The organism is Arthrobacter sp. 754 (assembly GCF_040548695.1).
GTDB lineage: Bacteria > Actinomycetota > Actinomycetes > Actinomycetales > Micrococcaceae > Arthrobacter.
The window spans coordinates 114824-172494 of record NZ_JBEPSC010000003.1 but is presented as its reverse complement, the minus strand read 5'-3'; the positions used below and the strand labels follow the sequence as shown (position 1 = coordinate 172494).

Genomic DNA, 57671 nt, shown 5'->3' with positions numbered 1-57671 from the left:
GGCGTTTAAGCAGCACTCACGCACCAACGCGGGGTCAGATATGGCCCCTCCGACGTCTCCGGAGGGGCCATATCTGACCCCGCGTTGGGTATTGGTGGCTAGGACGGCTCGTGGTTCTGGCCCTCGCGGGCCAGTGCCGTCAGCCTGGAAACGGCGCGGAAGTACTTCTTCGTGTACCCGCCGTGCATCATCTCGTCGGTGAACAGCTTGTCGAAAGGAACGCCGCTGGCCAGGATGGGAACGTCCTTGTCGTACAGCCGGTCTGCCAGCACCACAAAGCGGAGGGCAACGGACTGTTCGGTGATGGTTTCCACGTTGCGCCACACCACGCCATCGATCCCGTCGATAAGCTGCCGGTAACGGCTGGGGTGGACACCGGCAAGGTGGGCGATCAGCGTGCTGAATTCGTCCTGCGCCACGGTCTTGCCATCGAACTCGGCCTTCATCTGCGCGGCGAGCTGGCTGTTCTTCAGCGGGGACGGCGGGGTGGGGAGGCCGCGGTGGCGGAAGTCTTCGCCGTCGATCCGGAGGACGTCAAACTGGTCCGCCAGGACCTGGATCTCCCGCTGGAAGTCGACGGCGGCGAAGCGGCCGTCACCCAGCGAGCCCGGCAGGGTGTTGGACGTCGCGGCCAGCTTCACGCCGGCGTCGGCCAGTTCCCGCATCAGCCGGGACATCAGCACGGTGTCGCCCGGATCATCGAGTTCGAACTCGTCAATGCATACCAGCTTGTAGTGGCTCAGGGCCTCAACGGTTTTGCGGAACGAGAGGGCTCCCACGAGGTTGGTGTACTCCACGAAGGTGCCGAACGCCTTGGGTCCCGGTGCCGCGTGCCAGAGTGAGGCCAGGAGGTGGGTCTTGCCAACGCCGAATCCGCCGTCGAGGTAGATTCCTGCCCTGGTTGCCACCTTCTTGCTGAAGAGCTTCTTGAACAGACCGTCGCCGTCGCCTGCTCCCACTCCCCCGGCGAAGCCCTCCAGTGCCCTGACCGCCGCAGCCTGGGACGGCTGGTTGGGGTCGGGCCGGTAGCTGGCAAAAGAGACCTTGCCGAACCTCGGGGAAGGATAGAAGCCCTTGAGGAGCTCATCCACCGACACTGCCGGAGTGCGGGCAGCAAGCTGTTCGATCTGTACCAAGGTGGTCCGTTCTGCTGGTGGGTTGTCCCCAGAAAGGATACCGGCAATGCAGCCGGCCCCCTGAGTCCTGCCGTCCGCACGCACCCCAGCGTGACCAAGACCATATTTCCCACTGTTAACGGAAGGGCGGACATGGTGGCCGGCCCTCGCTAGTGTGGACAGGAGGTTTAAACCTGCCTTCAGCATGTCCGCAGTACGTCAGAGTGAAAGGAAGGCCATCACCATGTCCTACCCAACCGAGCAAAACGAGAAGTTCGCCGCCTATTCCAACCCCGAGCGCCTGGTTTCCACTGATTGGCTTGCTGCTGCACTGGAGTCCGGCGCAGTCGCGGACGGCAAGCTCGTGGTGGTCGAATCCGACGAAGACGTGCTGCTGTACGAGACGGGCCACATCCCCGGAGCCGTCAAGATCGACTGGCACACCGACCTCAACGATGAAGTGACCCGCGACTACGTGGACGGCGAGGCGTTCGCTGCGCTGGCGGCTTCCAAAGGCATCTCCCGCGACACCACGGTGGTCATCTACGGGGACAAGTCGAACTGGTGGGCCGCGTACGCCCTCTGGGTCTTCACCCTCTTCGGCCACGAGGACGTCCGCCTGCTCGATGGCGGACGGGACAAGTGGATTGCCGAGGGCCGTGAGCTGACCACGGAGCGTCCCACCCCCGTTGCCGGCGAATACCCGGTGGTGGAGCGCAATGACGCTCCCATCCGTGCTTTCAAGGACGACGTACTGGAGCACTTCGGCAAGCCGCTCATCGATGTCCGCTCCACGGAGGAATACACGGGACAGCGGACGCACATGCCGGCCTACCCCGAGGAAGGCGCGCTCCGCGGCGGCCACATCCCCACCGCTGCATCCATCCCCTGGGCCCGGGCCGCCGCTTCGGACGGGACCTACCGCAGCCGCGACGAGCTCGAGGCGCTGTACCTGGGCGAGGCCGGCCTCGTGGCGGGAGACGACGTCGTGGCCTACTGCCGCATCGGCGAACGGTCCAGCCACACCTGGTTCGCCCTCAAGTACCTGCTCGGCTTCGACACCGTCCGCAACTACGACGGTTCATGGACCGAATGGGGCAATGCCGTCCGCGCACCCATCGTCAAGGGCGCGGAACGCGGCACGGTCCCGGCGTAAACTGGAACAGATGACTACACATGACCTGCCCGCCGCACTGGCGGAAATCGTCGATGACTTCCAGGCACTGACGGAGCCCGACCGGCTCCAGCTGCTGCTTGAGTTTTCCCGTGAACTCCCGGAGTTGCCGGACCGGCTGAAGGACCATCCCGAGCTCCTGGAGCAGGTGGTGGAATGCCAGTCGCCGTTGTTCCTGACGATTGAGACGGAAAAGAACGACGGCGGCGCGGCCGATGCGGTCCGGCTCTACTTTAAGGCGCCACCGGAGGCCCCCACCACACGGGGTTTCGCAGGGGTGCTGCACGAGGGGCTTGACGGGCTCAGCGCTGCGGAAATCCTCGCCGTGCCCGATGACATGCCTGAGCTCCTTGGCCTGACCCGGGCGATCACCCCGCTGCGGATGCGCGGAATGACCGCCATGCTGGGACGCATTAAACGCAAGGTCGCGGCCACTTCCGGGCCCCGGTCCTGAATACTGACCGGAACTGATCTTGGGGCGTAAGAGTTCGTCAACAGGGACGCCTGCCACAGCCATACTGGCTGCGGCGGGCGTTCCTTTTGTGCTGCACCCGTACACGCACGATCCGGGTGCTGCCAGTTACGGCACCGAAGCCGCCGAAGCCCTGGGGACCGCCCCGGAAAAGGTCTTCAAGACCCTCATGGTCGAGGTGGAAGGCAGGCTGGCGGTGGGAGTGGTGCCGGTCAGCGGCAACCTTGACCTCAAGGCCTTCGCGGCCGCCTTGGGCGCAAAGAAGGCTGCGATGGCCGACCCCGCGGCCGCCGAACGCCGCACCGGCTACGTCCTGGGCGGGATTTCGCCGCTTGGCCAGCGGCAGGCCTCCCCCACAGTGATTGATGACAGCGCACTTTCCTTCGAGACCGTGCTGGTTTCCGGCGGAAAGCGGGGATTGGACATTGAACTGGCTCCGGCCGACCTGATCCGCCTGACATCAGCCGTCACCGCCGCCATCGGCACCGGGGCCGGCTAGCCTTCGGCTACCCGTCCACCAACCGGCTTTATCCGTCCCCCGGTCGGCGCTGGCCGGGGTTAAGCCGCGGTGCCAGCTGGGGCCGCAGCCACGCTTTGATCAAGCTCTCCCAGCGTTCCGGATCGACGTTCCATTCCTTGGTGTGCCGCGCGTGGTTGAAGGTCTCGAACGTGACCATTTCGGGATTCCGCTCGGCCAGGACCGTTGACGGACCGTAGGGAACGTACTCGTCATCAACGCTGTGGATGATCAGGGTGGGCGTCCGCACCTCCACCGCGCGGGCCACCCAGTCCATGGCTTTAAGGTCCACGGGCGCAGCAAGGCCGGTGAGCCTGCGCCCCAGCGGGTGTCCGAGCATCAGCTGACCATAACGGCCCACGAGGGACGGGATCCTGTTCAGCTGGGCATGATGGGCAAGCACGTTGACCCAGTTGATGACGGGCGCGTCCAGCACCATTGCACGGATCAGATGGCGATATTGCGACAGATCCGCGGTCTGCAGGCAGATGGCGCCACCCATGGACCAGCCGAAAAGCACAATCTCCTCAGCTCCGTTGGCCAGCGCAAACTCGATGGCAGCGTCCACGTCACGCCATTCTGTGGATCCCAGCCCGTACCTGCCGTCGGTTGCCGAGGGCGCCAGCCCGTCGTTCCGGTAGGACACCAAAAGGCTGGTCAGTCCCAGTTCCAACGCAGGGCCAACCGCGCGGAGGGCCTCCTGGCGGGTTGCCCCGCGGCCGTGGACCATGATGGCCCAGGTCCGGGGATTTCCGCCTGCCGGTATGAGCCATGCCGGGGCCTCACCGCCGTCGACCCCGATGAGGACGTCCTCGGCGACGTACCCGGCGGCCGCGGGATCAGGGTGGACCGCACCGCTCCACCATCCGCGGCGGGCGCTTTCCAGCTCGCCGGCGTAAACAGCCTCCACTTCCCGCAGGACAGTGCCGTCTCCCGGCGAGTAGGACACGATCCGGCCAATCCGGGCATGCCCTTTGCCGCCGTCGAAAAAAAGCCCGTAGACGCCGTCCACAATGGTGTCCGGGGTGGCGGCAAGGATGACCTGCCGCCCGCCGCCTTCCCTGATGACAGCCAGTACTTCCTGGTCAGCGGCCCGCTGCCGGACGGGAGTGATCACGCGGCGGGCAAAGTAAAGGGCAAGGGCCGAGGACCCTGTTGCCAGGAGTCCGGCCAGGGCCCCACCGCCGATGACGCCGCCCAGCGTCCATTTGGCCCGCAACGACATACCGCTGCTGGCCTGGACAGGAGGTGTCGCCGTTAACATTGGGGTGCGCGGGGAAGGTGCCATGGAACCATTCTTACTGCCGGAAGCCGATAGCCCATATTCCACGCCGGGCGGAACGGCGCCCAAAAGGATGCAGCGGCCAATATGCACGACTAGGCTGAAGCCATGAGCGATCCAATCGTCATCCTGACCGAAGAACCCCTGGGCGCGGACGACCGCGTGAACATAGAACGGCTGGTGGGCGGCTCCGATACGCCCCTTGTCCTGCTGGTTCCGGGAAACACTGAGCGGCACCTGCTGGTGGACTTCCTTGAGAATCTGTCCATGCTGGACGTTGCAAAGGCGTTCCGTGAGCTGACTTCACATGCACCGGACCGGACCGCGGAGCGTGCTGCGGCCGCGGAGACCCTGGCCGTCTCGCTGGCTGCCCTGGGCGGGCTCGGCGGCGGCGTGAGCGGGGAAGTGGTGGACGGCGGCGCTGTTAACGGCCTGGTGACCAAGGTCAAGGAGCTCGGTGCGGCGCAGGCTGTGGTCATCACCCGCCCCCATGCCGTGGCGGACACCTTCCACACCGACTGGGCCAACAAGGCCCAGGACCAGCTCGGGCTCCCTGTTCTGCACCTGTACGCGGGTTCGGGATTTATCGGCGACTCCTGAGCGTTGACCACACTATGAGCATCTTCGGAAACAGCATTTTCGGGAACAAGGCCACCGATTCCATCCCTGGCACAGTCACTGATACCGGCGCGGCAGGGACCGCCGGGGCCCCCGGGCCCGCGGTCCGGAAGTCGGACGACGAATGGCGGCAGGAACTCACTCCTGAGGAGTACCACGTGCTGCGGCAGGCGGGTACCGAGCGCCCCTACACGGGCGAGTACGTTGACACCCACACGGAGGGTGTCTATCAATGCCGCGCCTGCGGGGCCGAACTTTTCCGGAGCAACGAAAAATTCGACTCCCACTGCGGCTGGCCGTCCTTCTGGGCACCCTTGGCGGACGGCACCGTCCGCTACATCCATGACCGGACGCTCGGCATGGAGCGTGTGGAAGTGCGCTGCGCGAACTGCGACTCCCACCTGGGCCACGTGTTTGAGGGCGAGGGCTACGGCACCCCCACTGACCAGCGGTTCTGCATCAATTCGGTTTCCCTGAAGCTGATGCCACGCGGTGGCGCGGCGGAAGGATCCGCGGAGGCCTGATCCGGCAAGGCGCTGCAGTGCCTGCACCTGAAAGGGTTTTTGCTCCGGTCGAGCATGAGAATCTCTTATGCTAGGGCTCTTTTGGAATTAGGGAATCTGGTTGCTTGTTACGCTCGCGGTAGAGCTTAGCAACGAGAAAGGCAGTCCGACATGACCGTCACCATCACCAGCGCCCCCACCCGGATTTCGGCGGAGAATCCGGCCTGGATCCGACTCATGACTGCTGCACAGGCACTGCAGGCACTGCAGGTCCAGGACGGTTCCGTGGCTGACCCCGGCCACCATGCTGCCGCCCAGGTCCACGTCTCCGCCCTCACGGATTCCCTGGCCCGGCTCGCGCCCCTGGTTCCCCACGACACGGATTACCTCGAGGCAGTCGCCGCCGATTTCCACACCTGGGCACGGGCCGGATTCGGGGTCCCGGATTTCCTGGACTCGCTTCTGGCTTTCCAGCCCCAGCGCCAGCGCGTTGACGGCCTGCAGCATGTGGTCATCTTCCCCATGTACACCCAGAACGGAAGCAGCAGCAGGTTGGTGGAGGCCGTCCTGATCGAAGTCATCTGGCCGGACTTCGTTGCCGAACTTGAGGCCGGCGACTACTCCAACAAGCTTTTCGTGCCGGTCCGGTTCCTGGACTTCACGGCCGGCTACAACACCAACTCGGCCGTGCTGTTCCCCGAAACCGTGGCGGTCCGGCACACGCCGGCCTTCACCTGGGGCGCGATCTTCGCGGACCGCGAGGCAGCCCGCTTCCGGCGGGTAGTGCGTGCTGCAGCCGAAACCACCTCGCTGGAGCTCCCTCCCGGGGCCGCCGAGCTGCTGGCGGACCAGAAACTCACCGAGGCAACGTTTGTCATGTGGGACCTGATCCACGACCGCACCCACATGCGCGGGGACCTGCCCTTTGACCCCTTCATGATCAAGCAGCGCATGCCGTACTTCCTGTATTCACTCGAGGAACTCCGGTGCGATCTCACCGCCTTCCGCGAATCGGTTCGCATAGAACACGACGAGGGCGCAGGACCCGAAGCCCGCCGGCACGCCAAGCTGGTGCAGTACGCCATCATTTTCGACCGGATTTTCCGTTTTGCGATCACGGGCAGCCGGGTGCGCAACTACGACGGCCTCGGCGGACAACTCCTCTTCGCCTGGCTGCACCAGCACCGCGTGCTCCACTGGACCGACAGCAGGCTCAGCATCGACTGGGACCAGGTGGCGGACGCCGTCATCGCCCTCGGAGCATCGATTGATGAGCTCTACTGGCGTTCCATCGACCGGCCCAAGATGGCCCACTGGCTCGCGGCCTATGACCTGATCTCCGCCACGCTCACGCCCAACCCGGCGTCGGTGTGGGCAAAGGGCCCGGACGCGCTTCCCGTTTCCGGTCCCCCGCGCGGGCTGACGGACCAGGTGCTGGACGACGAATTCCCACTGTCCATGTTCTACGAGGCATTGGAGAAGAAGATGCGGCCCGTCATCGAATCCACCGCAGGAATCACCGGAACGTCGGAGCTGTGAGTGACGCTGTGAGTCAGGACCGGCCGGCGGACGCACACCGCGCGCCGGAGAGCGGCCGCGCGCTGAACGTCCTGGTCACGGGTGGCAGCGGAGCATCCGGGGTGGCGGTGGCCCGGGCCCTGCAGCAGGCAGGGTTCCGGGTCTTTACGGTGGGGTCGGACAGGCAGCGGATCGAGGACGCCGCGCGGCGGGCGGGCGACGGCGTCACGCCGCTGGTGTGCGATCTTGCGGATCTGCCGGCTGTCCGGGACTTCCGGGAAACCCTCGCTGGCACCGCAGGTCCCATGGACGCCGTGATCCACCTGGTGGGCGGCTGGCGCGGCGCGACCGGGATTGAGGACCAAAGCGACGACGACTGGACGTTCCTTGAGCGTGGCGCCATCACCACGCTCAGGAACGTAACGCGGGTTTTCTACGCCGATCTGGCCGCCTCCCCCAGCGGGAGGTTTGCCATGGTCTCCTCGACGGCGGTGGACAAGCCAATGGCTGCGAACGCCAGCTATGTGGCGGCCAAGGCCGCCGCCGAAGCCTGGACCATGGCCATGGCAGAAGGCCTGGGGCGCAGCGCCGCAGGTACAGGCGGCACAGGCAGCACAGGCAGCAGCGCCGCCGTCGTCCTGGTGGTGAAGGCGCTCGTTGATGTGGAACTCCGGAAGAGGCACCCGGAACGGAGTTTTCCCGGCGCCACCGACGTCGAAGACCTGGCCGCCGCCGTCGTCGGACTGTTCAGCCAGCCGGCACCTGAGCTGAACGGACGCCGCCTGCTGCTCGCCTCCTGACCCCCTTTCCCTAGACTGAGAACGTGAGCAAAGCAATGACGACAACAGCCCAGGCCGCCCCCGTTGACAACGACAGGGCACGGCTGCACGATCCCACCGTCCGCGGTTTCGCTTCGGACAACTATTCGGGTGTCCACCCGGAGGTGCTGGCCGCACTGGCGGCGGCCAACGAAGGCCACCAGGTGTCCTACGGCGAGGATGACTACACGGCGCGGCTGCAGGATCTGATGGAGGAGCACTTCGGCGCCGGCATCGAATGCTTCCCGGTATTCAACGGAACCGGCGCGAATGTGTTGGCGCTCCAGTCGCTGCTGCCGCGGTGGGGCGCCGTGGTGTGCGCCTCCACGGCCCACATCAACATGGACGAGAACGGCGCCCCGGAACGGATCGGCGGGATCAAGCTCCTGCACGTCCCTGCCCCCGACGGCAAGCTGACCCCGGCGCTGATTGACCGCGAAGCATGGGGCTGGGGCGATGAGCACCGCGCCCAACCACTGGCCGTTTCCATTACCCAGACCACCGAACTCGGCACCTGCTACACGCCCGGGGAGGTCCGGGCGATCGCGGACCATGTCCACGCGAAGGGCATGAAGCTCCACATGGACGGCGCCCGGCTGGCCAACGCCGCCGCGCACCTGCAGGTGCCGCTGCGGGCTTTCACGCGCGACGCCGGCGTGGACATCCTGTCCTTCGGCGGCACCAAAAACGGGCTGCTGTACGGCGAAGTGGTGGTGGCGCTGAACCCTGAGGCGGCCCACGGCCTGATCTACCTGCGCAAGATGAACATGCAACTGGCTTCGAAAATGCGCTTCCTGTCCGCCCAGTTCATTGCCCTCCTCGAGGACGGACTGTGGCTGCGGTCAGCGTCGCATGCCAACGCCATGGCGGCCCGGCTCCGCGCCGCCGTTGAGACCATCGACGGCGTGCAGCCCACCCAGAAGACGGAATCAAATGGCGTTTTTGCCGTCCTGCCGGCCGGGGTGGCGGACCGGCTCCGGGAATCTTTCAGGTTCTACGACTGGAACGCGGCCACCAGCGAAGTCCGCTGGATGTGTTCCTTCGACACCACCGAGGAGGACGTCGATGCGTTTGTGGCCGCTATCCGCCGCGAGCTTTCTGATCACGCCAAAACCGGCACCCCGGGCCGGGAAACGGGCAGCGCCGAAGGCAGGGCAGCCAAGTAGCATGGACCGGCCGACGGCGAGCCTGCGGTGCCTGCCCGCTGCAGTTGCGTAATCTGCGATGGTGAACTCACTCGCCCAGGTTCCCCCGGAATTTCTCCACGCCTTGGGAACCCTCCGGAAGGCCCAATGCCGCAGTGAACTGCGCCTGGCTGAAATTCCGGCCCCGGCGCGGCTGGCACCGTACGCCGTAGCGCTGGGGGCAGAGGTCATGGCTCCCGGGCCCGGCGCCGCCACCAAACCCGTTCACGGCCCCGCCGCCATGGCCCTTGCGGCTGCTTCGGGGACGGAGGACGAGGACGAAACCGAGTTGGCCACCGGCCGCTTCATTCTGCTCCACGACCCCGAAGGTTCCGCAGTCTGGGACGGCGAATTCCGCATTGTCACGTACATCCGCGCCCAGCTGGAGCCCGAAATGGGCAATGACGAGATGCTGGGCACCGTTGCATGGACCTGGCTGGTCGAGGCGCTCGAGAACCACAAGGCCCCCTACCGGGCTGCCGGCGGAACCGCCACCCGTGTCCTGTCGGAGAGCTTCGGGACGCTGTCCGACCGGCCCGGGACCATCGACATCGAGCTGCGTGCATCCTGGACGCCCTCGTCGTCGGACGTCACCGCCCACCTGGAGGCATGGTCTGACATGGTGTGTACTTTTGCCGGCCTGCCGCCACTGCCCGACGGCGTCTCGGCCCTGCCGCGCCGGCGCCGGAACTAGGCCGCAGGGCCAGGGCTGCGCCTTGTCGGTAAACTGAACTCATCATGACCCCTCACATTCCGGAAAACACCACGGCCGGCGCTCCGGCTGCTGAGACCGCTCCCCACATCACGGTGGAAGGCTTCGACAGCCCCATCCCCGTAGTCATAGACCTCGATGCACCGCGCGACGGCGTGCCGCTGGTGATCGAAACGCAGTCCGGACTGGAGCGTGCAGCGGCCGCCATCGCCGCCGGAACCGGCCCTGCAGGGGTTGATGCAGAACGGGCCTCCGGATTCCGGTACGGCCAGCGCGCCTTCCTGGTCCAGATCCGGCGCGAAGGCTCCGGCACCTGGCTGATCGACCCCGAACCGTTCGGGAACCTGGGCATCATCAACGACGCCCTCAAGGGTGTGGAATGGATCCTGCATGCGGCCAGCCAGGACCTGCCCTGCCTGCTGGAGCTTGGCATGTGGCCGGACAAACTGTTCGACACCGAGCTCGCCGCACGGCTGGCCGGACTCCCGCGGGTTGGTCTGGCTGCTGTCATCGAACAGCTGCTGGGCTTCGGCCTGGCCAAGGAGCATTCCGCGGCGGACTGGTCCACCCGGCCCCTTCCGGAGCCGTGGCTCCGGTATGCAGCACTGGACGTTGAGGTCCTGACGGAGCTGCGCGAGGAACTGATCGACCTGCTGCAGGCGGACGGCAAGCTGGAATACGCGGAGCAGGAATTTGCCGCCATCCTGGCGGCAGGGGTGGCACCGCCCCGCGTTGACCCCTGGCGCAAGACCTCAGGCCTGCACCAGATCCGGGACCGGCGCCAACTGGCGGCAGTCCGCGAGCTGTGGCTGGAGCGCGATTCCCTGGCGCAAAAGCGCGATGTTGCGCCCGGCCGGCTGATTCCGGATTCCGCACTGGTCTCCGCAGCCAAGGCCATGCCAAACACCGTTCCCCAGCTCCTGGGCACCAAAGGCTTCCACGGCCGGGCGGCGCAGCGGGAGGCACCGCGCTGGCTCCGGTGCATCGCCGCCGCACGGGACCTTACCGATCTTCCGCCACTGCACCTGCCCACCAACGCACCGCCCCCGCCGAGGGTGTGGGCCGACCGCGACCCCGAGGCCGCAGCCAGGCTCGCCACGGCGCGTCCGCTCCTGCAGGAAAAGGCCGATGAGCTGAACCTTCCGCTGGAGAACCTCCTCACGCCGGACTACCTCCGGCGCGTGGCGTGGCGTCCCCCCACGGACATCAACGAAGAAACCATCACCTCGGAGCTCCGGTCCCTGGGCGCCCGCGAGTGGCAGGTAGGCCTGGTGACGCCGCTCATCCTGGCGGCGTTCCTTCATCCGCAACCGTTGCCTGTGAAGGAAGCGAAGGCAGCCGCAGCTTCCGAATAAGCCCTCATTCCGCAGCCTTGCACACTAAGTTACTGGCGAGTAACATAGTGAGCACTGCCGCCTGTCACTGCCCCTGGCTTCTGACCGGCGCCCATGTCTCGATGAGGAGTAATACGTGAGCCACCACGGAAGCAGCGGATCACCGCGCACTGTCCGGGATGTCGTATTTGTTGACGGCGTCCGCACACCCTTCGGCCGGGCCGGCGACAAGGGCATTTATGCCGGAACCCGCGCCGACGACCTCATGGTCAAGTGCATCCGCGAGCTGTTGCGACGCAACCCCACCCTGCCGGCCGAACGGATCGACGAAGTGGCAGTGGCCGCCACCACCCAGACCGGCGATCAGGGCCTGACCCTGGGCCGGACGGCCGCCCTCCTGGCAGGACTCCCCCGCACCGTGCCGGGGTTCGCGATTGACCGCATGTGCGCCGGCGCCATGACCGCAGTTACGACGACGGCGAGCGGCATCGGTTTCGGCGCCTACGACGTCGTGATTGCCGGCGGAGTGGAACACATGGGCAACCACCCAATGGGATCCGGCGCCGATCCCAACCCGCGGTTCATGTCGGAGGGGCTGGTTGACCCCGCCGCACTGAACATGGGCAATACGGCCGAAAACCTCCACGACCGTTTTCCGGCCATCACCAAGGAACGCACGGATGCCTACGCCGTCGCCTCGCAGGACAAGCTCGCGGCAGCATACGGCAACGGGCAGATCCAGCCCGATCTGGTGCCCGTGGCCACCCTCAAGCCGGGGCAGGGCTGGACGCTGAACAGCGTTGACGAGCCGCCCCGGCCCGGCACCACCCTTGAGGACCTCGCAGCCCTTCGCACGCCGTTCCGGGCTCACGGCCGGGTGACTGCAGGCAATGCCGCCGGGCTGAACGACGGCGCCACCGCCGCAGTCCTGGCGTCCTCCGAAGCCGCCGCGGAACTGGGCCTGCCGGTAAAAATGCGGCTTGTCAGCTACGCCTACGCCGGCGTCGAACCGGAAGTGATGGGAATCGGCCCCGTGCCCGCCACTGAAAAGGCTTTGAAGAACGCCGGACTCGCCATCGGGGACATCGGGCTTTTCGAAATCAATGAAGCCTTCGCCGTGCAGGTGCTCAGCTTCCTGGACCACTTTGGAATTTCCGACGACGATCCCCGCGTCAACCGCTACGGCGGTGCCATCGCCGTAGGGCATCCGCTCGCTTCGTCGGGCGTCAGGCTGATGAACCAGCTGGCCCGCCAGTTTGAAGAGGATCCGTCCGTCCGCTACGGGATCACCACCATGTGCATCGGCCTCGGCATGGGAGCCACCGTCATTTGGGAAAACCCGCACCACGCAGACTACAGCGGCACCGTCACCACCCCGGGCGGCGCCAGCGCAGACGAAGCAACCACGGACGCAACCACTGAGGGAGCCGCAGCATGAGCGCCGCCGATTTCACCAAGCTTGCCGAACTCTTTCCCGACGAAAGGGTGACGCACTCCTACGTCCAGGACATCCAGTTGCCGGCAACCCCCGGCAAGCCCAGCCCAGGCGTCTTCGCGCTGGTCACCCTGGACAACGGCTTCGACCACACCAAGCCCACCACTCTGGGGCCCAACACCCTGATCGAACTCGGCACCGTCCTGGAGGGCCTCAAGGAACGGGCCGCCCGCGGCGAGATCGTGGCCGCAGGTGTGACCGGCAAACCCTACTTCCTCGTGGCAGGGGCTGACCTGTCCTCGGTCAAGTCGCTCAAGACACGGGACCAGGGGCTGTGGATGGCCCAGCTGGGGCATGAGGTGTACGGCACGCTTGCCAACCTGGGCGTCCCCAGCTTCGCCTTCATCAATGGGGTGGCGCTTGGCGGCGGCCTGGAGATTGCCCTGCAGTCCACCTACCGCACGGTCTCCACGGCAGCCGGCGCGTTGGCGCTGCCGGAGGCCGCCCTCGGCCTGGTTCCCGGCTGGGGCGGCGTCTACATCCTGCCGCGGCTGATCGGGCCGGAAAACGCGGTCAAGGTGATGATCGGGAACCCCCTCAGCAACAACCGGACCCTCAGCGGTCCGGAGGCTTTCCAGCTCGGCATCGCCGACGCCCTGTTCGAGCCGGCCGACTTCCTTGAGCAGTCCCTCGCCTGGGCTGCCAAGGTCATCACGGGTGAGACAGTCCCGGAGCGGGCGAACGCCGTCGACCCTTCCCTCCCCGCAGTAGCGGAGCGCTGGAGCGCGGCGGTAGCGGCAGGCCGCGCCCTGGTGGAAGCCAAGACCTCCAACGCGTCCCCGGCGCCGGCCAAGGTCCTGGATATTCTTGAAGCCAACCGCACCATGACGCAGTCCGGGTCCGCCGCCCTTGAGTGCGAGACGCTCGCGGGGCTGATGCAGACCGATGAGTTCCATGCCACCGTGTACGCCTTCCTGGACCTGGTGCAGAAGCGGTCCAAGCGGCCGGCCGGCGCGCCTGACCGGAAACTGGCCCGCCCTGTCACCAAAGTAGGCGTGGTGGGCGCCGGACTGATGGCCAGCCAACTGGCCTTGCTGTTCGCCCGCCAGCTCAAGGTCCCGGTGGTCATGACGGACATTGACCAGGCCCGGGTGGACAAGGGAGTGGGCTACGTCCATGCCGAGGTGGACAAGCTCCTGGGCAAGAAACGGATCAGCCAGGATGCAGCCAACCGCACCAGGGCGCTGGTTTCCGGTTCCGTATCCAAGGAGGCCTTCGCGGACGCGGACTTCGTCATCGAGGCCGTTTTCGAAGAACTTAACGTCAAGAAGCTCGTCTTCGCCGAAGTTGAAGCCATTGTTTCGCCGGAGTGCATCCTCGCCACCAACACGTCCTCGCTGTCCGTCACAGCGATGGCCGAAGACCTCGTACACCCGGAACGGCTGGTGGGCTTCCACTTCTTCAACCCGGTGGCCGTGATGCCGCTGCTGGAAATTGTGCGCGCACCCAGGACCGACGACGCCGTGCTTGCCACGGCGTTCGAGCTCGCGAAGGGGCTGAAAAAGACGGCGGTCCTCGTCAAGGACGCACCTGCCTTTGTGGTCAACAGGATCCTGCTGCGGCTGATGGGCGAAGTGATCGCGGCCTTTGACGAAGGCACCCCCGCAGAGGTGGCCGATAACGCGCTCCGCCCCATGGGCCTGCCCATGACCCCGTTCACCCTGGGCGCCATGGTGGGCCTTCCGGTGGCCCAGCACGTCCAGGAATCCCTGCACGCCGCCTTCGGTGAGCGCTTCCCGGTCTCTGCCAACCTGCAGAAGCTCATTGACAATGGCGTGAAGTCCATCTGGGCGCCCGGCGCAGGGGGCAGCCAGGAGATCCCGGAGTCAACCCTCTCGCTGCTGTCCTTCGGCACGTCACCGTCCACCGGCGAGGAAGTTCTGCGGCGGGTGCAGGATGCCCTGGCCGGGGAGATCGGACTGATGCTGGACGAAGGCGTGGTGGCCGGCCCCGAGGACATCGACCTCTGCATGATCCTCGGTGCGGGCTGGCCCATGTTCCTGGGCGGCATCACACCCTACCTGGACAGGGTTGGGGCGTCGGAGCGGGTCAACGGCAGGCGCTTCCAGGCTCCGGGCGTCGCGTCCAGGTCCGTCACGGTCTAGGAGCGCACTGTCCCGGGGTGCGCGAGACGTCTCCGGGACGGCACGGGCCAACAAAGGGGCCGGGGGGGGGGGGGGGGGGGGCGCCCCCCCCCCCCCCCCCGGGGGGGGGGGGGGGGGGGGGGGGGTTGTGGACCACCCCCCGGCGGCCGGGCCGCCGCCGCCCCGCCCCCCCCCCCCCCCCGCGGCCCCCCCCCCCCCCCCGCCCCGCCCCCCCCCCCCCCGGGCCCCCCCCCCCCCCCCCGCGGGGGGGGGGGGGGGGGGGTCCCCCCCCCCCCCCCCCCCCGGCCCTTCGTTTAGCAGTTATCCCCGTGGATCGAGATTTGCCTACCGACGGGTGTCGTCGATCCCGTCGGTCTCGATGCGTTCCTTGCGGACCTGCTCATCGACGGTGACGTCGTCGGTAACGGTCTCCTTGCCGAGCCGGACCCGCTCCACCGGAACGGTTTCCTTCTCCACTACCGGCCGCTCTTCGTGCAGGGTGACCTCGTGCTCCTCATCGCTGAGCTCCGGACCGGACATTGCGTTGCCGCGGTTGGCGTCAGTGATCGGTTCGCGTTCCAGCCTGACTTCCTCGCGCTGTACGGGCACCGTCTTGGTGACGTTCTCGGTGGTGACGTACTTGCGCAGACGCACGCGCCCGGTGGCTTCCCGTTCCGTGCCAATGTTCACGCGCTCCTCCGAGCGGGTCATGGCGTCATCAGTGGTGGGTCCGGACGTGTCCCGGCCAACAGTGCCATGGGCGTTGTCGGTGTCGTACGTGCCCGCCCGGCCGGTGGCGGCAAAATCGGCGTCGGTGCCTTCGCGGGCCTCCGAGTAGGTCCGGTTACTGCCGAGCTCGTAATGCTTGTAGAGCCGGTCCTCTTCGGTCGGTTCCAGGTGGCCGTCAGTGTCAACGCGGGGAGCGTCCTTGATCTGGTCCTTGCTGTAGGGAACCACGAGGTCGTTACCTTCAATCCTGGCAGCCTCCAGCGGCACGAATGACTCCGAGGTGCCGAACAGGCCGGTCCTGACCGTGACCCACGTGGGCTGGCCATTGTCGTCATCGGCGTAGACCTCTCCGATGGAACCGATCTTGTTTCCGTCGGCGGACAGGACGTCTCCGCGCTTGTTCAGCAGGTCGTCGATGTGTTCCTTGGCGAGCATGGTGCCTCCTTGGCTTCGATGCATTGCTTGGCTTTGATGGATTGCTCATCCCCCGGGCACCATCCTAAGCATGCTTAGTATCAACTTGGCAAGCATACTTATCAATTATTTCGCAGATGGCCTGATCTCCCTGCACTCCGGCACGGTGTGATCCGCGGACGACGCAATCAAAGGACGCAATCAGAGGGTCGGCCCAAGGGCATGACGGAACGGCACACCAAAGGCGGAGGTGTTACGCCTTACTTGTCGCTGGCGGCGGTCGAGTCGGCTGCCGGGCCGGCGGTGGTCCCGGGGGCGGTATCGTGATGGTGTTCGATCTTGTGGCGCGCTTCTTCCAGGTGGTGCTCCAGCTTCTCTTCCGCTTCCCGGCGGCGCTGGCCGACGGTCCGGATCTGCTGCGTGGTTGGTGCCGCGTGCGCGTGCTGGTGCGGGCCCGAGTCCCGCGGGGTCTCAGTGTGGTTCTCGCTCATAATGGCATCGTCCCACCGGAGCGGCCCGTCGGGAAGACCATGCCGGGCAGGACTTGACCGCAAAAGCCGGAGTGCTGTGGAAGGCAGCCCGGCCGTACCATGAACCATGCCCCATTACGATCTCGCCATCATCGGTTCCGGTTCCGGCAACTCGCTGATCACCCCGTTCTGGGACGAAAAGCGGGTGGCACTGATCGACGGCGGCGTCTTCGGCGGGACGTGCGTGAATGTCGGATGCATCCCGACCAAGATGTTCGTCTACCCGGCGGGGCTTGCGGCCGTTCCCGCCGAAGCGTCACGTCTGGGCGTGGAGATGACGCTGGAGAGGGTCCGGTGGAACGCGATCCGAGACCGCATCTTCGGCCGCATCGATGCCATCTCAGAGAGCGGGCGCCGCTACCGGGCCGAGGAACTGGACAACGTGGAGCTGTACCAGGAATTTGTGCGTTTCACCGGCCCCCGCTCCCTGCGGACGGAGTCCGGAATCCAGATCACGGCCAGCCAGGTTGTGGTGGCCGCCGGTTCCCGACCGGCGTTGCCGGACGTCCCGGGCATGGACCTCCCCCAGGTCCACACCTCTGACACCGTCATGCGGATCGACGGCCCGCCGCGGCAGGTTGTGGTGGTCGGCGGTGGTTACATCGCCGCGGAGTTCGCCGCTATCTTCCACGGCTTCGGCTCCGAGGTGGTCCAGGTCAACCGCTCACAGCGCCTCCTCCGCAACAACGACGAGGAGATTTCCCGGCGCTTCGCAGAGGCAGCAGCGCGCCGCTGGAAGCTGGAGCTTGGCTTCTCGCTGCGGGCTGTGGAGGACAACGGGAACGGCCGGGTCACAGCAGTGTTCGACGACGACGGCGGCGAGCAGCTGCGTCTTGAGACGGACATCGTGCTGATGGCCACCGGACGGGTGCCCAACACCGACCGGTTGGATGTTGAAGCAGCGGGCTTCGACCTGGACCCTGACAAAACGCTCTCCGTCGACGCCCGGCTGCGGATTCTCTCCGGCGGCAAGCCGCTCGAAGGCGTCTATGCCCTGGGAGACATCGCCAACCGCTACCAGCTGAAGCATGTTGCCAACCGGGAGGCCCGCGTGGTGGCCCACAACCTCGAACATCCCGGCAGACTGCGTGGCATGGACTACACCGCCGTACCGTTTGCGGTCTTCAGCGATCCCCAGATTGCCGCGGTGGGGCTGACCGAGAAGGAGGCCCGGGCCGCAGCCGTCAACGAGGGCGACATTGCAGTGGCAGTCCAGGAGTACGGCAGCACGGCATACGGCTGGGCAATGGAGGACTCCGAGGGCATCGTCAAGCTGGTCGCCGATAAGGCCACTGGCAGCCTGCTGGGGGCCCACATCATGGGTCATGAGGCCTCCCTCCTGATCCAGCCGCTGGTCCAGGCGATGGCCATCCCAACGCCCGTGTCCGCACTGGCCCGGGGACCGTTCTGGATTCACCCGGCGCTGACCGAAGTGGTGGAGAACGCCCTGCTGGCCCTGGACGTGGACTGCCCAAGGGACGCGCCGTTGTAGCGCAGGTGCCTTAGCCTATCCGGCGTGCCAGTCCCCCTATGGATGCCACCAGCTCGTCGAACGCTGCTGCCGGATAATTGTCAGTGACGATCCTGGCGTTGGGCGGTTTGCCCCACAGGTCACGGAAGTCCGCGACGGTGGTGCCCATCAGCAGCGGAGAGTCCACCTCCACGTCCACAGTGGCCAGCCGGGTACTGCAATCCAGCGTCCCTGCGGCAACACCTGCCGCGAAATAGTCATGCACATGCGCCAGATATCCCTGGTTGTAGAGCCGGTGGAACTCAAAATAGAACCGCACGGCATCGGACAGGTGGCGCACCAGCGGGTTCTCTGACGTGCTCCTGAGCCCCTCCGGCTGCTCCGGCAGCACCAGCTCCTCCACGGCACACCCGGCCTCGGCTGCAAGGCGGCGCACGTGCTCGGGCCGCATCTCCATCCGTTCGGTGGTGTCCAGCGAACACACAATCGGCAGCCGGTCCTCCGGCAGGCCGCTGAAGGCCGCATAGACTTCCTTGGCTGCCTGCGGATCGACATGGGTGTTCCACTCCGCCGTCGGAGTGGTGTTTCCCTGGTGGAAGAAGCTGCCGCCCATGATGACCACCTTGCGCAGGAGCTCCGGCAGCCGGGGTTCACGCCTGATGGCCAGGGCAAAGTTGGTCAGTGGCGCCGTGATCAGCGCCGTCAGCTCCCCGGGGTGTGCCCTGGCAGCCTCCACCCAGATGTCCGCGGCATGTCGCGGCGACACCGTGCCGGACGGCGGGGGCAGGACCGCGTGCCCGATCCCCTGCGGTCCGTGGGTCTCCGGCGAGACGACCAGCGGGATGGCCAGCGGCACCTCCGCGCCGACCGCGACCTCCACGTTGCGCCGGCCGCAGAGCTCCAGAAGGGCCAGGGTGTTGGTTGCCACCTGCCGGGCATCCACGTTCCCCGGTGATGCCGTTACCGCCACAAACTCCACGTCCGTTCGCGATGCCAGGTAGGCCAGCGCGAGGGCGTCGTCGATCCCGGTGTCCACGTCCACCAGCATCCTGGTCATTGCCGAGGCCACGTTTAGAAGAGGGCGACTTTGGGGACCTTGGGAAAGATGTCATCGAGCTCGGCAAGGTCCCCGGGCGAGGGCACCCAGGCAACGGCCTCCGCGTTCTGGCGGATCTGTTCGGGCCGGGTGGCTCCGGCGATCACGCTGCTGACGGCCGGCTGGGCCGCGAGCCACGAGAAAGCCACCTGGATCTCACTCAGGCCGCGTTCTGCGGCGAAGGCAGTGAACCGTTCGAGCTGGCCCCAGTCGGCGTCGTGGACCATCTGGGTGCGGGTATGGCTCAGCCTGGACCCTGCGGGCGCCGTGCCCGGAGAGTACTTGCCCGTCAGGAGCCCGTTCGCGAGCGGGAAGTACGGCAGGACGCCCAGGCCATAGGCCTCCGCCGCAGGGGTGACCTCCAGTTCGGCCCGCCTGTCCAGGAGGTTGTAGTGGCTCTGGCTGGAGATGAACCGCGTCTTTCCAGCGGCCCTGGCCACAAACTCGGCCTCGGCTATCTGCCAGCCCGCACGGTTTGAGTGCCCGATGTAGCGGACCTTGCCGCTGGTAACGAGGTCATCGAGGGCGCTGAGCGTCTCCTCGATGGGGGTCAGCGGGTCCGGGGTGTGGAACTGGTAGAGGTCGATCCAGTCTGTGCCCAGCCGGCGGAGCGAGGCCTCCGCCGCACGGATAATGTAACGCCGGGACCCCCTGGCACCGTAGTCAGGACCGTTGGCGCCACGAACGTTCATCCCGAACTTGGTGGCCACCACGGCCTGGTCCCGCCTGCCTGCCAGGGCCTTGCCCAGCATCGCTTCACTGAGACCTGGCTCGCGCCCGTAGTTGTCCGCGACGTCGAACAGGGTCACGCCTGCGTCCAGGGCGGCATGCACGACGGCGTCTGTCCCCGCCTGGGATTCGGTCGCTGTATTGGCGCGGCCCAGATTGTTGCAGCCGAGACCCACCACGGAGACGCTGAGTCCCGAGTTGCCCAGGCGCCGGTATTCAGTCATGGCTTTCCCCTAAAGGCTGAAGCTGTTGCCGGGCTTCGCGGAGTACTTGAGCTTGAAGTTCCCGGGCTCGCTGAACGGAGCAGCACCAATGGTCAGCTTGGTGAAATCCAGGTCTTCGCCGCGGGCGCAGACCTTGATGGCGTTGACTGCTTTGTTCACCTCGGGGCAGAGGCAAAAGATGTTCAGCTTGTAGTCGGTGAATTCCGAGCGTTCAACGGTGCCAAGGCCGCGCCACGCCAGGTGGCTGATGAGCGCATCCTTCGCTTTTTCCTCCAGGTAGCGGTCCCGGTCCGTGCCCTCCCTGGTCTTGAGGGCGAACTGGGCAACCACCCAGAACTGCTCCTCGTCCGGGAGTTCGGCGTAGCCGTCCTCGACGCATTGGACCGCGAAAGCGTCCATCAGCCCCTCCGCGGCAGCCGCGTCCGGAACGTCTGTCTCTTCGGTCTTGCTCTGGTGGCCCACGACGCCGTAGTTCATCACGAACTGGCTGTAGTCCTCGTCAAACCAGCCTTCGCGGAAGTGCAGCACGTCCTCGTCGTCCCGTTTATAGACCCTGATGATCCCGCTCATGACCGTCCCTTCGTGAACCATTCGACATCTGTCCCATCGAATGGTGCCTGCTGTGCCTTGACGGCCTGATAAAGCTCATCGGCTGCGGCCTGGATATCCTCCACCAGCCGGTCCGGGTAGTTCATGCTGACGCGGTGCTCCGCGAATTCGTCCTGGTCGTCGATGAAGACACCCCGGGCTGACATGCGGATGACGTCCAGGTCCATGTCGATCACATGGAACTCTGTGACGGCAGGCCTGATATCCGTCCACTCGTGGGCGACTGCCAGGTCTATGTAGACCCTGACCCCGTTAGGGTGCGCTTCGTCGTAGAACGTGGCAACCCAGTCGCCGGAACGCGGCACCAGGAGCACGGCGTCCGAGCGGGTGTAGAACGCAGCGCCGGGCCGTGAGCAGAACTCGTTGGTCCCCTGGAAGATCCACCAGCCGTGGCGGTCTTCGCCAAGATACCGTCCGGGCACCACCCAGTGGGCTTTTCCGTTCCATTTCCTGTTCCGGGCTACCACCAACTGGCCGGGCTGCAGCGCGGACGGAACCCGCGTGGTGCTGGTGTGCATGGCCGGGCCGCTTTCCCCGAGGCCGCCCGGATACTTCAGTGCGTCTTCTTCCCTCACAGAATCGGAAGACTGCCGGTGGTGGGGTGGGCCTGGCCCGGCAAGGGACGCGCGAAGGGGACTTTTGTCCCCAGAACCTGTGCGACGACGTCGTGCGTTATCTGCTGCGCCGTCAACCCAACCCGCTCCATGACCTGGCTCCGGGTGCCGTGGTCCAGGAACTCCGCCGGGAGGCCTACCTCGTTCAGCGCGGTGTCCACCCCGGCCGCGCGCATTTCCTGCCGGATCCGGGAACCCACACCCCCGGCCCTGACGCCGTCCTCGATGCAGACGACCAGACGGTGGTGGGAGGCGAGGGCAATGATGGACCGGCGCACGGGCAGCACCCAGCGGGGGTCCACCACGGTGGTGCTGATGCCTTGGGCACCCAGGCGGTTGGAGACGTCCAGTGCGAGTTCGGACATGGCTCCCACGCTGACGATCAGGACGTCGTTTTCGGTGGATCCGGCCGGCCTGCGGGCCAGCACGTCCACGCCGTCGGCCAGCCGTTCGATGGCTTCGACTTCGGCGCCCACGGTTCCTTTGGAGAAGCGGACCACTGTGGGAGCGTCGTCGATGGCCACGGCCTCGCGCAGTTCCTCGCGCAGCCGGGACGCATCCCGGGGAGCGGCAAGATGAAGCCCCGGAACGATCTGGACCATGGCCATATCCCACATGCCGTGGTGGCTGGCCCCGTCCGGGCCGGTGACGCCTGCCCGGTCCAGGACAATGGTGACGCCGGCCTTGTGCAGGGCCACGTCCATCAGGAGCTGGTCGAAGGCTCGGTTCAGGAACGTGGCATAAACGGCCACCACGGGGTGGAGGCCGCCGAAAGCCATGCCGGCCGCGGAGGTGAGGGCGTGCTGCTCGGCAATTCCGACGTCGATCACGCGGTCCGGATGCTTTGCGGCGAATTTATGCAGGCCCACGGGGATCAGCATGGCGCCGGTGATACCCACGATGTCGGGGCGTTCATCGGAAATTGCCGCTATCTCGTCCGCGAACACGGATGTCCAGGACTGGGCTCCGGAGGCTCCCGTGGGCTCACCCGTTTCAGGATCGATGATGCCGACGGCGTGGAACTGGTCTGCCTCGTGGGCCCTGGCCGGGGCGTAGCCGTGCCCCTTTTCTGTCATGGCGTGCACGATCACGGGACCGGCGTAGTTCCGGGCCGTGGACAGGGCATGCTCCATGGCCTGGAGGTTGTGGCCGTCCACCGGGCCGATGTACTTCATGCCGAGGTCCTCGAACATGCCCTGCGGGGCCCACCAGTCCTTGATGCCCTTCTTCATGGCATGCAGGCTCCGGTAGGTGAACTGGCCCACGGGGCCGCCGTTCTGGAGCTTCTTCTTCCACCAGTCCAGGGTGCCCTCATAGGCCGGCGCCGCACGGAAGGAGTCAATGGTGGGCCGCAACGACGCCAGGTAATCGGCGAAGCCTCCCACGGTGGGCGCATAGGAGCGGCCGTTGTCGTTGACCACGATCACCACGCGCCGCCGTTTGTCGGCTGCGATGTTGTTGATGGCTTCCCAGGCCATGCCCCCGGTCAGGGCACCGTCCCCCACGATCGCGACGACGTAGCGGTCGCCTTCGCCGGTGAGCTGACGCGCCCGGGAGATTCCGTCGGCCCAGGACAGGGACGAGGATGCGTGCGAGCTTTCCACGATGTCGTGCTCGGACTCGGAGCGGGAGGGGTAGCCGGACATGCCGCCCTGCTGGCGCAGCGTGCTGAAGTCCTGGCGGCCCGTAAGGAGTTTGTGGACGTAGGACTGGTGGCCGGTGTCGAAGACGATGCTGTCACGGGGCGAATCGAAGATGCGGTGCACGGCAAGGGTAAGTTCCACAACGCCGAGGTTGGGACCGAGGTGTCCACCGGTCTGGGAGACGTTGGTGATCAGGAAACTCCTGACCTCAGCGGCAAGCTCTTCGAGCTGCTCCGGAGACAGCTCGTTCAGGTCCTGCGGGTTCCGGATGGTGTCCAAGATTCCCAATGGCCCCTCCTTCAGGTGGTAGACGTGCCTATTAACTCTAACGCCTCGACTGAAATGCAAAGCCGAAGCCCCGGCAGGTCGGTGACCGGCCGGGGCTTCGTCTTCAGGTACTGCGTGGGTTCAGATTTCTGCTAGTTAGCGGAGATCTGGCGCAGGACGTACTGCAGGATGCCGCCGTTGCGGTAGTAGTCGGCTTCGCCCGGCGTATCGATGCGGAGTACCGCATCGAAGGACTTGGCGGAGCCGTCTTCGGCTGTGGCGGTGACCTTCAGCGTCTTGGGGGTGGTGCCCTCGTTCAGGGCAGTCACGCCCTCAACGGCGAAGGTCTCGGTGCCGGTCAGTCCCAGGGTGGCGGCGGATTCGCCGGCCGGGTACTGCAGGGGCAGGACACCCATGCCGATCAGGTTGGAGCGGTGGATGCGCTCGTAGCTTTCGGCGACGACTGCCTTCACGCCCAGGAGCGCGGTTCCCTTGGCTGCCCAGTCACGGGACGAGCCGGAGCCGTATTCCTTGCCGGCCAGGACCACCAGCGGGGTGCCGGCTGCCTGGTAGTTCTGCGCGGCGTCGTAGACGAATGCCTGCGGACCGTCAGCCTGGGTGAAGTCGCGGGTGAAGCCACCCTCGACGCCGTCCAGGATCTGGTTCTTGATGCGGATGTTCGCGAAAGTGCCGCGGATCATGACTTCGTGGTTGCCACGGCGCGAGCCGTAGGAGTTGAAGTCCTTGCGCTCCACACCGTTGGCCAGCAGGTACTGGCCGGCCGGGGTGTCGGACTTGAAGGAACCGGCCGGGGAGATGTGGTCGGTGGTGACCGAGTCGCCCAGCTTCAGCAGGACGCGTGCCCCGGTGATGTCGGTGACCGGCTCCGGCGTGGCCTTCATGCCTTCGAAGTACGGGGGCTTCCGGACGTATGTGGAGTTCGGATCCCAGGCGAAGGTGTCGCCGGCGGGGGTGTCGAGCGCCTTCCAGCGGGCGTCGCCGTCGAAGACTCCCTCGTAGCCGCGGGCAAACATGTCCTTGTCGATCGAGGAATCGATGACCTGCTGGACCTCCACCGGGTTCGGCCAGATGTCCTTGAGGAAGACGTCGTTGCCTGCTTCGTCCTTGCCCAGGGCGTCGGTGTCGAAATCGAAGTCCATGGAACCGGCCAGGGCGTAGGCGATGACCAGCGGCGGCGAGGCCAGGTAGTTCATCTTCACGTCCGGGTTGATGCGGCCTTCGAAGTTGCGGTTACCGGAGAGCACTGCGGTGACGGAGAGGTCGTTGGCCTGGATGGCCTCTGAAATCTCGGCGTCCAGCGGGCCGGAGTTGCCGATGCAGGTGGCGCAGCCATAGCCGACGATGTAGAAGCCCAGCTTCTCCAGGTACGGTGTCAGGCCCGACTTCTCGTAGTAGTCGGTGACAACCTTGGAGCCCGGGGCCACGGAGGTCTTGACCCACGGCTTGGACGTCAGGCCCTTGTCCACGGCGTTGCGTGCCAGCAGTGCTGCGGCGAGCATCACGGACGGGTTGGAGGTGTTGGTGCAGGACGTGATCGAGGCGATGGAAACCGCTCCGTGGTCCAGTTCGAACTCGCGGCCGTCCTCGGTCTTGATGTGGACCGGGCTGCTCGGGCGTCCGCTGGCGCCGTTCGCGGCGGACTCAACACGGCTGGTCTCGGTGGTGTGCGAGTCGGCGTGCGTGAAGGACGGCGCGTCCGAGGCCGGGAAGGATTCGTCCAGGGACTCGTCCACGCTGCCGTCTTCGATGGCGACGTAGTTGTGGATGTCCTTGCGGAACTGCTCCTTGGCATCGGTCAGCTCAATGCGGTCCTGGGGACGCTTCGGGCCGGAGATGGAGGGAACAACCGTGGACAGGTCCAGTTCGAGGTACTCGGAGAACCTGATCTCATGCGAAGGATCGTGCCAGAGGCCCTGTTCCTTGGCGTAGGCCTCGACGAGTGCCACGTTCTGGTCCGAGCGGCCGGTGAGGCGCAAGTAGTCCAATGTGACGTCGTCGATCGGGAACATTGCGGCAGTGGAGCCGAATTCGGGGCTCATGTTGCCAATGGTGGCGCGGTTTGCGAGCGGCACAGCCGCGACGCCTTCGCCGTAGAACTCGACGAACTTGCCCACCACACCGTGCTTGCGAAGCTGCTCGGTGATGGTCAGGACAACGTCGGTGGCGGTCGCGCCGGCCGGGATGGACCCGGTCAGCTTGAAACCGACAACGCGCGGGATCAGCATGGAAACAGGCTGTCCGAGCATGGCCGCTTCGGCTTCGATGCCGCCGACGCCCCAGCCCAGGACACCCAGGCCGTTGACCATGGTGGTGTGCGAGTCGGTGCCAACGCAGGTGTCCGGGTAGGCGCGCAAAACGCCATCAACCTCGCGGGTCATGACCGTACGTGCCAGGTATTCAATGTTCACCTGGTGCACAATGCCGGTTCCCGGGGGGACAACCTTGAAGTCATCAAACGCGGTCTGGCCCCAGCGGAGGAACTGGTAGCGCTCCCCGTTCCGCTGGTATTCGATCTCCATGTTGCGCTCCAGTGCGCCGGAGTTACCGAAAGCGTCGATCTGCACGGAGTGGTCAATGACCATTTCCGCAGGAGCAAGGGGGTTGACCCGCTTGGGGTCTCCGCCAAGTTCCTTGACCGCTTCACGCATTGTCGCCAGGTCAACCACGCAGGGTACGCCGGTGAAGTCCTGCATGATCACGCGTGCAGGCGTGAACTGGATTTCTGTATCGGGCTGGGCATCAGGATCCCAGCCAGCCAAGGCGCGGACGTGATCGGCAGTGATGTTCGCGCCGTCCTCGGTCCTCAACAGGTTTTCAAGCAATACCTTGAGGCTGAACGGAAGGTTTTCTGCACCTTCAACGGAGTTCAACCGGAAAATTTCGTATTCGGTTCCGGCTACATTAAGTTTGCCTTTTGAACCGAAGCTGTCCACAGTGCTCATCGCAGGACTCCTCTCGCAACAGTTTCATCTTTGTCGCGCGGTAGACCGCTTGCTAGTTAGGCAGGCCTAATAAGACTGGCCCAAGAAAGTTGCAGGAGGCCGGCCGCGAAATACGGGGCGCGACGTGGGATTACTCCGCCAATAGTAGTCGAAATAGTTCCCGTGTCAGCGGCCCGGGGTCAGCAATGCGACCGTCTCAAGGTGGTGCGTGTGCGGATAGAGATCGAAGGCGCGCAGCCCCGCCAGGGACCACCCCTCCTGCTGGAAGTACCCCACGTCCCGGGCAAAGGAGGCCGGGTCGCAGGAAACGTAGGCAATGGCCCGGGGCCCGGCCGCGACCAGCTGGCTGACTACTGCCTTGCCGGCTCCCGCCCGCGGCGGATCCAGCACGAGGGCGTCAAAGTTCCGCGGCTTCTGGCGGAGGACACGCTCCACGCGGCCCTGCACGATCTCCACCTGCGGCGCTCCGTGAAGGTTTTTGCGGGCGTCCCGGCTGCTTCCCGGGGCACCCTCAATGGACAGCACCGAGCCTGTCTCCCCCACCGCGTCCGCCAGCACGGCAGTGAACAGCCCGGCGCCGGCGTAGAGGTCAGCCACCACGGAGCCGGCCGCCAGGAAGCCGCCGTCGTGCAGGAATTCTGTGACCGCCCCCACAAGCGTCCCGGGCGCGTCGCGGTGGATCTGCCAGAAACCGGCGCCGGTGACGCGGTACTCGTGGCCGGCTGCGGATTCCTGGACCCAGATGCGGCCGCGCAACTGCTGGACCTCCTCGGTGAGGGGGTCGAAGGCGGCCACGGAAACATCGTCCGGGAACTGTGACGCGACGGCGCTGAGCCGCTTGGCTCTTGTTCCGGGGGCCGGGGCGAGCAGGACCAGGGGACGCGAGCCGTTCGACGGCGCCGCCACTTCCACGCGCTCGATGCCCTGAAGGTCAATGTCCCATAAGCGCAGCCGGTTGATGCCGTCCACGGCCAGCGGCATCTCCCGGACGGGGATGATCTGCTCTGACCGGTGGGCGTGCATGCCCGGTTTTCCGGCCGTGGTGACCGAGAAGCTGGCCCGGGTCCGCCACCCGAGGCCGGTGCCGGCGTCGTACGTTGCCTCCGGCCCCGGTGCTGGAGACCCGCCCACCGCTTCCACGTCGGGAGAGAGTCCGACGGCGGCGAGCCGCTGGAGCTGCTCGGCGAGTACCGCCGCTTTGAGTGCGCGCTGGCGGGCCAGGGAGATGTGGCCGAATTCGGCCCCGCCCACGGGCGGATGGCCGTGGCTCCAGGACCGGCCCGAGTCCGCAACATGCCAGAAGTGCTCGGTCCTGTCCGGCGAAGCTTCGAGCACCTCCACGACGTCGGCACGCCAGAACTTGGCGGAGTCCCCCGCGTCCGTCAGGCGGACCCGGACCTTCTCTCCGGGAATGCCGTGCCGGACAAAGATCACCCGGCCTTCATGGCGGGCTACGCAGTGGCCGCCGTGGGCCACGGGCCCGACGTCGAGGACCAGCTCGGTGGGGGCTGCTGTGGCGGTTGTGGACGGGGTCCGGGTTTCGGGGGTCATCTTATATCCTGCAGGTTCTTTGCTTCTTCGGACGATTTGAGCTGCCACGGGACACTGGCCACCATCACGCCGGGCTCAAAATGCAGCCGGGTCTTGATGCGCAGCGCCGTCTGGTTGTGGACCAGCTGCTCCCACCACTTGCCCACCACGTACTCGGGGATGTAAACCACCACCAGGTCCCGGGGGGAATCGCGGCGCATGTTCTTCACGTATTCCATGATGGGCGTGACGGTCTCACGGTAAGGACTCGCGAGCACCGTCAGCGGCACCGGGATTTCGAGCTTTTCCCAGTCAGCGACGGTGTGGGCAGTTTCCTCTGCGTCGATGTCCACCGTGATCGCGTCCAGCCGCGATGGCCGGGACGCCCGCGCGTACGCAAGGGCGCGGAGGACGGGCTTGCGCACGTGGGAGACCAGAAGGACGGCGTGGACCCGGGAAGGCAGGGCGCGGGGCGACGAATCCTCATCCACGGCCAGCTCCTTGGCCACGTTGTCGTAGTGCACACGGATGCTCCACATGATCAGGAACAGCGCGAGCATGGCCAGCAAGGCGATCCAGGCGCCCTGCTCGAACTTGGTGATCAGGACGATCACCAGCACCAGGCCCGTCATGCCGAAACCGATGCTGTTGATGGTCCGGGATTTGACCATCCTCCGCCGGACGGCCTTGTCCTTGGCCAGCTTGAGCTGCTTTCCCCAATGCCGGATCATGCCAAGCTGGCTCGCGGTGAAGGAGATGAAGACGCCCACGATGTACAGCTGGATCAGTTTGGTGACGTCGGCGTTGAACGCGAGGATCAGGACCAGGGCGCCGGCTGCGAGGGCCAGGACGCCGTTGCTGAACGCCAGGCGGTCGCCCCTGGTCCGCAGCTGGCGGGGAAGGTAGCCGTCCTGGGCCAGGATGGATCCGAGCACCGGGAAGCCGTTGAACGCTGTGTTGGAGGCAAAAACGAGGATCACCCCGGTGGCGGCCACCACAATGTAGAACGGCAGCGAGCCCGGCCCGAAAATGGTCTGCGCAATCTGGCTGATCGCCGGACTCTGGATGTATCCCTCGGGCAAGGGCAGGCCGTTCAGGAGGAACTCCGTGGCCGGGTCCAGGACGATGTGGACCTTTGTTGCGTTCGCCAGGTAGATGATGCCGGCAAGCATGGCGGCACCGATGACGCCGAGCAGTAGCAGTGTTGTGGCCGCGTTCTTGCTTTTGGGCACCTTGAAGTTGGGTACACCGTTGCTGATGGCCTCCACCCCGGTCAGCGCAGCAGCGCCGGAGGAGAAGGCCCGCAGCAGCAGGAAAGCGCCCGCCAGGCCCACCAGGCCTTCGTCGAAGCCCGGCGCCGGCACGATGGTAAAGGCCGCAGAGGGCGCCTCACCCAGTTGCCCGGTGGCGGCCTGGAACACCCCCACCGCGGTCATGCCAAGGATGGAGGCCATGAAAATGTAAGTGGGCACGGCAAAGACGCTGCCTGCCTCCTTGATTCCCCGGAGATTGACCAGTGCGAGGATGACGACGCCGATGGTGGCGATAAGCGCTTGCTGGCCGTGCAGGGACGGAACAGCCGTGGTGAGGTAGGCGGCAGCCGAGGACATGGAGACCGCCACCGTCAGGACGTAGTCCACCAGGAGTGCCGAGGCCACAGTCAGCCCCGCATACTTGCCCAGGTTTTCATTGGCGATCTCGTAGTCGCCCCCGCCGGACGGGTAGGCGTGCACGTTCTGCCGGTAGGACGCCACCACTGTCAGCAGCACCACCATGACAGCCAGGCCCACCCACGGCGAGAAGGCCACGGCGCTCACCCCTGCCAGGGCCAGGGTGAGCAGGATTTCATCCGGCGCGTAGGCCACGGAAGACAGTGCGTCTGAGGCGAAAACGGGAAGCGCGATCCGCTTGGGCAGCAGTGTGTGGGCGAGCCTGTCATTCCTGAAGGGCCTGCCCACCAGCACCCGTTTTACGGCATTCAGCATTGTCAGCACTCCACAAAGCTAGTCTGATTCCCGGCCTATGTCATGACGGCCCCCGCGCGGCTCCCACCGTGGCCATGCCGGTAGAGTTCTAGCAGCAGCAACAGGCTACGGAACTGGAGGAGATACGGTGGCGCATTTCGTGATCATGGGATGTGGCCGGGTGGGGGCGACTCTGGCACACACGCTTGAGGACGCCGGTCATTCCGTGGCCATCATTGACCAGGATGACCGCGCTTTCCGCCGGCTTCGGCAAGGCTTCACCGGGCGCAAAGTCACCGGGGTAGGTTTCGACCGTGACACCCTCCAGCAGGCCGGAGTAGCCGAGGCCTACGCGTTCGCCGCAGTTTCCAGTGGCGACAACTCCAACATCCTGGCCACCCGGGTGGCGCGCGAGACCTTCCACGTCCCCCATGTAGTGGCAAGGATCTACGATCCGGGCCGTGCAGAGATCTATCAGCGGCTGGGCATCCCCACCGTTGCCGCCGTCCGCTGGAGCGCTGACCAGGTCCTGCGCCGTATCCTTCCCGAGCAGCACCTCGCCGGCGACTTCCGCGAACCGTCCGGCCGGCTGGTGCTGGCCGAAGTGGATCTGGACGCAGGCTGGATCGGCCACCGGGTCAGCGAGATCGAGAAAGCGGCCGACATCCGGGTGGCCTACCTCACCAGGTTCGGCGAGGGCATGCTTCCCGAGGCCGCCACGTCATACCAGGACGGTGACACGGTCCATGCCATGCTGCCCGTGGAACGCAATTCCCAGGTCGCCCAGATCCTGGCCAAAGCACCTGCCAAGGAGTCGTAGTGAAGGTTGTCATTGTCGGCGCAGGAAGCGTCGGGTCCTCCATTGCCAGGGAACTGCTGGCCCATAAACACGAGATCCTGCTGATCGACCTTAAGCCTGAGGTCATCGGACGCAGCGGCCTGCGCGGCGCACACTGGCTGGTCGGCGACGCCTGCGAACTCAGCACCCTGCAGGGGGCGAAAGTGGAGGACGCCGACGTCGTCGTTTCCGCCACGGGCGATGACAAGGTGAACCTGGTGGTCTCGCTCCTGGCCAAGACAGAGTTCGGCGTGGGCCGGACGGTTGGCCGGGTCAACAATCCCAAGAACGACTGGATGTTCAACGACTCCTGGGGCGTTGACGTTGCCGTCAACACCCCGCAGCTGATGACGGCACTGGTGGAGGAAGCGGTGGAGATCGGGGACCTGGTCCGGCTGCTGACACTCCAGACCGGGGTCTCCTCGCTCGTGGAGTTCACGGTCCCGCACGATTCCCACGTCATTGGCCTGACAGTGGGCGACATCGACTGGCCCGAGGACTCCACGCTGGTGGCAATCCTTCGCGACCACGCGCCCATCACACCCAGCCGCGACGACGTGATCGACGGCGGCGACGAACTCTTCTTTGTCACCACCATCGCGGCCGAGGATGAGTTGCGCGGGCTGTTGTCGCCGGAGTCAGCCGAGCCGTCCGGGGAGCCGGCCCGGCAGGAAGCCGTCCAGGCAGGCGGGTCTCAGGCGCCGGAGGACGACGGCTTCGAAGGCTGATCACCGGCGGACGGAACCGGCCGTGTGATCAGCCACGCAATCCAGACACCCAGGACGTACAGCGGGGTACCCATGATCAGCCTGGTGGTGGCAAGGGCAGCGAGGCCGTCCGCTCCCATCAGGTACAGCGGAACCTGGACCACCAGCCGAAGCACCAGGACACCGACGATGATCCACGTGCCCAGGCGGTAGGCCTTCAGGCGTGCGGGGTCCTTGCGCCAGTCCATCCCTTCATTGCGGATGAATCCGAACAGGAGTCCCGCGATGGGCCACTTGATCGCGATCGAAATGACCATGGCCACAATGTAGGCGGCGTTGGTAATAAAGCCCGGCAGATAGAAGTCCTCCGCCTTGCCTGTGGTGTTCGCGAGCCAGGCGGAGATGCCCACGCCCACCACTCCGGCCAGGGCCTGGGTCAGCGGACGGCGCTGGATAAGGCGCACCACGGTGAACGCAGCCGCCGAGGCCAGGGCCGCCACCAGCGACAAGGTCAGGTCCCGGGTGAGGGTAAACGTGACCAGGAATACCAGTCCGGGCACAATGCTCTCGGCGATGCCCTGGTATCCGCCGGCAGTCTTGAGGACATCGATCCGGCCGTCGTGGGTCCGGTGCAGGCCGGCCTGGGCTGCATAGCCCTCCGCAAGACCTGCCATGGACGGCGGTTCTGTGCGGGCCTGCCCTGTGCCGGGTTGTGCCGGCTTGGCCTGTGCCGGGTTGGCTTGCCCGGGGTGAACTTGCCCGGTGGGAGGCTGGTCCGCCCGGGAGGACGGCTCGGGCTGGGACGAGGTCATTCGTGCTCCTGGCGGGAAAGTATTTCGTAGCGTGGATTGAACATGGTGGGCAGCCCGTGGCTTTGGGCCAGCATCCCCTCAAGGCGGACCGCCGTGCCGGCCTCGATGCCCGGCACCCTGCGTCGCCCCAGCCACACGACCCGCAGACGGCGTCCTGCGCCTTGTGCGGGCTTGCCGCCGGAGTGCGGAACGTCAAGATCCGTGACGATGGCGGTGAATGCCGCGTTCTGGTTTGCGGGCATGTACGTGACAGATTCGATGTGTCCGTCACATACCACCCGGCCCCGTTCGGGAAGGAGGCTGACAGGTACTGCCCCGCCCCCGGGCCGGCCGCCGGAACCCGGGCGGGAATCAGCCAATCTGAGTGACTTCCGGCCCGCGCTCGGGTTCCTTCAATTCCGGAGCGGCAGGCGCCTCCGGGGCAGCAGCGGGCGGGGTGGCAGTGGCGTCCTTGGGCAGGCGCAGCTGAAGAAGATCGCGCGGCGGCATGGGGCTGTCCCCCCTGATGACCACGATCTGGCGGAACAGCGCTTCAAGTGGAGCCGCCGCCTCACGCTGCATGGCGGCTTCGCCGCCCAGGACACCGCGCAGGAACCAGCGCGGACCGTCGACGCCGATGAACCGCGCCACCCGGTAACCCTGGCTGCCGTCCGCCGCGCCGGCGGGCAGCTTGGCGATCAGCTCGGACCCGAATTCGCCCTGGATCTCTTCGACCTGTCCGCCCTGGCTTCCCACGGACTGGCCGATCTGCTCGCGGATTTCGTCCCAGAGCCCTTCGCTCTTAGGGGCGGCAAAGGCCTGCAGCTGCAGGCTGGATCCGTTGAGGTCCATGGTCACAGCCACCACGCGCTGGGTGGCTTCCTCCACCTCAAGCCGAAGCTGGAGCCCCTCACTCGGTGCAATCAGCAACGCTCCGAGGTCAACGTAGCCGTCCCTGCTGGAGATTTCAGAGACATCGAAGGGCCCGGTTGCCCTCCGCCCGGTGTCCGCCGGGGCCTCGTCAGCGGAATCCGGCGACTCCGCTGGGGCCTGGGCATCTTCCGGTTCGGCTGCCTGGTCCTTCTTGGATTTCCTGCCGAGCCCAAAAACCATGGGGTCTGTCTCCTTAGTTGTGAAAATGCCTGGCGGCCGGGCCCGCCGGTTGTCTTCGCCGCGGCGGGCAACCAACGTTGGGCCGGCACCAAAATAAAACTCGAGGTCAGGCGTTGGGTGAGGTGAAGCCGCCGGTTGATCCGAATCCGCCGGCTCCCCGAACCGACTCGCTGAGATCGCTGACGGGGACAAACTGCGCGTACTCCACCCGCTGGATCACCATCTGTGCAATTCTATCGCCGCGGCGCAGTTCGATGGCGTCCCGGGCGTCAGTATTGAGCAGGGTCACGGAAATTTCCCCGCGGTAACCCGCATCCACCGTGCCGGGGGCGTTGACGATCGTCAGCCCATGCTTGGTGGCGAGGCCCGAGCGGGGGTGGATCAGGGCGACGAAACCGTCCGGAAGGGCGATGGAAACCCCGGTGGGCACCAGCTTCCGCTCGCCGGGGCGCAGCACCACGTCCTCGCGGGCCCGCAGGTCTGCTCCAGCGTCGCCGGGGTGGGCGTACGACGGAAACTCCAGGCCGTCGTCGAGCATTTTCAGCTGCACCTGGAGCGTGGGGGCACCGTACGGGGCGGCAGTATCCGGTTCCGCGCCGGCCAGGGCCTCGTCGGGAGCAGTTTCAACAGTGGCAAGTTCGTCAGTCACAGTCACACACTCTAACGCCCAGCCGCAGTTCCGGCCTAGATTCACCGGTCCGCCCGGATGAACCCAAGATGAAATAGCCGGGCAAAGATGGAAAGCTGTTGCCATGCCCGATCCCAGTTCCACTGCACCCGTCCCCAGCGCCTCCCCAGCCGGCACCCCGGCAGTCTTCCGGGAGAGGCTGTGGCCGAACATCTGGATCTGGATCATCGCGGCCGGCATCTCCGGGGCCGGCATTCTGGTCTTCGCCCCGATCAGCATGGCGGCAGGATATATCGCCGCAGGCGTGCTGTTCACCGTCATCGCTGCCATGCTCCTGACGTCGACCCCCACAATCCTGGTGACCCCTGAAGCCCTGACCGTTGGCCGGGCCACCATCGAGCGCCGTTACATCGGGGGCGTCGAGGCGTTCCGCGGCAAAGAGGCCACCGCCCAACGGGGGACCAAGCTGAACGGCCTCGCCTACCTCTGCATCCGGGGCTGGATCGACCCCGTGGTCCGCATCGAAATCACGGACCCGTCCGACCGTACGCCCTACTGGCTTGCCTCCTCCCGGCGGCCCGAGGAACTCGTCGCTGCCCTCTCCGGAAAGTAGCCCTGGCCGGAAAGTAGGACTGGCCGGAAAGTAGACCTGGCCGGTTCAGCCTTCGCACTCGATGCAGTAGAAGTGGCCGTCCTTTTCCCTGGCGATCTGGGAACGGTGCCGGACCAGGAAACACGAAGAGCACGTGAACTCGTCTGGCCGCGGCGGAACCACCTGAACCACCAGTTCCTCGCCGGACAGGTCTGCCCCGGGAAGCTCGAAGCCCGCGGCGAGGTCACTTTCGTCCTCCTCCAGCACCGCCGCCGGTTTGTCGGAACGACGGGTTTTCAGCTCGTCCAGCGAATCCTCGCTGAGGTCTTCCTCGGACTTCCGCGGCGCATCGTAGTCAGTGGCCATCCCGGCATAACTCCGTTCCCATTCGCTCGAACGCGTGCGCGTATCACCCTTGATAACGCCAGATCTGCGCCGTTTGTGCCCCATTGCAGGGGAAAGTCCCGGAATATTGCGGCGCGCCCTTGCTCCTAAGGCAAAAGAGCAGCCGTCGGTGGCAGAGTTTCGATTGATAGTAATGCCAGGGTGGAGGATTTGTATGCAGGATCTACGGCTTGTAGGCGTACACGACGACGGGGAGCATCTCCTGTTGAGCGGCGCCGGCGGCGAGATGTTCCAGCTGCCGATCGACGAAGCACTGCGGGTGGCCAGCCGGCCTCCTGCGAAAACCGCGGCCGTTGCCGCGCCCATTGCCATGTCCCCACGGGACATCCAGGCGCGGATCCGCAGCGGCGCCACCGCGGCGGAGGTTGCGGAACGTTCCGGGCTGCCCCTCGCCAAGGTGGAGCGCTACGAGGGCCCTGTCCTCGCCGAACGGGAATACGTAGCGCAGCAGGCCCGCAAGATCGAAGTGGCCACACCCTCCCCTGCCCATGACACCTACCGCTCGGTTTTCGGTGACAACCCGGCCTCGCTCCAGGACATGGTCAACCACCGGCTCTCGGCTTACGGGATTGAACCGTCCACCGTGGAGTGGGATTCATGGCGCCGCCAGGACGGCAACTGGACCGTTGCAGCCCGCTTTGAAGCCAATAAGGGCCGGACCGCCGGGATCGGCGAGGAGCCGCCAGCGTTGTGGACCTTCAGCCCGGCCCGCAAATCACTGCAGAACGCCAACCGCTGGGCCCAGCAGCTCAGCGAGCTGGAGCCGATGGACGGTCCCGTCCCTGCCCGCCGGCTCACAGCCGTATCGGACCGGCCCTTTGACTTTGAAACTGACGCAGAAGCAGCCGCCCGCAACTCAACAGGGCCGCAGGCAGTCCCTGCGGGCAAGGAATCGGACGGCCTTCTGGACATGCTCCGGTCACGCCGCGGCCAGCGACTCGGCGTGGACGAGGATGCCGACGACGCCCTGGCTCTGCTCCTGACCCATGGCGTGCCCGCAGCGCATCCGCGGCCCTCAGAAGTTGCCGGGCTGGAAACCGGATCAAGGGACACTGGCGCCCAGGACAACGGCCCGCGCGAAGAACGGGAACAGCAGTACCCGGAGGGGGAAGGCCGGGAAGCTCCTCCCTCGGACGCCGCTGGGCCGGAGGCCGCAACTCCTTCCCAGATGGATCCGCTCACCCGCAAACGCGAGGGCAGGCCGTCAATGCTGTCCCGCCTGAGCCTGATCCCGCCGCACCGCGATGCCGAAGACGACGCACTGAAACTGCACGACGGCGTCAGTACGGACACCCGGGAAATCACCATCGTGGCGTCCCCGCTGCGTTCAGCCAAGCCGAACCCGCAGTCCGAGCCGCGCCGTGAGTCACCTTCCGAGCCGCCGGCCGGGTCGCGCCACCCGACGCCCAGCGTAGGCCTCGACGAACTCCTGGGCGGGGGAAGCCCACGCAAGGCGGCCGATGCAGCGGGTCCGGGCGATCGCGAGTTCGATCAGCGCGATGAACACAACGCCGACCTGCCGGAACGGCAGCCGGCAAAACCGAAGCGGTCCACGGTCCCCAGCTGGGACGAGATCGTCTTCGGAACCAGGCGGGACTGACTTCCTAAAGTGAGGTTTCGCCTGAGCCGCGCCACAAGCACGCATCCACCTCGAAGGGCAGCAAAGGGTCCTGCCGGCCCATGATGTTGGCGCCGTGCGCGGTGACCCTGCGCATGTAGTGCCGGCGGCAGAGCGTTTCATAGCCCACTACTGGCGTCTGGCCATCAGTGCCGGCGGAGGCATGGCCCGTGCCCATTTCCACATCGCCCACCACCACCTGGGCGCCTTCCATGACCATCACGCCGTCGACCGTGCGCGCGTTCTGGGTGGCCCGGCGCCCGCACCAGCACAGCGCCTCGACCTGGAGCACCTGCACCCGGTCAGCGAGTTCGATCAGCCGCTGGGAACCGGGAAACAGCCGGGCGCGGAAGTCAGCCGTGATGCCGAAGGCAAAAACGTCCACCTCCATCTCGTCAACCACCCGGGCCAGCTGCTCCACCTGGGCGGGCGAGTAGAACTGGGCTTCGTCGCAGATCAGGTAGTCAACGCGCTTGCCTTGAGTGCGCCGGCTGACCACTTCGTCCCAGAAGTCTGTAGTATCCAGGACCTCCACGGCATCGGTCTCCAGGCCCAGGCGGCTCGAAATCCTGGACCCCCCGGCGCGGTCGTTGCGGCTGAACCGGACACCGCCCCTGCCCCTGGCCCGGTGGTTGTAATCCATCTGCAGGGCGAGGGTTGATTTGCCGCAGTCCATGGTGCCGGAGAAAAACAGCAGCTCAGCCACGGACCGAACGCCTGCCTTCGGCCGCAAAGAACAGCAGGGGAACTTCGCGTTCGGCTTTGGTCAGGGAGCCGTGCTGACCCACTACCTCCATGGCCGCGGGCCTTACCCGGCGGGTGTCGTAGAAGGCCAGGGCGTCGCGGGCGGCGATCATGATGTCGCCGATCCGCGGCGCGACGGCCGGGCGGACTTCCCCGAACAGTCCCGCTGCGATAGCGTTCTCCCGGGTAAATGCCCAGATCCTGTCACCGAAGCGCGCACGCCAGGACTCAAGCAGGCGTTGCCGGGCGGCGGCATCGGCGCCGGCCTCCAGGTACAGATGAACCATCCGGGGCTCCCCCGCTGTGTGCCGCACGCCGTCAATGAGCGACGGGTCCGCGGCGTAGTCAATGCGCTGCTGTTCGGGAACGTCGAGCATCCCGTGGTCCGCGGTCAGGAGCACTGTGGTTCCTGCGGGAAGGGAGGCGTTGAGCCGCTTGACGGTTGAATCAAGCTCCTCCAGCTGGTGCTCCCACTGCTCGGACTGGCAGCCGTAACGGTGGCCGGCCTTGTCCAGTTCGTTGACATAGAAGTACATCAGGGAGGGTCCGGCGGTGGCCATGGCTTCGGCGGCGGCAGCAGTGCGGGCATGGGACGTCGTACCGGATACGAAGCGTCCGCCGCGGAGGGCTGCCCGTGTCATGGGGGAGTCGCCGAACTGGGGCAGGCTGACGGTGATCACATCAAGGCTGCGGGCTGCCTGTTCGAAGACCGTGGGAAAAGGCTGCCACGTGGCCGGGTCCACGCCGGCATCCCAGTTGCCCAGCATGTTGACCACTTTGTCCTGCTCCGGGTCCAGGACGTCGTAACCCACCAGCCCATGCTGGCCCGGTGCGAGGCCGGTGCCGAAACTCGTGAGGGCAGAGGCAGTGGTCGAGGGAAAAGTGGAGTCCAGCCACACCGGGATTTCCGCCTGGCCTGCCTGCATTACCGAGCGGAGGAAAGGTGTGTGGGCGGACTTTTGTTTCAGCATGTTCCGGCCCAGGCCGTCAGCCAGGACAACGCACACGCGCGACGCCGGCGGAAGGCCCAGCGTATTGGTGAACCCTTCCGCTCCCAGGCTTGCCGCCGCGCTGGTCAGCACCTCGGCGACGGACCGCCGGCCGAAGGCGGGCGCGGGCGGCATGCTTTGCGGTTCAGCCGTGGCTGGGACTGCGCCGCCACCTGCGACGCCTGCGGAGGCTGCAGCGGCGGCTGAGGCGAGTGTTGTTTTTCCCTGGTCCGGCATCTCAGCGCTGCTGGTGCCCGCGGCTCAGCCGGTTTCCAAAAACGCCCGTCCTCGGGCGGGGCTGGAGGGTCTGGCCGTTGTGGGCCACCGGCGCCGTGGAGCCGGTGTTCACCGCCCGCAGGGCACGGGCAAAGAGCTTGGCGTCCTGTACTGCCTGCAGGCCGTCGGCTTCGGCGCTGATGCGAAGGACAATGTCCTCCTGGGCGATGGTTCCGCTGTAGCCGTGGTCAGCCTCACACTGGGGATCACCGCAGCTTGCCGGGCCCATGTCCAGCCTTTGGCCGCCGGACCAGGCGATGGCGAGGGTGAGCTCCCGGACCGGATCCGAGGGCTTGTAGTCCTGGGGCTGGGAGTACATGTAGCTCAGGACGACCGACCGGATCTGGGCGACCGGCACGGACTCGGTGGAGATCTGGGCGACAGTCTGTTCGCCCGCTTCATCGAGCTGCTGGTCGTCCACGTGGGTGATCACCAGCATGTCCGAGGTCAGTACCAGCACGGTGATGTGCCTGCGGACCTCGGCCCGGTCGAAGTGGGTTTCCAGGTGCACGAGGTGGGCCACGCATTCGCGGCCGTCCAGGGCGTCGTCAACGACGTCGGCCACCAGCAGGGGGTAGAAGCCGGCTTTCTGGAGGGCGCCGTCCAGGCTCTGCCCCTGGGGCGTATGGCTTTGTGAGCTGTGGGGGCGGGTTGCCAGGTTGTCACTGCCGGGCGTGGAAGGCGTTGACTGGGGAGGCTGTGAGCTCATTCCCCCATTTTCACAGATCGGCCGGGGACTTGCTAACCGCCTCAGCCCAGCATCGCCCGGCGGGCACTGTCAGTGCGCTGGGCTGCGTTGCCGATCCGGATGTCCGCCGCGAGGATGGACACGCCCTGAGGGCCGCACAGGACGGGGTTGAATTCCACCAGGGCGATTTCCGGATGGTTGTCCTTCATCCATGCCAGCCGGCCCGCGAGATCTTCCAGGGCATCAACATCCACAGCGGGGAGTCCCTGGTAGCCGAACAGCTTGCGCGCGGCCCGGGGTGCCCGGATGAAGTCCTTGACGTCAACAGCGGACAGGGGCGGCACCCGGTGCGCCCAGTCATCGAGCAGGTTGACGGCGTCACCGGCCAGCCCGAAGGAGACCACCGGTCCCAGCAGCGGGTCCTCAATGGCACGGAATGTACAGGCCTGGCCAACCGGTGCCATGGACTGCACCTCCAAAGCCCTGGAACCGTAAGGGGCCAGCGAGCGCCGCATCTGGGCGATGTTCCGGCGGAGGGAATCCGGGTCTTCGATGTCCAGGCGCACTCCGCCCAGGTCAAGGCGGTGGCGCAGTGCCGGGTCCGTGGTCTTCAGGACCACCGGGAAGCCAAGCCGGCCGGCGGCTTCCACGGCTTCCTCTTCCGATTCGAACCTGGCGGACGGCAGCACCGGGATGCCGTAGTGCGCCAGCAGGGCGGACGAGGACTCCGGGTCCAGCGTCTTGAGCTGTTCGCCCTGAACGTCGTGGAGCAGCTGCTCCAGCAGGATCCGCGCATTTTCGGGGCTGCAGCCTTCGGGCTCCACGAAATGGCCCGGGTCCCGCGCCACCCATTCGGCGTAGCGCACAGTGGCGGCGAGCGCGGCCACGGCTGCGCCGGGGTTGGAGAAGCAGGGAACTGCGCGGCCGTCGGCTCCCATCATGCCCTCCACGTAGACGGAGGGATCAAGGATGCCGGTGAATGCGGCCACGACGGGCTTTCCGGCAGCGGCAGAACATTCGGCCAGGACCTCGGCGATGTGGTCCACCGTCAGTCCCCGCGCCGGCAGCAGGGCAGCCACCACAGAGTGCACCCTGTCCGAGGCGAGGGTCTGCTGGAGCCTGCGCTTGAGGGCTGGCAGCGCCAGTGACATGCCGGCGTCGAGGTCCACTTCGGTGACGATGCCGTCCACCTCCAGGCCGTGCGCCGCGGCGCTGTCAGCGACCACTTTGCCCAGTGCCAGCGAATTGCTGAAGATGGCCAGGCCGGGCCCCGCGGGCAGGGGCTGGCCTGCCACCACCTGCGCGACGTCCATCAGCTCTTCGATGGTCTCCACCCTGATGACCCCCGATTGCCGCATCATGGCGTCCAGCGCTCCGGCGGGCGCCTGGGTGGTCCGGACGGCATGCCCGGGCGGCAGGCGCAGGCCCATGGTCTCGGATTTGGCCACCACCACCGGTTTGGTGCGTGCCAGCCGCCGGGCGATCCGGGAGAACTTGCGTGGGTTCCCGATCGACTCCAGGTACAGGCCCACGGCCGTGGTGTCGGCGTCGTCCTCCCAGAACTGCATCATGTCGTTGCCGGAGACGTCAGCCCTGTTTCCGGCCGACAGCAGCGTGGACAGGCCCAGCCGCCGCCGGCTTGAGGCGGCGTAGAGGGAAACGCCGATGGCCGCCGACTGGCTGAACAGGCCCAGGCCGCCGCGCCGCGGCATGGTTGGAGCCATGGACGCGTTCAGCATGACATCGGGGTGGGTGTTCACGATTCCCAGCGAAGCCGGACCGATGACCCTCATGCCGCTGGCCCTGGCCTTGCGGACCAGGTCGCGCTGGCGCGAAAGTCCGCGTGCGCCGTCGTCCTCGAAGCCCGCGGTGGCGATCACTACTCCCTTGACTCCAGCCGCGGCGCACTGGTCCACCACCGTTGCCACTTCCTCGTAGGGGACGGCGATGATGGCCAGCCCCACGTGGTCCGGGACGTCGGAGAGCCGGGCAAAGGAGATCATTCCGGCCAGCTCAAACGCCTCAGGGTTGATGGCATAGACCGGCCCGGGAAAGCCGCCCTCGATGATGTGCTCCAGCAGCTGGTAACCCACGGTTCCCCATTTGCGGCTGGCACCGATGACTGCAACGGACGACGGCGCCAGCAGGTCCCGGACGCTTCTGGCCTCCGCGCGGTGCTCGCGTGATTCCATCACGGCCCGGGACTTCTCCGTGGGGTCGATGTTGAACTCAAGGCTGACGACCCCGTCATCGAAGTGGCGCTTGACGTCGTAGCCTGCGTCAGCGAAGACCATCAGCATCTTGCGGTTTTCCGGCAGCACTTCGGCGGTGAAGCGGCGGATCCCGTTCTCATGGGCCGCGGTGGCCAGGTGTTCGAGCAGGATGGAGCCGATGCCCCTGCCCTGGTGGGCGTCGGCGATGTTGAAGGCGACTTCGGCCTCGGCGGGATCATCCAGCCTGTCGTAGCGGCCGATCCCGAGGATTTCACCGCGGAAGGTGATCACCAGCGCCACCCGGTCCTTGTAGTCCACTTCGGTGAAACGTTTGAGCTCCTTGCTGGACAGGCGGGCCTTGAAGGCGAAGAAGCGCATGTAAATTGAGTTCTGCGACTGCCCGGTGTGGAAGGCCTGGACCGCGTCCGCGTCACTCGGAAGGATGGGCCTCAGATGGGCGGTTCCACCGTCCCGGAGAACGACATCGGCCTCCCAATGTTCCGGATATACGCCGTCCCCGGGCTGATCCACCATAGGCTTAGCCTAACCACAAACATCCGCCGCCGACCCGTTGCCTGACGACCAGATCGAAAACCAGTACCCCCAGAAGGATCCGCCCGCCCTATGGCCCGCCGCCAAAGCCCTACCCCCGCCGGGGATGCCAGCCAGGATTTCGTCGAGAACATCGTGGACATCGACGTCACGTCCGAAATGGAAGGCTCGTTCCTCGAGTACGCGTATTCGGTGATCTACTCCCGGGCGTTGCCTGATGCCCGTGACGGCCTCAAGCCGGTCCAGCGCAGGATCCTGTACATGATGAGCGAAATGGGCCTCCGCCCGGACCGCGGCCATGTCAAGAGCGCACGCGTGGTGGGCGAGGTGATGGGCAAGCTCCACCCCCATGGCGATACTGCGATCTACGACGCCATGGTGCGCATGGCCCAGGACTTCTCGCTGCGGCTCCCCCTCATTGACGGCCATGGAAACTTCGGCTCGCTCGACGACGGCCCGGCCGCTCCCCGGTACACGGAGGCGCGCCTCGCGGCAGCGGCGCTGACCCTCACCGACCACCTCGACGAAGACGTCGTTGACTTCGTCCCCAACTACGACAACCAGCTGACCCAGCCCGATGTCCTGCCGGCAGCGTTCCCCAACCTGCTGGTCAACGGAGCCACGGGCATCGCCGTTGGCATGGCCACCAATATGGCCCCGCACAACCTGGTGGAAGTCATCGCGGCCGCGCGCCACCTCATCGCCCATCCGGACGCGAGCCTGGATGACCTGATGCGGTTTGTCCCCGGACCTGACCTGCCCACCGGCGGCCGGATCGTGGGCCTGGACGGCATCCGCGATGCCTATGCCACGGGGCGCGGTTCCTTCAAGACCCGGGCGAAGGTGGAGATCGAGCAGCTTTCGGCCCGCCGCACCGGCCTGGTGGTCACCGAGCTGCCGTACATGGTGGGCCCGGAAAAGGTGATCGAGAAGATCAAGGACGCCGTCAACGGGAAGAAGCTGACCGGCATCAGCGACATCGTTGACCTGACGGACCGCCAGCATGGCCTGCGCCTGGTCATCGAGCTGAAAAACGGGTTCAACCCCAACGCCGTCCTCCAACAGCTCTACCGTTACTCGCCGATGGAGGACTCCTTCGGCATCAACAACGTCACCCTGGTGGACGGCCAGCCCCAGACGCTCGGGCTCGTGGCCCTGCTGTCGGTCTATGTGGGCCACCGGATCGACGTGGTGCGCCGCAGGACCGCGTTCAGGCTGCTTAAGAAGAAGGACCGCCTGCACCTCGTCGAGGGCCTGCTGATCGCCATTGTGGACATCGACGAGGTCATCCAGATCATCCGGTCCTCGGATGAAGCTGCGGCTGCCCGGGTACGGCTGATGTCCATTTACGACCTCTCGGAAATCCAGGCCAACTACATCCTGGAACTGCGGCTGCGGCAGCTGACCAAGTACTCCCGGATCGAGCTGGAGAAGGAGCAGGATGAGCTGCGCCGTGAGATCGCGGAGCTCGAAGCCATTCTCGGCTCGGAAGAGCGGCTGCGGGAACTCGTTTCCACCGAGCTGGGCGAGATCGCCGAAAAGTACGGCACGCCGCGGCGCACCGTCCTGCTCGAATCAGAGGCCGTCTCCCCCACCGTCGCCGCCGCCCTGGCCGCGCCGGGTGTGAAGGGCAAGGCCGCGCCCCTGGCTCTGGAAATCGCTGACGATCCCTGCTGGGCGATCCTCACGGCGTCCGGCCAGATCGCGCGCACGTCCAACCAGGAGCCGTTGGCCGAGGCCGGGCCGCGTTCCAGGCACGATGTTTTCCGCTCCGTGATAAAAACGTCGGCGCGCGGGGAAATCGCTGCCGTGACCTCCCAGGGCCGGATGCTGCGGCTGCAGGTCATGGACATGCCGGTACTGCCGCCGATGTCCGGCCTGCCCAACCTTGCCGGCGGTGTGCAGGCCAAGGATTTCATCACCCTGCTGAAGGGGGAAACGCTGGTGGCCTTCGCCCCGCTGGATGAAGTCCTGGCCATCGGTACGTCGCAGGGCATCGTCAAGCGCGTCCAACCGGAATACCCGCTGAACCGGGAGGACTGGGAAGTCATCGCGCTCAAGGACAAGGACCTCGTGGTGGGCGTTGCCCCCGCGGGTTCGGACGACACCGAACTGGTGTTCCTCACCCGCGAAGCGCAACTGCTCCGGTTCAGCGCGGCCAACGTCCGTCCGCAGGGCCGGACGGCAGGCGGCATGGCCGGCATCAAGCTCGGCGCCGGCGATTCCGTGCTGTTCTTCGGTGCGGTCAATGCCAACGACGACGACGCCGTTGTTGTCACCATCGCGGGCACCGACGGCGCCCTGCCGGGCACGGCTCCGGGGGCAGCAAAAGTGACCGCTTTCGCCGAGTATCCCGCGAAGGGCCGCGCCACAGCCGGGGTCCGCGCCCACCGGTTCCTCAAGGGCGAGGACATGCTGCTGCTCGCGTGGGCAGGACACGGACCTGCGAAGGCGTCGTCGCTGGCGGGCGTTGCAAGGTCACTGCCGCAGGAGCACGGCCGGCGGGACGGGTCCGGAATCCCGCTCTCCCAGGCAGTGGATGTGGTGGGCCCTGCCATGGCGTGGCCCGATCCCGCCTAGACTGCTGCCATGCCTATCATTCCTGATGAAAAGGACTGGACCTGGGTCCTGACCCGGCCTTGTCCTGAGTGCTCCTTCGACCTCGCCACGGCAACACCGGCCACCGTCCCTGCGACCATCCGGAACCTGCTCCCACGCTGGCGGGCAGTCCTGCGGCGTCCCGAGGTGGCCGAACGGCCTGACGATCACACGTGGTCGCCGCTGGAGTACGCGTGCCACGTCCGTGATGTCTTCACGCTCTTCGACCAGCGGCTGAACCTCATGCTCGATTCCGACGACGCACAGTTTGAGGACTGGGACCAGGACCGCACGGCCGTCGAGATGGATTACGCCAATGCCGACCCCGCGGTGGTGAGCGCCGAGCTGACCGCGGAGGGTGAACAGATCGCGGAGTCGTTCTCAGGCGTCAGGGAGTCCGACTGGGGACGGAAGGGCCTGCGCAGCAACGGATCCGAATTCACCGTCCTGACCTTGGCGCAGTACTTCCTCCACGATGTGGTGCACCACCTCCACGATGTGGATGGATAAGCCGTGGCGGGCAAGCCGTCGTGGATTAACCATGGACCGCTGACTAAAGCTCTTTGTCCCAGGCCATGCTGGTGTTGACCGCCCGGTAGCCCATCCTGGTGTACAGGGCCAGCGCGCCGGTGGGGTTTTCCGAGTCCACGTCCAGTGAGGCCACGTCCATTCCGGCCCCGGAAAAACGGTGCATGGCATCGGCCAGGAGCGCCTGCGCGATCCCCCGTCCGCGGTATTCCCGGCGCACACCAAGGAGTTCCGTATAGCCCTCCCGGACTCCGCGGCGGGCCGCAAGATCCGGATCGTGGGAAGCCAGCTGGTATCCGGCCACTGCCCCGCTGACGGCGTCCAGGACAACCGCGCCCAGATCGGGCCGGGCGAGCGGATGGTTGACGGTGAAGGACCAGGATTCTTCATCGCGCGGTTCACTGCCCCAGTGGTCGCGGAAAGTCTCATTGTGCGCAAGGCGGACCTGTTCATGCAGGTCCGGCGCCACAGCCGCCAGCACGAGCCCGTTTCCCAGGACGTTCGCGGGCAGCGGCTGGTCCAGGGGCCGGTGCATCTCGTTGAAATAGCGGACCACCGTGTAGCCCGCTGACTCCAGCAGCCTGGCCTGGTGCCCGTGCTGCTGCTCGGTGCCGATCCGAAGGCGCGGGGCCACTGGCACGCCGGTGCCGGCGGTGTCCTCGGCGAAGCGCTGCCGGGTGCGTTGCTCGAGCCAGCCGAGCAGTGCCGCTCCCACCCCGCGGCGTTGCCACGCCGGGTCAACGCAGCCGAATCCGTGCGCCTTCTCCGCGTCCGGGTTCTTGGAAAGCCGGGCGTAGGCCCGGATGACGCCGTCGCCGTCCAGGCCCAGCACGGCATGGGTGGCCAGCGGATTCTTCCGGGACTCCGCGTGCTGCTGGAGGTCTGCCTCGCGTTCGTGCCAGACGGGACGTTCCGCGGCGGCCGTCCGTGCGATCAGCACGGCCCACGCCGGGACGTCGGAAGCGCTTGCCTGCCGCCACTGAAGCTCCTGAAAGTCCACCCTTGGCTCCTGGTTCATGACATCAGGCTATGACACCACCCGCATACATCAGGCGCCTGCATCACGAGCCTGCATCACGCCAGAAGGCTCCCCTCCGGATGCCGGAGCCGGGAGTTGTCCGCGCCGCACGTCCGTGGAGGGGCGGACAGGTCCAGCAGCGTGTCATCCGGGTGGATGTCGGCCGGGTTGTGGGTCACCATGACCACCGTGCGGTCCTGGAGGCCGGTGCGGAGGTCGGCCAGCATTTCCCGTCCTGCTTCCGCGTCCAGATGGGCCGTGGGCTCATCCAGCAGGATCACTTCGGCGCCCGTCAGGATTGTCCGTGCGACGGCCAGCCGCTGCCGCTCGCCGCCGCTGAGGAATGATCCGCCCGGGCCGATCCGGGTATCCAGCCCCTCCGGGAGCCGCGACACCAGTGCAGCCAGTCCGACGGCGTCCAATGCTGCGGCGAGGTCCGCGTCACGGGCTGCGAACGGCTCTGTGCCCTTGTCCCCCGGATCCCGGGGCCCCGCGTCGCGCGTGTCTCCGGGGGCGGGAGCGGCCGGAGCCGGAATGCCCAGCAGCAGGTTGCCGCGCAGGGTCGAATCGAAGAGGTGCGCCTCCTGGGGACACCAGGCTGCCTTCCCGGTAACCGCGGCCCTGCCTCCCGAGGCCGGGATGAAGCCCAGCAGCACCGCGAGGAGGGTGGACTTGCCGGCGCCGGAAGGCCCGGTTACCGCCAGCCAGGTGCCCGGAGCAGCCGTGGCGGACACTCCGGAGAACACCGTTCCGCCGCCAGGCCAGGAAGCCGTCAGGCTGGACAGTTCCACACCGGGGGCGGCGCCGGGCCGTGGCGGGACTTCGTGCAGACCGTCAGCTGCTGCGGCCTCCAAGGGGGTTGCGTCAAGCACGCCCGACTCCGCAACCCGCCGCATGACTGCCCGCAGGGCCGGGTACTGGCGGACCGCCGTCGTCATTGCTGCGTACGGTTCCACGAGTGCCAACTGCAGGAGCACGATCACCGCCGCGGTGGCGGGTTCCATGGCGCCGGCAATGACCTGGGGGGCCGTGAGCGCGGCCGCTAACAGCGCCGCCGTGCCGCAGGCAGCGACCGTGAAGGCCTGGCCGAGGCCTTCCGCCCAGGCCGATCGCTGGGACGCCCGGGTTGCCGTGCGGTCCTCGGACCGCAGTGCGTCCAGGACTGTTGCGGCAATGCCGTTCGCATGCAGTTCCGCCCGGGCGTCCAGGGCCGCGGAGGTGCGCCGCAGGACTCCGGCGCGCAGCAGCTGTTCCGCCGTCGCCGACCGTCGGTCGCCCCAAAGGGCGAACAATGGCGCCACGACCAGGCTCACTGCTGCCGCGATGGCAACCGCAGGCACCGCCGCCGGCGCCACCAGGGTGGTGGCCAGCAGTGCCGCACCGGCCACCGCCAAGGCAGTGACAGGTGGCAGGACCACGCGCGGCAGCAGGTCACGGACAGTGTCGACGTCGTCAATCACCGTGCCCAGGACGTTGCCGCCCTGCAGGAGCCGCCGCAGGGACAAAGCCTTGCGGCTCAGCGATTCCCAGAGCCGGCCGCGGAGCCGCGTGAGGGCAGCAAAGACGGCGTCGTGCAGCAGGAGCCGTTCCCAGTAGCGGAGGACGGCCCGCCCGATCCCGAAGAACCGAACCCCGACGATGGCTGTGAGCAGGTACAGGATGGGCGGCTGTTCGCTGGCCCTGATGATGAGCCAGCCGGACAGACCGGACAGCGCCACGGCGAAAAGGGCGGCGAGGGTGCCCACCACGGCGGCACCGGTGAACCTGCCTGCCACGGGGGACAGCAGGCTGGACAGGAGCCGGGTGACGGGCGTGGACTGTGCCGTTCCTGCGGGCAGCGGCACGCCCGGACCGGCAGGCCCTGAAGCCTGCTGGTCCCCGGTGTTGCCTGCCGGGCTGGTGGCACCCGGGGTCACACCCGGGCCGGGGCCGGCCGCCTCCGGCATCCCGGTGATCGCGGCAGCTGCTGTCAGGCCGCGGGATGACACCGGAACCAGATGGTCAGCCAGCCCGCGGGTCCGCTGGTCGTGGGCCACCAGGACCACGGTGACCCGTCCGCGCAGCGCAAGGATGGACTCCTGCACCAGCGCCGCCGAGGCCGCGTCCAGGTGGGCGGTCGGTTCGTCCAGAAGCAGGACGGTGGCCCCTGCCCTGATCCGGGCCAGGCCGCGGGCCAGTGCAACGCGCCGGAGCTCCCCCGGACTCAGTTCGGCCGGATGCTTGCCGGCAAGGTGGCCGGCGCCGGCCGCGGTCAGGCATTCACGGGCCGTCCCTTCAGCAGCCGGGGTGACAGATTCTGCGGCGTCTGATCCGGCACTGCCCGATCGCACACTGCCCTTTCCACCGTGGAGGTAGAGAGTGACCTCCTCGAGCACGGAGTCGGCCACCATGACCGGGTGCTGCGGAACCCACGCGACCGCGCTGCGGTCCAGGCCGGAAATGCGGCCGGACACGGCGGTTCCCGCGCCGTCGCCCACCGTCCCGGCCAGCACGCCAAGGACTGTGCTTTTGCCGGCGCCGCTGGGTCCGTCCAAGGCAGTGATCATTCCGTGCGGGGCCGTGAAGGTCACTGGCCCGACGGCGGCCGCGGCCCTGCCCGCATAGGTGACCGTGAGGCCGGTGACCGTCACTCCCCGGGAGACGGGCACGGAAAGACTGCCGCCGTCGTCGTCCGGCGACACTGCGGGCAGGGGCCGCGGCTCGGGTGCGTCAGTGACCGTCCGGGCCGCGGCGAGCGCTGCCCGGCCGTCATCGCTGGCATGGTGCGCTGTGCCCAGTTCGCGAAGGGGAAGGTAGCAGTCCGGCGCGAGGATCAGGGCCAGGATGCCGGCTTCGAGGGCCATGTCGCCGTGCACCAGGCGGACGCCGATGAAGACGGCCACCACAGCCACCGAAATCGTGGCGATAAGTTCCAGCGCCAGGGCGGAGAGGAACGCGGTGCGCAATGTCCCCATCGTCCTGGTGCGGTATTCCCCGGAGATCTCCTCCAGTGCTTTGCGCTGCGCGGTGGCACGGCCCAGGCCCACCAGGACCGGCAGCCCCTTGGCCAGCTCCAGCATGTGGGCGGACAGCCGTGTCAGGGATTCCTGTGCCTCGCGGACGTGGTCCTCGGTGTAACGTCCAATCAGCACCATAAACAGCGGGACCAGCGGAACGGTCAGGACGATCACAACGGCGCTGACCCAATCCTCGAAGAGGATGCGCGCCCCGAGCAGCAGCGGGATCGTGGCGCAGTTCACGAGGGCGGGCAGGAACTGGGTGTAGTAGCTGTCCAGCGCATCCAGGCCCCGGGTGGCCAGGACGGCGAGGCCGCCGTCGGCCGGGCCGGTGGTGCGTACACGGTTCCGCAGGGCACGGGCCAGCAGTTCGGACCTGAGCTGCTCCTTGACGCCCAGGGCGGCGCGGCGTGCGGCGATCCCCTGCGCCCACACCGTGGCCGACCTCAGGACGACTCCTGCCAGGCCCCACGGAAGCTGGTCCTGCCAGGCGCCGTTACCGGTGGCGAGCCCGGCGAGCATGGCAGCCACCGCCTGTCCCATGAGGATCAGGGACAACGCCTTGAGCGATGCGAGCAGGCCGAGCCAGTAGACGGCGGAACGGGTCGCGGGTCCGGCAGGGAATTCTGGGCGCACGGGCAGGCTCAGCCGTTCCTGATGAAGGCTTTGGTTGCGATGGCGGGCAGGAAGCTGTGCGCGGCCGGAATGTGGTCCGCGCCCACCCGTCTCCGGAACACCCAGTAGGTCCATGCCTGGTACGCGATCACGAGCGGCAGGCCGACGGCGGCCACGATGCTCATGAGCCCCAGGGTGTAGTCGGACGAGGAAGCACTCGTGACCGTCAGGTCGAAGGCAGGGTCCAGGGTGGAGGGGAGCACTACGGGGAACACTGCGCCGAAGATGGATGCCGAGCCCAGCAGGAGGAACCCGCCCATGGCCATGAACGCCCGCCCCTCGGAGCCGTTACGGGCCAGCAGCCAGGCCGCAACCGCCGCCCCGACTGCCAGGATGACCGAAGCCCACGTCCACGGTTCACCGTTCCGGAACTGGACGCTGACGGCCCAGGCAGCAATGGGGAGCAGCAGGACCGGAAGCAGCCGGACAAACCAGTGCCGGGCACGAAGGCGGACTTCGCCGTCGGTCTTCAGTGCAAGGAATGCCAGGGCGTGCAGCAGGGAGAAGCCCACCACCGCCAGTCCGCCGAGCACGGCGTAGCCGCTGAACCAGGAAAGCCAGTCCCCCACCCGGTCACCGTTGGCGTTCAGCGGCAGTCCTGTGGTGGTCAGGGCCAGGGCCGCTCCCACGCCGAAGGCCGCAAAGAAGGAGCCCAGCGCGATGGCCCAGTCCCAGCGGGCGCGCCAGCTTTCAGTGTCCACCTTGCCGCGGTACTCGAAGGCCACGGCTCGGAAGATCAGTGCCACCAGCACCACCAGCAGCGGAAAGTAAAGGGCCGAAAACAGTGAGGCGTACCAGAGCGGGAAGGCAGCAAAGGTTGCACCGCCAGCCGTCAGCAGCCATACCTCATTGCCGTCCCAGACGGGCCCGACGGTGTTCAGCAGCACCCGCCGCTCGGTATTGTCGCGGGCGAAGATCTTCATGAGCATTCCCACCCCCAGGTCGAAGCCTTCCAGGAAGAGATAGCCGGTCCACAACACCGCAATGGCGATGAACCAGATGGTGGGCAGCAGTTCCATTCTGTGTATCCTCAGCTCTTCTTGTTCTGCGAATCAGTAGGCGAAAGACAGGACGTCGTCGGCGGGCTTCTGGCCGCCGCCCTTGCCGCCCGGGGTTTCGTCCTCGTTTTCGTCAGCGGGGGCGTGCACCACTTCGGGCATGCCGGACACCACGCCGCCCCGGATGTAGGTGACAAGCAGCTTCACTTCCACCACCAGCAGCAGTGCATACACCGCCGTCAGGACGATGAGGGAGGTGAGCAGTTCCCCGGCGGAAACACCGGGTGAGACCGCAGCGGCGGTGAACATGAATACCTGGTCTATGCCGTTCAGGTCCGGATTCGGGGCGACGACGAACGGCTGGCGGCCCATCTCCGTGAAGATCCAGCCGGCCGCGTTTGCCCCGAAGGGCGCCAGGATGCCGAACACCGCGAGCCGCATCAGCCAGCGCGATTCGGGCACCGTCCCCTTCCTGGTGATCCACAGGGCCACCAGCGCGGCCAGCGCTGCGAGGCCGCCGAATCCGATCATCATGCGGAAGCCCCAATAGGTGACCTCCATGACGGGGACGTATTCAATTTCCTGGCCGGCGCGCTCGCCGTAGATCGGGTTGTCCGGGAGATGCGTTCCGTAGTCAGCCTTGTACTGGTCCAGGAGTCCGTTCACGCCGGGGACCTCGGTGGTGAAGTCGCCCTTGGCGAGGAATGAAAGTATGCCGGGGACTTCAATCAGGGCCACGATCTCGTCGCAGTTCCTGGAGCCGAGGTTTCCGACGCTCAGTACCGAGAACCCGGTGCCGTCGTGGCAGGCAGCCTCGGCGGCGGCCATCTTCATGGGCTGCTGCTCAAACATCAGCTTGCCCTGGAGATCACCGGTGAGCGCAGTACCGGCAAAGGAGATCATGGCGACCACCGCGCCGATCCGCAGGGACCTGATCCATACGGTGTGGTCGGTCCGGTCCCGGCCCGGGATGGCAGCTTCACCCGGGACCACCCTGCCGTCGGCGCCCACGGTGTCAATGCCGTCCCGCCTCCGCCGCCAGAGGTGGTACCAGGCGATGCCCAGCAGGAAGCCGCCGGCCACCGCCAGCGCGCCCATCAGCGTATGCGGGACGGCCACCAGGGCCGTGTTGTTGGTGAACACTGCCCACGCGTCCGTCATGACGGGACGGCCGTCGACCAGCTCCACACCCACCGGGTGCTGCATCCAGCTGTTGGCAACAATGATGAAGTACGCAGAGAACACCGAACCAACCACAGCGATCCAGAGGCAGGCAAGGTGGATGCCGGGCTTGAGCTGCTTCCAGCCAAAGATCCACAGGCCGAGGAAGGTGGACTCGACGAAGAACGCCAGCAGTGCCTCGAGTGCCAGCGGGGCTCCGAAGACGTCCCCGACGAACCGGCTGTATTCGCTCCAGGCCATGCCGAACTGGAACTCCTGAACGATGCCCGTTGCCACGCCCATGATGAAGTTGATGAGGAACAGCTTGCCCCAGAACTTCGTCATCCGCAGGTACTCCTGCTTGCCGGTGCGGTGCCAGGCGGTCTGCATGAGGGCAACCACCAGCCCCAGGCCGATGGTGAGCGGCACCATCATGAAGTGGTAGACCGTGGTGATCCCGAATTGCCAGCGTGCGATGTCCAAAGCTTCCAAGGCAGTTCCTCGTGTTGGCGGTTCAACTCTTCTACGATTCGTAGAAGTACAACTTCTACCGAGTGTAGAACAATGCGGCAGGCGCTGTAAAACACACAGTTGCATGGAGTCGCGGAGCCCACAAGACCTCCGAAGCGGCGTCCGGGGGACCCTCCGCGGCGCGGCTTTCTACCGTACGTAGAAATTCAGCGCGAAACCGGGTAAATTTGTTCTTGTATTTGTAGTATTCGTAGGCAGTCACCGCGGCCGTTCGGCCACCCGGTGCAGGGAAAATTAAAGGATGTATGGCAATGGCAAGTCTTGGCGAACTGGAACGGGCAGTGATGGATCTGCTCTGGGCAGGCCATGAAGCAGCCACCGCGAATACCCTGCGCGACAAACTGGCGCAAAGCACTGGTGCGCAGGGCGGCGTCGCTGGCCATGAGGGCAAGGAACTTGCCGTCACCACGGTTCTGACCGTCCTCTCCCGGCTGGAGAAGAAGGGCCTCGTGGAGCGGGAGCGCGGCACGCGGCCACACCGCTACCAGGCTGTGTCCAGCAGGGAAGACCATACAGCCGAACTGATGCATGAAGTGCTGGGCTCAGCCCCGGACCGCGAGGCCGTGCTGGCCCGCTTCATTGGATCGGTGACCGCAAGTGAAGCGGAGACCCTGCGCAAACTGCTTGGCCACGTCTAGGGGACCATGTTCTGGACCTCGTACCTCCTGGCGGTCCTCGCGATAGTCCTGGCATGGCCAGTGCCTGTCTTCCTTTCCCGCGCCTCGTGGCCTGCCCGCTCGCCGTTTACGGCCATGCTCCTGTGGCAGGCCATCGCCCTTGCCGGTGGTCTGTCGATGATTGGCGCAATGCTCGTCTACGGGCTTGAGCCGATCGGGGACAACCTGATCGCAGGGCTCCGGGCATTGGCCGGCATGGTTCTGTTCAATGCGCCCACGACGGCTCTTGGCTTCTGGCATATTTTCGCGCTGTCCGCCGCCGCGCTGCTCCTGGCCCATCTGGTGTTCACGTTGCTGCTGACGTACTACAGGATCGAGCGGCAGCGGCGCCGGCACCGGGAACTCCTGTCGCTCCTCGCCTCGCCGTCCGCGGATGGCACCGGAACGATGGTCATCAGCCACGATTCGCCGGTGGCCTATTGCCTGCCCGGCGGGGCACGTTCCGTGACTGTCCTCTCGGACGGCCTGATGGCCGCCCTGGAGCCCGCGGAGTTGCGGGCCGTCCTGATCCACGAGAACGCGCACCTCAGCCAGCGCCACCACCTCCTGCTCTGGGCTTTCGCCGCCTGGCGCCAGGCGCTGCCCTGGCTTCCCACCACGCGGCTGGCACAGGAATCCGTGAACTCGCTGATCGAGATGCTGGCCGACGACGTTGCCCTGCGGACCGAGAGCAAGGCAACCCTCATCAAGGCGATCGCCATCGTGGCCAGCGGCCCCTCCGGCGGAATGGCCGCCATGGCGGCGCCGGGACTGCCGGCGCCTCACGCTCACCTCTCCCTGACCGGGCTTGAAGCCCCGTCAGGAGCCGTGTCCGGTTCTGCCCGCACCACGGTTTCCCGGGTCAGCAGGCTGCTTTCACCCCAGCCGCCGCTGCCCGCGGCTGCCCGCGGTGCGGTCCTGGCCGGCTGCGTGCTGCTCCTGGCGTTGCCCACCGCGCTGCTGGTCGTGCCGGGCCTGCTGGGCTGAGGTCCGGCGGCAGTCAGGCGTCGATCCGCTCCCTGTCCAGGCTGGAGGCGCCGGCGATGATGAAGTCCTTCCGCGGGGCAACGTCGGACCCCATCAGAAGGTCAAAGGTGTCCTCCGCGTGCTTGGCGTTCTCGATTCCCACCTTGCGCAACATCCTGTGCCGGGGATCCATGGTGGTCTCCGCGAGCTGTCCGGCATCCATTTCACCCAGGCCCTTGTACCGCTGGATCGGTTCCTTGTAGCGCTTGCCTTCTTTTGCGAGCCGGGCCAGGAGCCCGTGGAGCTCAGCCTCGGAGTACGTGTAGATCATCTCGTTGGCCTTTTGCCCGGCATTGATGACTTCCACCCGGTGCAGCGGCGGCACGGCGGCGAAAACGCGGCCTGCGTCGATCATGGGCCGCATGTACCGGAAGAACAGGGTGAGCAGCAGCGTCCGGATGTGGGCGCCGTCGACATCCGCATCCGTCATCAGGATGACTTTCCCGTAGCGGGCGGCCGCCAGATCGAAGCTGCGGCCCGAACCAGCGCCGACCACCTGGATCAGGGCCGCGCATTCGGCGTTGGACAGCATGTCGCCAACGGACGCCTTCTGCACATTCAGGATCTTTCCCCGGATGGGCAGCAGCGCCTGGAAGTCCGAGGACCGTGCCAGTTTGGCGGTTCCCAGCGCGGAGTCCCCTTCCACGATGAACAGCTCGGAACGGTCGACGTCGTCAGTGCGGCAGTCTGCGAGCTTGGTGGGCATCGAGGAAGTTTCCAGCGCATTCTTGCGCCGCTGGGTTTCCTTGTGCACGCGCGCGGAAATCCTGGACTTCATCTCGCTGACGATCTTCTCGAGCAGCAGCGCCGACTGGGCTTTGTCGTTCCGGTTGGCGGAGTTGAGCTTCGCGTTGATCTCGTGCTCCACCACCTTGGCCACGATGGCACGGACAGCAGAGGTGCCCAGGATTTCCTTGGTCTGGCCCTCAAACTGCGGCTCGGCCAGCCGGACCGTCAGGACGGCGGTCATGCCGGCAAAGATGTCGTCCTTTTCGATTTTGTCGTTGCCCGCCTTGAGCTTGCGGGCGTTGGCCTCCACGGCCTTGCGGAAGGTCTTGACGAGGGCCTGCTCGAAACCGGACTGGTGAGTGCCGCCCTTGGGAGTGGAGATGATGTTCACGAAACTGCGCACTGTGCTGTCGTACCCGATGCCCCAGCGGAGCGCCACGTCCACTTCACAGTCACGTTCGACCTCGGCGAGCTGGCTGTGTCCCCGCTCATCCAGGACGGGCACCGTTTCCTTGAACTTCCCGGAACCATGCAGGCGCCAGGTGTCGGTCACCGCGGGATCGGCGGCGAGAAACTCCACAAATTCTGAAAGGCCGCCGTCGTGGTGGAATACCTCTTCGTGCGGTCCGGCTTCTCCCGGGGTTCCTGGCAGCCTGCGTTCGTCCCTGACGGTGAGCCTGAGGCCCGGCACAAGGAAGGAGGTCTGCCGTGCCCGGGCAGCGAGTTCGTCGTACGAGAACCTGGCATCGGGCGTGAAGATCTGGCGGTCTGCCCAGTACCTGATGCGCGTCCCGGTGACACCGCGCTTTGCCTTGCCCGCCACGTCCAGCACCGAGCCGTCCACGAAGGGCTCAAACGTTGCCGACGGGTCAAGCTTCGTGCCCTGGTCCTTGAACCGGCCCGGCTCGCCGCGGCGGAAGGACATCTTGTAGGTCTTGCTGGCGCGGTCCACCTCAACGTCGAGGCGGGCGGAAAGGGCGTTCACCACTGATGCGCCCACACCGTGCAGGCCCCCGGAGGCCGTGTACGAACCGCCGCCGAACTTTCCGCCCGCATGCAGCTTGGTGAAGACCACCTCGACGCCGGTGAGTCCGGTCTTGGGTTCGACGTCCACAGGGATGCCGCGGCCGTCGTCGTGGATTTCCACTGAGTTGTCGGCGTGCAGGATGATCTTGATGTCGTGCCCGAAGCCCGCCAGGGCTTCATCGACGGAGTTGTCGATGATCTCCCAGAGGCAGTGCATCAGGCCGCGGGAGTCTGTGGAGCCGATATACATGCCCGGGCGCTTGCGGACGGCCTCGAGGCCCTCCAGTACGGAAAGGTGCCGGGCGGTGTAATCAGAACTTGGTGCCACGGGTTGTGAACTCCTTCAGTGACGGAACAGCCGGCGCTGCGGGCGCCGTTTCAAGCCTAGTCGGCCCGACCCCGCGGGCCGGTCTGCCACTCCTGGCAGGGGTGTGGGCAGTGCCACTCGTTATGGTTCCGTGACCGGACTTGCGGCCCTTGATGCAGTCTTGTGGCTACGCGGACAGCGAACTTGTCCCATCCTTGCGACGGTTTTGCTACGAATACTGGTTACATAGAGGTACAGATCTACTAAGGAGGCCGACATGACAACAGCAGTGGCAGACCGCACACTGAACGCACTGGACCGGTGCGATCGCTGCGGAGCACAGGCATATGTCCGCGTTGTACTCGAGTCCTCCGGTGGTGAGCTGCTTTTCTGCGGCCACCACGCCCGCGGAGTCGAGGCTACGCTGAAGCCATTGAGCTCCGGCTGGCACGATGAGACGGGACGGCTTCACGAGAAGGCTCCTGTCGCAGTCGACTGACCCTACGGGCGTCGGCCGCACCTGGCAAAAGCATCTCAGGACCCCTCCGGCTGGAGGGGTCCTGATTTCTTTAACCCCTGGCCTTCTTTAACCGGGCGTGCAGGAACCTGACCGTTATAAGTCGGGCCCGCCAAAAGAGGAAACGCGGGACCACCTGACTCCCCGTCGATCCGAAGATGAGAGGTGGAAGGTGATCCCGCGTTGCCCGGGGCCGCTTAGTCCAGGTAGTCCCGCAAGACCTGCGACCGCGAGGGGTGGCGCAGCTTGGACATCGTCTTGGATTCGATCTGGCGGATACGCTCACGCGTGACGCCGTATACCTTGCCGATTTCGTCTAAAGTCTTCGGCTGTCCGTCGGTCAGGCCGAACCTCATGGCCACCACGCCGGCTTCGCGCTCGGACAGCGTGTCCAGCACGGAGTGCAGCTGCTCCTGCAGCAACGTGAAGCTCACTGCGTCTGCAGGGACCACGGCTTCGGAGTCCTCGATGAGGTCGCCGAACTCTGAGTCGCCGTCCTCACCCAGCGGGGTGTGGAGCGAGATGGGCTCGCGGCCGTACTTCTGGACCTCCACGACTTTCTCCGGAGTCATGTCCAGTTCCAGGGCAAGCTCTTCGGGCGTGGGTTCGCGGCCCAGGTCCTGGAGCATCTGGCGCTGCACGCGGGCCAGCTTGTTGATGACTTCAACCATGTGCACCGGAATACGGATGGTGCGGGCCTGGTCAGCCATGGCGCGGGTGATGGCCTGTCGGATCCACCAGGTGGCGTACGTGGAGAACTTGAAGCCCTTGGTGTAGTCGAACTTCTCCACTGCACGGATCAGGCCAAGGTTGCCTTCCTGGATGAGATCCAGGAACAGCATGCCGCGGCCGGTGTAGCGCTTGGCCAGCGAGACCACGAGACGAAGGTTGGCTTCGAGCAGGTGGTTCTTGGCACGCTTGCCATCGTGGATGACGAACTCAAGTTCGCGCTTGAACTTCGGATCCATCGAGCCGTCGTCAGCGTTGATCTTCTCTTCGGCGAACAGGCCGGCTTCAATCCGGAGCGCGAGGTCAACTTCCTGCTCGGCATTGAGCAGCGCAACCTTGCCGATCTGCTTCAGGTAATCCTTCACGGGGTCGGCGGTGGCGCCCGCGGACATTACCTGCTGGACAGGGGCGTC

Annotated in this window: 49 protein-coding genes (1 of these 49 cut by a window edge); 22 read left to right on the top strand and 27 right to left on the bottom strand. The window is 66.3% G+C overall.

The genetic code is table 11. The annotated features are described in order from the left end of the window. Positions 1-98 precede the first annotated feature (98 nt). Positions 99-1136 carry a cell division protein ZapE gene (zapE, locus tag ABIA70_RS10190; protein WP_354147490.1) on the bottom strand — a complete coding sequence of 346 codons (1038 nt, stop codon included), beginning with the start codon at positions 1134-1136 and terminating at the stop codon, positions 99-101. A gap of 223 nt (positions 1137-1359) precedes the next feature. On the opposite strand from zapE, the gene ABIA70_RS10185 reads away from it, so the two are divergent. From ABIA70_RS10185 to ybaK, 3 genes are read left to right on the top strand one after another with little or no spacing between them, the layout of a single operon-like run. After that, positions 1360-2271, top strand: a complete 912-nt coding sequence (locus ABIA70_RS10185; RefSeq protein WP_354147489.1) for a sulfurtransferase — start codon at positions 1360-1362, stop codon at positions 2269-2271. Between the two features lie 10 nt (positions 2272-2281). After that, complete coding sequence (locus tag ABIA70_RS10180; protein WP_354147488.1) at positions 2282-2743, top strand: SufE family protein; 462 nt, start codon at positions 2282-2284, stop codon at positions 2741-2743. Between the two features lie 19 nt (positions 2744-2762). Beyond that, positions 2763-3260, top strand: coding sequence for a Cys-tRNA(Pro) deacylase (gene ybaK / locus ABIA70_RS10175; RefSeq protein ID WP_354147487.1), 498 nt, complete (start codon positions 2763-2765; stop codon positions 3258-3260). A gap of 28 nt (positions 3261-3288) precedes the next feature. Here the strand turns inward: ybaK and ABIA70_RS10170 are convergent, their stop codons facing one another. Next, positions 3289-4542: an alpha/beta fold hydrolase gene (locus ABIA70_RS10170; protein ID WP_354147809.1), complete on the bottom strand. Its 1254-nt coding sequence runs from the start codon at positions 4540-4542 to the stop codon at positions 3289-3291. A gap of 126 nt (positions 4543-4668) precedes the next feature. Here ABIA70_RS10170 and ABIA70_RS10165 point away from each other — a divergent pair, with 126 nt between their 5' ends. From ABIA70_RS10165 to ABIA70_RS10125, 9 genes are all read left to right on the top strand, one after another. Then, positions 4669-5160 carry a hypothetical protein gene (locus tag ABIA70_RS10165; RefSeq protein WP_354147486.1) on the top strand — a complete coding sequence of 164 codons (492 nt, stop codon included), beginning with the start codon at positions 4669-4671 and terminating at the stop codon, positions 5158-5160. Positions 5161-5174: 14 nt separating this feature from the next. Then, positions 5175-5702: a peptide-methionine (R)-S-oxide reductase MsrB gene (msrB, locus tag ABIA70_RS10160; RefSeq protein WP_354147485.1), complete on the top strand. Its 528-nt coding sequence runs from the start codon at positions 5175-5177 to the stop codon at positions 5700-5702. Between the two features lie 150 nt (positions 5703-5852). Then, entirely contained in the window at positions 5853-7220 is a 1368-nt protein-coding gene (locus tag ABIA70_RS10155; protein ID WP_354147484.1) for a DUF6421 family protein, read from the top strand. Then, the gene (locus ABIA70_RS10150) at positions 7217-7999 is read left to right on the top strand and encodes an SDR family oxidoreductase (protein ID WP_502917194.1); all 783 of its coding nucleotides are present in this window, start codon (positions 7217-7219) and stop codon (positions 7997-7999) included. The genes ABIA70_RS10155 and ABIA70_RS10150 overlap by 4 nt, the downstream gene beginning before the upstream one ends. Before the next feature lie 35 nt (positions 8000-8034). Beyond that, positions 8035-9183 (top strand): threonine aldolase family protein, encoded by a 1149-nt coding sequence (locus ABIA70_RS10145; protein ID WP_354147807.1) that lies wholly within the window; start codon positions 8035-8037, stop codon positions 9181-9183. Positions 9184-9241: 58 nt separating this feature from the next. Continuing rightward, positions 9242-9895, top strand: a complete 654-nt coding sequence (locus ABIA70_RS10140) for a DUF3000 domain-containing protein (protein ID WP_354147483.1) — start codon at positions 9242-9244, stop codon at positions 9893-9895. A 44-nt stretch (positions 9896-9939) separates the two neighbouring features. Then, entirely contained in the window at positions 9940-11268 is a 1329-nt protein-coding gene (locus tag ABIA70_RS10135) for an HRDC domain-containing protein (RefSeq protein WP_354147482.1), read from the top strand. 115 nt (positions 11269-11383) lie between these two features. Beyond that, positions 11384-12685: a thiolase family protein gene (locus tag ABIA70_RS10130; RefSeq protein WP_354147481.1), complete on the top strand. Its 1302-nt coding sequence runs from the start codon at positions 11384-11386 to the stop codon at positions 12683-12685. After that, positions 12682-14847, top strand: a complete 2166-nt coding sequence (locus ABIA70_RS10125) for a 3-hydroxyacyl-CoA dehydrogenase NAD-binding domain-containing protein (protein WP_354147480.1) — start codon at positions 12682-12684, stop codon at positions 14845-14847. The genes ABIA70_RS10130 and ABIA70_RS10125 overlap by 4 nt, the downstream gene beginning before the upstream one ends. Positions 14848-15171: 324 nt before the next feature. On the opposite strand, the gene ABIA70_RS10120 is transcribed toward ABIA70_RS10125, so the two are convergent. After that, complete coding sequence (locus tag ABIA70_RS10120; protein ID WP_354147479.1) at positions 15172-15990, bottom strand: DUF2382 domain-containing protein; 819 nt, start codon at positions 15988-15990, stop codon at positions 15172-15174. Positions 15991-16229: 239 nt separating this feature from the next. After that, a complete protein-coding gene (locus tag ABIA70_RS10115; RefSeq protein ID WP_354147478.1) occupies positions 16230-16460 on the bottom strand; it encodes a hypothetical protein in 231 nt (76 codons plus the stop codon). A 106-nt stretch (positions 16461-16566) separates the two neighbouring features. On the opposite strand from ABIA70_RS10115, the gene ABIA70_RS10110 reads away from it, so the two are divergent. Continuing rightward, complete coding sequence (locus ABIA70_RS10110; protein WP_354147477.1) at positions 16567-17991, top strand: mycothione reductase; 1425 nt, start codon at positions 16567-16569, stop codon at positions 17989-17991. Positions 17992-18001: 10 nt separating this feature from the next. Here the strand turns inward: ABIA70_RS10110 and ABIA70_RS10105 are convergent, their stop codons facing one another. The 8 genes from ABIA70_RS10105 to ABIA70_RS10070 form a co-directional block, all read right to left on the bottom strand. Then, the gene (locus ABIA70_RS10105; RefSeq protein WP_354147476.1) at positions 18002-19027 is read right to left on the bottom strand and encodes a nucleoside hydrolase; all 1026 of its coding nucleotides are present in this window, start codon (positions 19025-19027) and stop codon (positions 18002-18004) included. 14 nt (positions 19028-19041) lie between these two features. Continuing rightward, entirely contained in the window at positions 19042-20019 is a 978-nt protein-coding gene (locus ABIA70_RS10100; RefSeq protein ID WP_354147475.1) for an aldo/keto reductase, read from the bottom strand. A 9-nt stretch (positions 20020-20028) separates the two neighbouring features. Continuing rightward, positions 20029-20589 (bottom strand): hypothetical protein, encoded by a 561-nt coding sequence (locus ABIA70_RS10095; RefSeq protein WP_354147474.1) that lies wholly within the window; start codon positions 20587-20589, stop codon positions 20029-20031. Next, positions 20586-21203, bottom strand: coding sequence for a DUF402 domain-containing protein (locus ABIA70_RS10090; protein ID WP_354147473.1), 618 nt, complete (start codon positions 21201-21203; stop codon positions 20586-20588). The genes ABIA70_RS10095 and ABIA70_RS10090 overlap by 4 nt, the downstream gene beginning before the upstream one ends. Beyond that, on the bottom strand, positions 21200-23173 hold the full coding sequence (gene dxs / locus ABIA70_RS10085; protein WP_354147472.1) for a 1-deoxy-D-xylulose-5-phosphate synthase: 1974 nt from the start codon (positions 23171-23173) through the stop codon (positions 21200-21202). The genes ABIA70_RS10090 and dxs overlap by 4 nt, the downstream gene beginning before the upstream one ends. 131 nt (positions 23174-23304) lie before the next feature. Further along, on the bottom strand, positions 23305-26115 hold the full coding sequence (gene acnA, locus ABIA70_RS10080; protein ID WP_354147471.1) for an aconitate hydratase AcnA: 2811 nt from the start codon (positions 26113-26115) through the stop codon (positions 23305-23307). A gap of 165 nt (positions 26116-26280) precedes the next feature. Then, a complete protein-coding gene (locus ABIA70_RS10075) occupies positions 26281-27666 on the bottom strand; it encodes a class I SAM-dependent RNA methyltransferase (RefSeq protein WP_354147470.1) in 1386 nt (461 codons plus the stop codon). Next, entirely contained in the window at positions 27663-29630 is a 1968-nt protein-coding gene (locus ABIA70_RS10070; RefSeq protein WP_354147806.1) for an APC family permease, read from the bottom strand. The genes ABIA70_RS10075 and ABIA70_RS10070 overlap by 4 nt, the downstream gene beginning before the upstream one ends. A 127-nt stretch (positions 29631-29757) precedes the next feature. On the opposite strand from ABIA70_RS10070, the gene ABIA70_RS10065 reads away from it, so the two are divergent. Beyond that, positions 29758-30429 carry a potassium channel family protein gene (locus tag ABIA70_RS10065; RefSeq protein ID WP_354147469.1) on the top strand — a complete coding sequence of 224 codons (672 nt, stop codon included), beginning with the start codon at positions 29758-29760 and terminating at the stop codon, positions 30427-30429. Beyond that, the gene (locus ABIA70_RS10060; protein WP_354147468.1) at positions 30429-31175 is read left to right on the top strand and encodes a potassium channel family protein; all 747 of its coding nucleotides are present in this window, start codon (positions 30429-30431) and stop codon (positions 31173-31175) included. The genes ABIA70_RS10065 and ABIA70_RS10060 overlap by 1 nt, the downstream gene beginning before the upstream one ends. On the opposite strand, the gene ABIA70_RS10055 is transcribed toward ABIA70_RS10060, so the two are convergent. From ABIA70_RS10055 to dut, 4 genes are all read right to left on the bottom strand, one after another. After that, positions 31142-31966 carry a DUF3159 domain-containing protein gene (locus tag ABIA70_RS10055; RefSeq protein ID WP_354147467.1) on the bottom strand — a complete coding sequence of 275 codons (825 nt, stop codon included), beginning with the start codon at positions 31964-31966 and terminating at the stop codon, positions 31142-31144. The two genes, ABIA70_RS10060 and ABIA70_RS10055, sit on opposite strands and share 34 nt — an antisense overlap. Then, complete coding sequence (locus tag ABIA70_RS10050; RefSeq protein WP_354147466.1) at positions 31963-32325, bottom strand: single stranded DNA-binding domain-containing protein; 363 nt, start codon at positions 32323-32325, stop codon at positions 31963-31965. Before ABIA70_RS10050 ends, ABIA70_RS10055 begins: the two co-directional genes overlap by 4 nt. Beyond that, positions 32318-33058, bottom strand: a complete 741-nt coding sequence (locus ABIA70_RS10045) for a DUF3710 domain-containing protein (protein WP_354147465.1) — start codon at positions 33056-33058, stop codon at positions 32318-32320. Before ABIA70_RS10045 ends, ABIA70_RS10050 begins: the two co-directional genes overlap by 8 nt. A 106-nt stretch (positions 33059-33164) precedes the next feature. Continuing rightward, on the bottom strand, positions 33165-33707 hold the full coding sequence (gene dut / locus ABIA70_RS10040; RefSeq protein ID WP_354147464.1) for a dUTP diphosphatase: 543 nt from the start codon (positions 33705-33707) through the stop codon (positions 33165-33167). Between the two features lie 103 nt (positions 33708-33810). On the opposite strand from dut, the gene ABIA70_RS10035 reads away from it, so the two are divergent. After that, on the top strand, positions 33811-34299 hold the full coding sequence (locus ABIA70_RS10035; RefSeq protein ID WP_354147463.1) for a DUF3093 domain-containing protein: 489 nt from the start codon (positions 33811-33813) through the stop codon (positions 34297-34299). Positions 34300-34344: 45 nt separating this feature from the next. Here the strand turns inward: ABIA70_RS10035 and ABIA70_RS10030 are convergent, their stop codons facing one another. Continuing rightward, entirely contained in the window at positions 34345-34644 is a 300-nt protein-coding gene (locus tag ABIA70_RS10030; RefSeq protein ID WP_354147462.1) for a DUF4193 domain-containing protein, read from the bottom strand. A gap of 193 nt (positions 34645-34837) precedes the next feature. Between ABIA70_RS10030 and sepH the strand changes: the two genes are divergently transcribed. Further along, on the top strand, positions 34838-36283 hold the full coding sequence (gene sepH / locus ABIA70_RS10025) for a septation protein SepH (RefSeq protein WP_354147461.1): 1446 nt from the start codon (positions 34838-34840) through the stop codon (positions 36281-36283). A gap of 4 nt (positions 36284-36287) precedes the next feature. Here sepH and ABIA70_RS10020 read toward each other — a convergent pair whose 3' ends face one another. From ABIA70_RS10020 to ABIA70_RS10005, 4 genes are all read right to left on the bottom strand, one after another. Continuing rightward, complete coding sequence (locus ABIA70_RS10020; protein WP_354147460.1) at positions 36288-37007, bottom strand: thymidine kinase; 720 nt, start codon at positions 37005-37007, stop codon at positions 36288-36290. After that, positions 37000-38169, bottom strand: a complete 1170-nt coding sequence (locus ABIA70_RS10015; protein WP_354147805.1) for an alkaline phosphatase family protein — start codon at positions 38167-38169, stop codon at positions 37000-37002. The genes ABIA70_RS10020 and ABIA70_RS10015 overlap by 8 nt, the downstream gene beginning before the upstream one ends. 103 nt (positions 38170-38272) lie before the next feature. Further along, entirely contained in the window at positions 38273-39019 is a 747-nt protein-coding gene (locus tag ABIA70_RS10010) for a DUF5998 family protein (protein ID WP_354147459.1), read from the bottom strand. 41 nt (positions 39020-39060) lie between these two features. Beyond that, positions 39061-41745: a bifunctional acetate--CoA ligase family protein/GNAT family N-acetyltransferase gene (locus tag ABIA70_RS10005; RefSeq protein ID WP_354147458.1), complete on the bottom strand. Its 2685-nt coding sequence runs from the start codon at positions 41743-41745 to the stop codon at positions 39061-39063. Between the two features lie 90 nt (positions 41746-41835). Between ABIA70_RS10005 and ABIA70_RS10000 the strand changes: the two genes are divergently transcribed. Both ABIA70_RS10000 and ABIA70_RS09995 read left to right on the top strand, forming a co-directional pair. Beyond that, a complete protein-coding gene (locus ABIA70_RS10000) occupies positions 41836-44343 on the top strand; it encodes a DNA gyrase/topoisomerase IV subunit A (RefSeq protein WP_354147457.1) in 2508 nt (835 codons plus the stop codon). Between the two features lie 9 nt (positions 44344-44352). After that, complete coding sequence (locus ABIA70_RS09995; protein ID WP_354147456.1) at positions 44353-44871, top strand: DinB family protein; 519 nt, start codon at positions 44353-44355, stop codon at positions 44869-44871. Positions 44872-44914: 43 nt separating this feature from the next. On the opposite strand, the gene ABIA70_RS09990 is transcribed toward ABIA70_RS09995, so the two are convergent. The 4 genes from ABIA70_RS09990 to ABIA70_RS09975 are packed head-to-tail and all read right to left on the bottom strand — an operon-like array spanning position 44915 to position 52229. Then, entirely contained in the window at positions 44915-45907 is a 993-nt protein-coding gene (locus ABIA70_RS09990) for a GNAT family N-acetyltransferase (RefSeq protein ID WP_354147455.1), read from the bottom strand. Positions 45908-45963: 56 nt separating this feature from the next. Further along, positions 45964-49539 (bottom strand): thiol reductant ABC exporter subunit CydD, encoded by a 3576-nt coding sequence (gene cydD, locus ABIA70_RS09985; protein ID WP_354147454.1) that lies wholly within the window; start codon positions 49537-49539, stop codon positions 45964-45966. Between the two features lie 8 nt (positions 49540-49547). Continuing rightward, on the bottom strand, positions 49548-50597 hold the full coding sequence (cydB, locus tag ABIA70_RS09980) for a cytochrome d ubiquinol oxidase subunit II (RefSeq protein WP_354147453.1): 1050 nt from the start codon (positions 50595-50597) through the stop codon (positions 49548-49550). Between the two features lie 33 nt (positions 50598-50630). Beyond that, positions 50631-52229, bottom strand: a complete 1599-nt coding sequence (locus ABIA70_RS09975; protein ID WP_354147452.1) for a cytochrome ubiquinol oxidase subunit I — start codon at positions 52227-52229, stop codon at positions 50631-50633. A 290-nt stretch (positions 52230-52519) separates the two neighbouring features. Here ABIA70_RS09975 and ABIA70_RS09970 point away from each other — a divergent pair, with 290 nt between their 5' ends. Together ABIA70_RS09970 and ABIA70_RS09965 are read left to right on the top strand one after the other, a co-directional pair. After that, positions 52520-52906 (top strand): BlaI/MecI/CopY family transcriptional regulator, encoded by a 387-nt coding sequence (locus ABIA70_RS09970; protein ID WP_354147451.1) that lies wholly within the window; start codon positions 52520-52522, stop codon positions 52904-52906. A gap of 6 nt (positions 52907-52912) precedes the next feature. Beyond that, on the top strand, positions 52913-53911 hold the full coding sequence (locus ABIA70_RS09965) for a M56 family metallopeptidase (RefSeq protein WP_354147450.1): 999 nt from the start codon (positions 52913-52915) through the stop codon (positions 53909-53911). A 13-nt stretch (positions 53912-53924) separates the two neighbouring features. Here ABIA70_RS09965 and ABIA70_RS09960 read toward each other — a convergent pair whose 3' ends face one another. Then, positions 53925-56033, bottom strand: a complete 2109-nt coding sequence (locus ABIA70_RS09960) for a DNA gyrase/topoisomerase IV subunit B (RefSeq protein WP_354147449.1) — start codon at positions 56031-56033, stop codon at positions 53925-53927. Positions 56034-56289: 256 nt separating this feature from the next. Between ABIA70_RS09960 and ABIA70_RS09955 the strand changes: the two genes are divergently transcribed. Then, complete coding sequence (locus tag ABIA70_RS09955; protein ID WP_354147448.1) at positions 56290-56511, top strand: DUF7455 domain-containing protein; 222 nt, start codon at positions 56290-56292, stop codon at positions 56509-56511. A 215-nt stretch (positions 56512-56726) separates the two neighbouring features. Here ABIA70_RS09955 and ABIA70_RS09950 read toward each other — a convergent pair whose 3' ends face one another. After that, a protein-coding gene (locus ABIA70_RS09950; protein WP_354147447.1) for an RNA polymerase sigma factor crosses the window boundary here: on the bottom strand, positions 56727-57671 show its 3' portion. Its footprint extends 375 nt past the window's final position; 945 of the gene's 1320 nt are visible here — the last part of the coding sequence; its start codon lies beyond the right edge, outside the window; its stop codon occupies positions 56727-56729.

Excerpts from the sequence above, each read along its gene's own strand:
- ABIA70_RS10185 (WP_354147489.1), top strand. The coding sequence starts at position 1,360 with ATGTCCTACCCAACCGAGCAAAACGAGAAGTTCGCCGCCTATTCCAAC.
- ABIA70_RS10180 (WP_354147488.1), top strand. The coding sequence starts at position 2,282 with ATGACTACACATGACCTGCCCGCCGCACTGGCGGAAATCGTCGATGAC.
- ABIA70_RS10170 (WP_354147809.1), bottom strand. The coding sequence starts at position 4,542 with ATGTTAACGGCGACACCTCCTGTCCAGGCCAGCAGCGGTATGTCGTTG.
- ABIA70_RS10165 (WP_354147486.1), top strand. The coding sequence starts at position 4,669 with ATGAGCGATCCAATCGTCATCCTGACCGAAGAACCCCTGGGCGCGGAC.
- msrB (WP_354147485.1), top strand. The coding sequence starts at position 5,175 with ATGAGCATCTTCGGAAACAGCATTTTCGGGAACAAGGCCACCGATTCC.
- ABIA70_RS10155 (WP_354147484.1), top strand. The coding sequence starts at position 5,853 with ATGACCGTCACCATCACCAGCGCCCCCACCCGGATTTCGGCGGAGAAT.
- ABIA70_RS10145 (WP_354147807.1), top strand. The coding sequence starts at position 8,035 with ATGACGACAACAGCCCAGGCCGCCCCCGTTGACAACGACAGGGCACGG.
- ABIA70_RS10140 (WP_354147483.1), top strand. The coding sequence starts at position 9,242 with ATGGTGAACTCACTCGCCCAGGTTCCCCCGGAATTTCTCCACGCCTTG.
- ABIA70_RS10135 (WP_354147482.1), top strand. The coding sequence starts at position 9,940 with ATGACCCCTCACATTCCGGAAAACACCACGGCCGGCGCTCCGGCTGCT.
- ABIA70_RS10125 (WP_354147480.1), top strand. The coding sequence starts at position 12,682 with ATGAGCGCCGCCGATTTCACCAAGCTTGCCGAACTCTTTCCCGACGAA.
- ABIA70_RS10120 (WP_354147479.1), bottom strand. The coding sequence starts at position 15,990 with ATGCTCGCCAAGGAACACATCGACGACCTGCTGAACAAGCGCGGAGAC.
- ABIA70_RS10115 (WP_354147478.1), bottom strand. The coding sequence starts at position 16,460 with ATGAGCGAGAACCACACTGAGACCCCGCGGGACTCGGGCCCGCACCAG.
- ABIA70_RS10110 (WP_354147477.1), top strand. The coding sequence starts at position 16,567 with ATGCCCCATTACGATCTCGCCATCATCGGTTCCGGTTCCGGCAACTCG.
- ABIA70_RS10105 (WP_354147476.1), bottom strand. The coding sequence starts at position 19,027 with ATGACCAGGATGCTGGTGGACGTGGACACCGGGATCGACGACGCCCTC.
- ABIA70_RS10100 (WP_354147475.1), bottom strand. The coding sequence starts at position 20,019 with ATGACTGAATACCGGCGCCTGGGCAACTCGGGACTCAGCGTCTCCGTG.
- ABIA70_RS10095 (WP_354147474.1), bottom strand. The coding sequence starts at position 20,589 with ATGAGCGGGATCATCAGGGTCTATAAACGGGACGACGAGGACGTGCTG.
- acnA (WP_354147471.1), bottom strand. The coding sequence starts at position 26,115 with ATGAGCACTGTGGACAGCTTCGGTTCAAAAGGCAAACTTAATGTAGCC.
- ABIA70_RS10075 (WP_354147470.1), bottom strand. The coding sequence starts at position 27,666 with ATGACCCCCGAAACCCGGACCCCGTCCACAACCGCCACAGCAGCCCCC.
- ABIA70_RS10070 (WP_354147806.1), bottom strand. The coding sequence starts at position 29,630 with ATGCTGAATGCCGTAAAACGGGTGCTGGTGGGCAGGCCCTTCAGGAAT.
- ABIA70_RS10055 (WP_354147467.1), bottom strand. The coding sequence starts at position 31,966 with ATGACCTCGTCCCAGCCCGAGCCGTCCTCCCGGGCGGACCAGCCTCCC.
- ABIA70_RS10045 (WP_354147465.1), bottom strand. The coding sequence starts at position 33,058 with ATGGTTTTTGGGCTCGGCAGGAAATCCAAGAAGGACCAGGCAGCCGAA.
- ABIA70_RS10035 (WP_354147463.1), top strand. The coding sequence starts at position 33,811 with ATGCCCGATCCCAGTTCCACTGCACCCGTCCCCAGCGCCTCCCCAGCC.
- ABIA70_RS10030 (WP_354147462.1), bottom strand. The coding sequence starts at position 34,644 with ATGGCCACTGACTACGATGCGCCGCGGAAGTCCGAGGAAGACCTCAGC.
- sepH (WP_354147461.1), top strand. The coding sequence starts at position 34,838 with ATGCAGGATCTACGGCTTGTAGGCGTACACGACGACGGGGAGCATCTC.
- ABIA70_RS10015 (WP_354147805.1), bottom strand. The coding sequence starts at position 38,169 with ATGCCGCCCGCGCCCGCCTTCGGCCGGCGGTCCGTCGCCGAGGTGCTG.
- ABIA70_RS10010 (WP_354147459.1), bottom strand. The coding sequence starts at position 39,019 with ATGAGCTCACAGCCTCCCCAGTCAACGCCTTCCACGCCCGGCAGTGAC.
- ABIA70_RS10005 (WP_354147458.1), bottom strand. The coding sequence starts at position 41,745 with ATGGTGGATCAGCCCGGGGACGGCGTATATCCGGAACATTGGGAGGCC.
- ABIA70_RS10000 (WP_354147457.1), top strand. The coding sequence starts at position 41,836 with ATGGCCCGCCGCCAAAGCCCTACCCCCGCCGGGGATGCCAGCCAGGAT.
- ABIA70_RS09995 (WP_354147456.1), top strand. The coding sequence starts at position 44,353 with ATGCCTATCATTCCTGATGAAAAGGACTGGACCTGGGTCCTGACCCGG.
- ABIA70_RS09990 (WP_354147455.1), bottom strand. The coding sequence starts at position 45,907 with ATGAACCAGGAGCCAAGGGTGGACTTTCAGGAGCTTCAGTGGCGGCAG.
- cydB (WP_354147453.1), bottom strand. The coding sequence starts at position 50,597 with ATGGAACTGCTGCCCACCATCTGGTTCATCGCCATTGCGGTGTTGTGG.
- ABIA70_RS09970 (WP_354147451.1), top strand. The coding sequence starts at position 52,520 with ATGGCAAGTCTTGGCGAACTGGAACGGGCAGTGATGGATCTGCTCTGG.
- ABIA70_RS09965 (WP_354147450.1), top strand. The coding sequence starts at position 52,913 with ATGTTCTGGACCTCGTACCTCCTGGCGGTCCTCGCGATAGTCCTGGCA.
- ABIA70_RS09955 (WP_354147448.1), top strand. The coding sequence starts at position 56,290 with ATGACAACAGCAGTGGCAGACCGCACACTGAACGCACTGGACCGGTGC.